The sequence below is a fragment of the Escherichia sp. MOD1-EC6300 genome (assembly GCF_002965045.1).
Classification (GTDB): domain Bacteria; phylum Pseudomonadota; class Gammaproteobacteria; order Enterobacterales; family Enterobacteriaceae; genus Escherichia; species Escherichia coli_F.
Window position 1 is genome coordinate 1 of sequence record NZ_PTRH01000001.1, and the last position, 57,671, is coordinate 57,671.

The 57,671-nt window shown below is 47.0% G+C and carries 51 protein-coding genes (1 of these 51 running past the window's edge); 17 read left to right on the top strand and 34 right to left on the bottom strand.

The window, feature by feature from the left end; all coding sequences use genetic code 11:
* Positions 1-154: 154 nt before the first annotated feature.
* The 6 genes from BGE37_RS00010 to amiC form a co-directional block, all read right to left on the bottom strand.
* Positions 155-1,102 carry a phosphoglycerate dehydrogenase gene (locus tag BGE37_RS00010; protein WP_001318019.1) on the bottom strand — a complete coding sequence of 316 codons (948 nt, stop codon included), beginning with the start codon at positions 1,100-1,102 and terminating at the stop codon, positions 155-157.
* Positions 1,103-1,172: 70 nt separating this feature from the next.
* A complete protein-coding gene (locus BGE37_RS00015) occupies positions 1,173-1,769 on the bottom strand; it encodes a KpsF/GutQ family sugar-phosphate isomerase (protein ID WP_001089172.1) in 597 nt (198 codons plus the stop codon).
* Between the two features lie 2 nt (positions 1,770-1,771).
* The gene (locus BGE37_RS00020; RefSeq protein WP_105287646.1) at positions 1,772-2,947 is read right to left on the bottom strand and encodes a MalY/PatB family protein; all 1,176 of its coding nucleotides are present in this window, start codon (positions 2,945-2,947) and stop codon (positions 1,772-1,774) included.
* The gene (locus BGE37_RS00025) at positions 2,947-4,527 is read right to left on the bottom strand and encodes a PTS transporter subunit EIIC (protein ID WP_000810571.1); all 1,581 of its coding nucleotides are present in this window, start codon (positions 4,525-4,527) and stop codon (positions 2,947-2,949) included. Before BGE37_RS00025 ends, BGE37_RS00020 begins: the two co-directional genes overlap by 1 nt.
* Positions 4,528-4,558: 31 nt before the next feature.
* On the bottom strand, positions 4,559-5,383 hold the full coding sequence (locus BGE37_RS00030) for a PRD domain-containing protein (protein ID WP_001318021.1): 825 nt from the start codon (positions 5,381-5,383) through the stop codon (positions 4,559-4,561).
* Between the two features lie 257 nt (positions 5,384-5,640).
* On the bottom strand, positions 5,641-6,894 hold the full coding sequence (gene amiC / locus BGE37_RS00035) for an N-acetylmuramoyl-L-alanine amidase AmiC (protein ID WP_000016907.1): 1,254 nt from the start codon (positions 6,892-6,894) through the stop codon (positions 5,641-5,643).
* 230 nt (positions 6,895-7,124) lie between these two features.
* Here amiC and argA point away from each other — a divergent pair, with 230 nt between their 5' ends.
* Complete coding sequence (argA, locus tag BGE37_RS00045; protein ID WP_105287647.1) at positions 7,125-8,456, top strand: amino-acid N-acetyltransferase; 1,332 nt, start codon at positions 7,125-7,127, stop codon at positions 8,454-8,456.
* Between the two features lie 237 nt (positions 8,457-8,693).
* On the opposite strand, the gene recD is transcribed toward argA, so the two are convergent.
* The 13 genes from recD to ygdT form a co-directional block, all read right to left on the bottom strand.
* A complete protein-coding gene (gene recD / locus BGE37_RS00050) occupies positions 8,694-10,520 on the bottom strand; it encodes an exodeoxyribonuclease V subunit alpha (RefSeq protein ID WP_032185028.1) in 1,827 nt (608 codons plus the stop codon).
* Positions 10,520-14,062 carry an exodeoxyribonuclease V subunit beta gene (gene recB, locus BGE37_RS00055; protein WP_105287648.1) on the bottom strand — a complete coding sequence of 1,181 codons (3,543 nt, stop codon included), beginning with the start codon at positions 14,060-14,062 and terminating at the stop codon, positions 10,520-10,522. The genes recD and recB overlap by 1 nt, the downstream gene beginning before the upstream one ends.
* Positions 14,055-16,943 (bottom strand): pitrilysin, encoded by a 2,889-nt coding sequence (gene ptrA, locus BGE37_RS00060; protein WP_105287649.1) that lies wholly within the window; start codon positions 16,941-16,943, stop codon positions 14,055-14,057. The genes recB and ptrA overlap by 8 nt, the downstream gene beginning before the upstream one ends.
* A gap of 175 nt (positions 16,944-17,118) precedes the next feature.
* On the bottom strand, positions 17,119-20,487 hold the full coding sequence (gene recC / locus BGE37_RS00065; protein WP_105287650.1) for an exodeoxyribonuclease V subunit gamma: 3,369 nt from the start codon (positions 20,485-20,487) through the stop codon (positions 17,119-17,121).
* A gap of 12 nt (positions 20,488-20,499) precedes the next feature.
* Positions 20,500-20,823, bottom strand: coding sequence for a prepilin-type N-terminal cleavage/methylation domain-containing protein (locus BGE37_RS00070; RefSeq protein ID WP_105287651.1), 324 nt, complete (start codon positions 20,821-20,823; stop codon positions 20,500-20,502).
* On the bottom strand, positions 20,808-21,215 hold the full coding sequence (locus tag BGE37_RS00075; protein WP_001078401.1) for a DUF2509 family protein: 408 nt from the start codon (positions 21,213-21,215) through the stop codon (positions 20,808-20,810). The genes BGE37_RS00070 and BGE37_RS00075 overlap by 16 nt, the downstream gene beginning before the upstream one ends.
* Positions 21,212-21,775 carry a prepilin peptidase-dependent protein gene (locus tag BGE37_RS00080; protein ID WP_105287652.1) on the bottom strand — a complete coding sequence of 188 codons (564 nt, stop codon included), beginning with the start codon at positions 21,773-21,775 and terminating at the stop codon, positions 21,212-21,214. Before BGE37_RS00080 ends, BGE37_RS00075 begins: the two co-directional genes overlap by 4 nt.
* Entirely contained in the window at positions 21,766-22,236 is a 471-nt protein-coding gene (locus BGE37_RS00085) for a prepilin peptidase-dependent protein (RefSeq protein WP_000857045.1), read from the bottom strand. Before BGE37_RS00085 ends, BGE37_RS00080 begins: the two co-directional genes overlap by 10 nt.
* A 184-nt stretch (positions 22,237-22,420) precedes the next feature.
* Positions 22,421-23,215 carry a thymidylate synthase gene (thyA, locus tag BGE37_RS00090; RefSeq protein ID WP_000816232.1) on the bottom strand — a complete coding sequence of 265 codons (795 nt, stop codon included), beginning with the start codon at positions 23,213-23,215 and terminating at the stop codon, positions 22,421-22,423.
* Positions 23,216-23,221: 6 nt separating this feature from the next.
* Positions 23,222-24,097 carry a prolipoprotein diacylglyceryl transferase gene (gene lgt / locus BGE37_RS00095; RefSeq protein ID WP_000204658.1) on the bottom strand — a complete coding sequence of 292 codons (876 nt, stop codon included), beginning with the start codon at positions 24,095-24,097 and terminating at the stop codon, positions 23,222-23,224.
* A 150-nt stretch (positions 24,098-24,247) separates the two neighbouring features.
* Positions 24,248-26,494, bottom strand: coding sequence for a phosphoenolpyruvate--protein phosphotransferase (gene ptsP / locus BGE37_RS00100; RefSeq protein WP_000957918.1), 2,247 nt, complete (start codon positions 26,492-26,494; stop codon positions 24,248-24,250).
* Positions 26,495-26,506: 12 nt separating this feature from the next.
* On the bottom strand, positions 26,507-27,037 hold the full coding sequence (rppH, locus tag BGE37_RS00105) for an RNA pyrophosphohydrolase (protein WP_000564486.1): 531 nt from the start codon (positions 27,035-27,037) through the stop codon (positions 26,507-26,509).
* Positions 27,038-27,389: 352 nt separating this feature from the next.
* Complete coding sequence (gene ygdT, locus BGE37_RS25780) at positions 27,390-27,536, bottom strand: protein YgdT (protein WP_269218580.1); 147 nt, start codon at positions 27,534-27,536, stop codon at positions 27,390-27,392.
* A gap of 185 nt (positions 27,537-27,721) precedes the next feature.
* Between ygdT and mutH the strand changes: the two genes are divergently transcribed.
* The 5 genes from mutH to BGE37_RS00130 all read left to right on the top strand — a co-directional run bounded on the left by mutH (position 27,722) and on the right by BGE37_RS00130 (position 32,509).
* On the top strand, positions 27,722-28,411 hold the full coding sequence (gene mutH / locus BGE37_RS00110; RefSeq protein WP_000082180.1) for a DNA mismatch repair endonuclease MutH: 690 nt from the start codon (positions 27,722-27,724) through the stop codon (positions 28,409-28,411).
* A 68-nt stretch (positions 28,412-28,479) separates the two neighbouring features.
* Positions 28,480-29,193 carry a TerC family protein gene (locus BGE37_RS00115; protein WP_105287653.1) on the top strand — a complete coding sequence of 238 codons (714 nt, stop codon included), beginning with the start codon at positions 28,480-28,482 and terminating at the stop codon, positions 29,191-29,193.
* A 136-nt stretch (positions 29,194-29,329) separates the two neighbouring features.
* A complete protein-coding gene (gene ygdR / locus BGE37_RS00120) occupies positions 29,330-29,548 on the top strand; it encodes a lipoprotein YgdR (protein WP_000758655.1) in 219 nt (72 codons plus the stop codon).
* Between the two features lie 107 nt (positions 29,549-29,655).
* A complete protein-coding gene (locus tag BGE37_RS00125; RefSeq protein WP_001199299.1) occupies positions 29,656-30,696 on the top strand; it encodes an NADP(H)-dependent aldo-keto reductase in 1,041 nt (346 codons plus the stop codon).
* Positions 30,697-30,853: 157 nt separating this feature from the next.
* A complete protein-coding gene (locus BGE37_RS00130) occupies positions 30,854-32,509 on the top strand; it encodes a DUF4139 domain-containing protein (protein ID WP_105276686.1) in 1,656 nt (551 codons plus the stop codon).
* A gap of 38 nt (positions 32,510-32,547) precedes the next feature.
* On the opposite strand, the gene lplT is transcribed toward BGE37_RS00130, so the two are convergent.
* Complete coding sequence (gene lplT / locus BGE37_RS00135; RefSeq protein ID WP_000004624.1) at positions 32,548-33,741, bottom strand: lysophospholipid transporter LplT; 1,194 nt, start codon at positions 33,739-33,741, stop codon at positions 32,548-32,550.
* On the bottom strand, positions 33,734-35,893 hold the full coding sequence (aas, locus tag BGE37_RS00140; protein ID WP_105287654.1) for a bifunctional acyl-ACP--phospholipid O-acyltransferase/long-chain-fatty-acid--ACP ligase: 2,160 nt from the start codon (positions 35,891-35,893) through the stop codon (positions 33,734-33,736). Before aas ends, lplT begins: the two co-directional genes overlap by 8 nt.
* A 585-nt stretch (positions 35,894-36,478) precedes the next feature.
* Between aas and galR the strand changes: the two genes are divergently transcribed.
* Complete coding sequence (gene galR, locus BGE37_RS00145) at positions 36,479-37,510, top strand: HTH-type transcriptional regulator GalR (RefSeq protein ID WP_088542174.1); 1,032 nt, start codon at positions 36,479-36,481, stop codon at positions 37,508-37,510.
* Positions 37,511-37,516: 6 nt separating this feature from the next.
* On the opposite strand, the gene lysA is transcribed toward galR, so the two are convergent.
* The gene (gene lysA, locus BGE37_RS00150; protein ID WP_001120734.1) at positions 37,517-38,779 is read right to left on the bottom strand and encodes a diaminopimelate decarboxylase; all 1,263 of its coding nucleotides are present in this window, start codon (positions 38,777-38,779) and stop codon (positions 37,517-37,519) included.
* A 121-nt stretch (positions 38,780-38,900) separates the two neighbouring features.
* Here lysA and lysR point away from each other — a divergent pair, with 121 nt between their 5' ends.
* Positions 38,901-39,836, top strand: a complete 936-nt coding sequence (gene lysR / locus BGE37_RS00155) for a DNA-binding transcriptional regulator LysR (RefSeq protein WP_000741809.1) — start codon at positions 38,901-38,903, stop codon at positions 39,834-39,836.
* On the opposite strand, the gene ygeA is transcribed toward lysR, so the two are convergent.
* The 5 genes from ygeA to BGE37_RS00180 all read right to left on the bottom strand — a co-directional run bounded on the left by ygeA (position 39,823) and on the right by BGE37_RS00180 (position 45,472).
* Positions 39,823-40,515 (bottom strand): amino acid racemase, encoded by a 693-nt coding sequence (gene ygeA, locus BGE37_RS00160; RefSeq protein ID WP_105276689.1) that lies wholly within the window; start codon positions 40,513-40,515, stop codon positions 39,823-39,825. The genes lysR and ygeA overlap by 14 nt on opposite strands.
* Positions 40,516-40,643: 128 nt before the next feature.
* Positions 40,644-42,062, bottom strand: a complete 1,419-nt coding sequence (gene araE / locus BGE37_RS00165; protein WP_000256438.1) for an arabinose-proton symporter AraE — start codon at positions 42,060-42,062, stop codon at positions 40,644-40,646.
* A gap of 314 nt (positions 42,063-42,376) precedes the next feature.
* The gene (kduD, locus tag BGE37_RS00170) at positions 42,377-43,138 is read right to left on the bottom strand and encodes a 2-dehydro-3-deoxy-D-gluconate 5-dehydrogenase KduD (RefSeq protein WP_105276690.1); all 762 of its coding nucleotides are present in this window, start codon (positions 43,136-43,138) and stop codon (positions 42,377-42,379) included.
* A gap of 29 nt (positions 43,139-43,167) precedes the next feature.
* The gene (gene kduI, locus BGE37_RS00175) at positions 43,168-44,004 is read right to left on the bottom strand and encodes a 5-dehydro-4-deoxy-D-glucuronate isomerase (protein ID WP_000383251.1); all 837 of its coding nucleotides are present in this window, start codon (positions 44,002-44,004) and stop codon (positions 43,168-43,170) included.
* A gap of 286 nt (positions 44,005-44,290) precedes the next feature.
* A complete protein-coding gene (locus BGE37_RS00180; protein ID WP_000656039.1) occupies positions 44,291-45,472 on the bottom strand; it encodes an acetyl-CoA C-acetyltransferase in 1,182 nt (393 codons plus the stop codon).
* Between the two features lie 254 nt (positions 45,473-45,726).
* Between BGE37_RS00180 and BGE37_RS00185 the strand changes: the two genes are divergently transcribed.
* The 4 genes from BGE37_RS00185 to yqeJ all read left to right on the top strand — a co-directional run bounded on the left by BGE37_RS00185 (position 45,727) and on the right by yqeJ (position 49,666).
* Positions 45,727-46,956 (top strand): amino acid permease, encoded by a 1,230-nt coding sequence (locus BGE37_RS00185; RefSeq protein ID WP_000065947.1) that lies wholly within the window; start codon positions 45,727-45,729, stop codon positions 46,954-46,956.
* A 459-nt stretch (positions 46,957-47,415) separates the two neighbouring features.
* On the top strand, positions 47,416-48,048 hold the full coding sequence (locus tag BGE37_RS00190) for a helix-turn-helix transcriptional regulator (protein ID WP_001305805.1): 633 nt from the start codon (positions 47,416-47,418) through the stop codon (positions 48,046-48,048).
* A 333-nt stretch (positions 48,049-48,381) separates the two neighbouring features.
* Positions 48,382-49,191: a winged helix-turn-helix domain-containing protein gene (locus tag BGE37_RS00195; RefSeq protein ID WP_088542177.1), complete on the top strand. Its 810-nt coding sequence runs from the start codon at positions 48,382-48,384 to the stop codon at positions 49,189-49,191.
* Positions 49,184-49,666 carry a protein YqeJ gene (gene yqeJ, locus BGE37_RS00200; protein ID WP_000568331.1) on the top strand — a complete coding sequence of 161 codons (483 nt, stop codon included), beginning with the start codon at positions 49,184-49,186 and terminating at the stop codon, positions 49,664-49,666. The genes BGE37_RS00195 and yqeJ overlap by 8 nt, the downstream gene beginning before the upstream one ends.
* A gap of 32 nt (positions 49,667-49,698) precedes the next feature.
* Here the strand turns inward: yqeJ and BGE37_RS00205 are convergent, their stop codons facing one another.
* Complete coding sequence (locus BGE37_RS00205; RefSeq protein ID WP_072132081.1) at positions 49,699-49,779, bottom strand: hypothetical protein; 81 nt, start codon at positions 49,777-49,779, stop codon at positions 49,699-49,701.
* 35 nt (positions 49,780-49,814) lie between these two features.
* On the bottom strand, positions 49,815-50,240 hold the full coding sequence (gene yqeK / locus BGE37_RS00210; protein WP_000350603.1) for a protein YqeK: 426 nt from the start codon (positions 50,238-50,240) through the stop codon (positions 49,815-49,817).
* A gap of 430 nt (positions 50,241-50,670) precedes the next feature.
* Here yqeK and BGE37_RS00220 point away from each other — a divergent pair, with 430 nt between their 5' ends.
* The 5 genes from BGE37_RS00220 to BGE37_RS00240 all read left to right on the top strand — a co-directional run bounded on the left by BGE37_RS00220 (position 50,671) and on the right by BGE37_RS00240 (position 54,562).
* Entirely contained in the window at positions 50,671-51,162 is a 492-nt protein-coding gene (locus tag BGE37_RS00220) for a hypothetical protein (RefSeq protein WP_039020558.1), read from the top strand.
* A gap of 225 nt (positions 51,163-51,387) precedes the next feature.
* Positions 51,388-51,879: a tetratricopeptide repeat protein gene (locus BGE37_RS00225; protein WP_000102383.1), complete on the top strand. Its 492-nt coding sequence runs from the start codon at positions 51,388-51,390 to the stop codon at positions 51,877-51,879.
* A 334-nt stretch (positions 51,880-52,213) separates the two neighbouring features.
* Positions 52,214-53,590, top strand: coding sequence for a HilA family transcriptional regulator YgeH (ygeH, locus tag BGE37_RS00230; protein WP_105276692.1), 1,377 nt, complete (start codon positions 52,214-52,216; stop codon positions 53,588-53,590).
* A 166-nt stretch (positions 53,591-53,756) separates the two neighbouring features.
* Positions 53,757-53,975 (top strand): hypothetical protein, encoded by a 219-nt coding sequence (locus BGE37_RS00235; RefSeq protein WP_105276693.1) that lies wholly within the window; start codon positions 53,757-53,759, stop codon positions 53,973-53,975.
* An 83-nt stretch (positions 53,976-54,058) separates the two neighbouring features.
* A complete protein-coding gene (locus BGE37_RS00240) occupies positions 54,059-54,562 on the top strand; it encodes a lytic transglycosylase domain-containing protein (RefSeq protein WP_105276694.1) in 504 nt (167 codons plus the stop codon).
* A gap of 17 nt (positions 54,563-54,579) precedes the next feature.
* Here the strand turns inward: BGE37_RS00240 and BGE37_RS00245 are convergent, their stop codons facing one another.
* The 5 genes from BGE37_RS00245 to sctI all read right to left on the bottom strand — a co-directional run.
* Complete coding sequence (locus BGE37_RS00245; protein ID WP_000516283.1) at positions 54,580-55,212, bottom strand: LuxR C-terminal-related transcriptional regulator; 633 nt, start codon at positions 55,210-55,212, stop codon at positions 54,580-54,582.
* Positions 55,213-55,434: 222 nt separating this feature from the next.
* A complete protein-coding gene (locus tag BGE37_RS25025) occupies positions 55,435-56,142 on the bottom strand; it encodes a hypothetical protein (protein WP_123057310.1) in 708 nt (235 codons plus the stop codon).
* Entirely contained in the window at positions 56,084-56,665 is a 582-nt protein-coding gene (locus BGE37_RS00260; RefSeq protein WP_072004039.1) for a type III secretion apparatus protein OrgA/MxiK, read from the bottom strand. The genes BGE37_RS25025 and BGE37_RS00260 overlap by 59 nt, the downstream gene beginning before the upstream one ends.
* A gap of 15 nt (positions 56,666-56,680) precedes the next feature.
* Positions 56,681-57,415, bottom strand: coding sequence for an EscJ/YscJ/HrcJ family type III secretion inner membrane ring protein (locus tag BGE37_RS00265; protein WP_000875228.1), 735 nt, complete (start codon positions 57,413-57,415; stop codon positions 56,681-56,683).
* A protein-coding gene (gene sctI, locus BGE37_RS00270; RefSeq protein WP_000116717.1) for a type III secretion system inner rod subunit SctI crosses the window boundary here: on the bottom strand, positions 57,412-57,671 show its 3' portion. The gene runs 73 nt beyond the window's last position; 260 of the gene's 333 nt are visible here — the last part of the coding sequence; its start codon lies beyond the right edge, outside the window; the stop codon is at positions 57,412-57,414. The genes BGE37_RS00265 and sctI overlap by 4 nt, the downstream gene beginning before the upstream one ends.

Consider the following 57,671-nt stretch of genomic DNA (forward strand, 5'->3'; position numbering starts at 1 on the left):
GCGGGGTGGAGCAGCCTGGTAGCTCGTCGGGCTCATAACCCGAAGGTCGTCGGTTCAAATCCGGCCCCCGCAACCAACACTTATGATGCTGATAAACCGCAATGTGTTTCACAAATTGCGGTTTTTTTGTACCTGAAATCTTCCTTAGCTGAACTCACAGCACGTTTTTTATCTCCCTTCCTGCAAAGAAATCTATTATCGACCTGGCAACGTATATCCCGGTTTGCTGGTATGACTCAACGGTGGCGGCCGCAATATGCGGCGTTGTAATGATATTCCTGGCATGTAGCAATGGGCTAAATTGCGCTAGCGGTTCAGAGCTAAACACATCCAGCGCTGCAAAAACATTTCGTTCTTCAATTACCTGAAGTAAAGCACCCTCATCCAGCAACTTTCCCCTTGCGGCGTTGATGATAAGAGCACCATTGCGCATCATCGACAAATATTTATGACTAATGAAGTTCTCCAGCTCCGGAGAAAATGGCAAAAGAACGATGATGACATGAGACTGCATAAAGATATCTTCAATTGATACGAACTGAACTCCATCTTTGCCTGCGGCCTGGAAATCGGGTTGTTTGTCAAAAGCTAAAAGCTCAACATCAAAACCAGATAACCTTTTCGCCAGTGTTTTGCCAATATTGCCGTAGCCAAGCAGGCCAATACGTTTACCTTGTAACTCGCAGCCATGCGACTCGCCCCAATAACCATTTTGCATCGCATGATAGCTACCGGGGATATTTCTCATGCTCGCAAAAATAAGACCAATGATAAATTCCGCGACTGCATTTGAATTAATCCCAACAGCATTATTGACCACAATACCTGATTGTCGAGCCGTATGAAGATCAATATTATCAATCCCTGTCCCGAATCTCGATATTATTTTCACTCCTGGTAGTCGCGATAACGTATCCGCTTGATAACAATCTTTTCCGGCAATGACTGCGCAAATAGATTCTCGTAATACTGTGGATTCTGATTTAACCAGATGCTCCACATTATTCTTGATAATAAGGTTAAAATGATTTTCTCTTAGCAGCTTGCTGGCAGAAACACAACGCGCTGAAAAGCTGGGAACGGTGACCAGAACGTTTTTCATAGCTGACACTCACATCAATGAACGCCACCCCAAAAGATGGCGTGACCGGTTACTGTTTTATATTCTAAAATTATGAGTTTGCTTTAATACCGAGCGCACCTCCTGGATGATATAAGCCGAAATCAGCACGAGTAAACTTTTTCAATTCGGAGAGCGCAAGCGCCACCGCATCACCAACAACCAGAACGACTGTTGATGAGCATGACGGCGCTAAACCTAAATTATCCGCCTCACTTTTTACGGGAATTTCAACGGATAAATCACAACTTATCGCAAGCGATGAGCGATGACTGCGGGTAAAGGAGATCAAATAATTACCCATTTTTTTCAGACTAGGTAGTGTTGCCAGGATTTCTGTCGTCTCACCACTGTTTGAAATAAGAATAACAACATCATCTTTCGCCACCATCCCAAGATCGCCGTGTACGGCTTCAGTACCGTGAACAAAAAACGAGGGAGTTCCAGTGCTGGCAAATGTTGCGGCGAGTTTTCGGGCAATAATACCGGACTTACCGACACCAATAAAAACAACTTTCCCCTGACAAGACTGTAATACTTTAATTAAATTTGCGACCTCCGAAAGGGGGGAATCAATAACTTCTTCAACTGCTTTATGTTCGTTACGCATAAAATGTTTAATGAGATGGATAAGATCCGTGCTGTTCATTTTTATTTTCCTTGATTAATATTTTTAATTACACTCGCAAGACGCGTAAGCCCCATATATAATTTTTCTCGACCGCAGGCCAGGTTCAGACGAAGGTAGCCCTCCCCCTCCGTTCCATAGACATTCCCCGCCATAATGCCCACTTTGCCTTCATGAATTAATCGACTGTAGAATTCATCAAAGGGATAACCAATAGCAGAGCAATCTATCCACGAAAAATAGCAACCATCAGCAGGCCTTACGATCAATTCTGGAGTATTTTCGTTCAGATACTGCTGGGTGAATTGAATGTTAGAGGCAATATGTGCCTTTAATGACGTTAACCATCCCTCACATTCGTTATAGGCAATAATAGTTGCAATTATATTCAGTACGGATGGGGAGTTTACAAAATCGCGATATCTTGATATCGTTCTGAACTCATGATTAAAATTATCGTCAGTTGAAATCATATACGATCCTGTTAGCGCAGGAACATTAAATGTCTTCGATATCGAATTAAACACCACTACTTTTTCTTTTTTTATTTTAAGCGCAGATGTAAAGCTACGATTAAAAACAAAATCACTGTGAATTTCATCTGAACATAACCAGACATTATGTCTTGCACAGCTTGCAGCGATTTTATGCAGATCTTCTTCCGACCAGACGGTTCCTGTCGGGTTATGAGGATTACATAATAACACCATCTTTGCGCTTTGAATCTTAAGATCAAAATCTTGCCAATTGATAGCGTAGCCCCCCTCATTTTTTATAATCAAAGAGGCTGTCAGAATATTTCTCTCGCTATGTTTAATTATATCAAAAAATGCATTATAGACAGGTGTAAAAACGAGAATATTATCACCATGCGATGTCAATAACTCTATTGCTTTAGCAATGGAGTACATCACGCTTGGGCTATAGGTGATCCATTCTGGTTTGATTTCAGTTTTATATTGTTGATGATACCAATTGACTATCGCATTCAGATAGTCATCATGCTGCCAACGGCTGTACCCTAAAATCGGGTGTTCCAGACGTTTTTTTAATGCCCTGATGATAGCTTCCGGTATCGGAAGATCCATATCTGAAATAGAGAATGGTAATACATCTTTTACACCAAATCTGTCCTCGCAAAAGTCCCATTGGGTACAATATGTTCCTTTGCGGGAAATAGGAGTATTAAAAACATCCATCAGCATATCCCCATGTAGTTATCCATATCCCGACGCAAGGCGATGACTTTAGTACCGATAATGACTTGTAGGGTATTTTGATCAAGTTTAACAACCGCAATTCCGCCAGCTCTTTTTATTGCTGCCTCGTCAATCAATCCCATATCTGCGATTGTTAAACGTAAACGAGTTACGCAATTATCCAGGGATTTAATATTCTCTTTACCACCAAGTGCCTTAACCATCTGCTCCGCTGCTTGCAGCTCTGATTTATCAAGCGTTGGGATATCCGCTATAGCCGTATCCTCATGAGCGTTCAGCGTGACAGGACTGGACTCTTCACGGCCTACCGTCATCAGGTTAAATTTGAGAATAGTCCAACGGAACACAAAGTAATAAATAAAGAAATAGGCCACTTCGACACACACCGCTATTGGCCAACCTGTTCTTGTGCCACGCAATACGCCAAAGCTAATAAATTGAATCAGATCGCCAGTAAATCCCATCTTCACGCCCATATATGGCAAGACCATGTTGGCGAATCCATTCATAAAGGCATGGAAGACAAACAGCAGTGGACTGACAAATAAGAACAGAAACTCAATCGGTTCGCTGACGCCGCCAATAATGACTGTAAGCACCCCGGAAATAAGCAATGCTTTGATAGCTTTTCTGTTTTGAGCATGAGCAGTGCGATACATCGCCAGCGCGGCACCAGCCAGACCATACTGAATCATCAGTTTGCCCTGTTCCATTTTCCCCGCCAAATCCAGCGGAATGACCGCATTCTCTTTGACGTACGCCATAAACATGTTCAGGGTGCCATAATACTCTTCGCCGCCGATCACTGCCGATCCGCCGATGGGGGTAAAGCGGAAAACTGACGTCACCAGGTGATTTAAACCAAAAGGTATCGTCACGCGTTCGGCGACTGCATAGAAAAAATAGCCAACAGGACCGGAAGTTGAAATCCAGTGGCCAATGAGCATGAAAAGATTGAAAAATGGCGGCCAGATAAAAGGGATGATCAGACCAAATCCACTCATCACAATCAGTGTAATAATAGGCACCAGGCGTGGGCCACTATAAAATCCTAATGATTCAGGAATACGTAAGTTAACGATCTTTTTATACATACTGGCGACTAATAATCCTGCTATAATCCCACCCAACACACTGGTATTGTAGGACTGGATTCCCAGAATAATGGTTTGCCCATGTGTCGACATTTGATCAGCAGCGACCAATAAGTCATGTTGTTTAAGATAAAAGTTCGTTCCCAGATGCATCGCCATGAAACCAATTAAGCCAGAAAAAGCGCCATAGGCTTTATCCTCTTTCTCTTTTAATAACCCCAGAGGTATAGCTATCGCAAACAATACAGGTAAATTGACAAAGGCAAACAAACCAAGGCTAACAATAAAATCAAGAATGGTTTTAATTACGGGAATAGCCAGTAGTGGAATTAATTTTGCCATATCATCGCTGGCTAAACCACTTCCTAGCCCTAACATCATGCCACATACACTTAGCAGAGCGATGGGATACATAAATGCCTTTCCCAGGCTCTGAAAAAAACTCCAGGCTTTCTTTTGTTTCATGCGGGTTATCTCATATAAATGTTATATATAATTAGTCCATTAATACTTTGGTGCGAATAGAGAGATATAGTTTTTCTTCCAAAATCAATTCATATTTAAAAGTGGCGTACAAATACCTTTCAATTTCATGAATTGCGCGCTGTAACAGAATGTCTTTCTCAAGAAACTGTTCATAGAGATCACCAATATCTTTCTGTTTTATTTTTTCATTGCATAATACGCGACTTGAAAAATATTTAAGGTGTATCATGAACCTGGAATAATTAAATGAACTTCTGTCCACCTTTCTGTTATAAACAACTTCAATAAGCCCCGTGATTATTTGCGACAACTCAATAATCCGTACTGATTCATAATCAACTGAATTTTCATAATTATTTAAAATATGCAATGCTATAAAACCAATCTCATCATCAGGAAGTTGAACGCTAAATTGCTCATTAATGATAGTTAATGCATCGCGACTTATCGCATACTCTGCTTTGTACAACGCTTTGATTTCATCAAGGAAAACATTATTAATTTGTATGCCTGAAGCGACTCGGGATATTGCATTCGAAATGTGATCAGCAAGAATCAATAGTAGCGATGGATTGAGATTTTTTTCGAGATTGTTCTCTGCATATTGCACTATTTTTTCGGCAACAAAAACATACTCAATATCCACATGTTCAATCAATTTGTAGAGTTTATTTTTTTGTTCATTTCTGACATAAAAAATCCGGTTAGCCGGATGCTCAGGGACCGACATTCCATATTTTTTGTTGTAACCGACGCCAGGCCCAGAAATGATAACCTCCTGTCCATTCATCGATGCCTGTACACAATTATTGTTCATGACTTTTTCGATGATCATTCCATAGCTCCAAAAAAAAAGGCAAGGCACGTCAGAAGTAATAATTACTTCAAACATTGCCTTGCCTGATTTAACAGTTACAAGATGATTAACTAATGCATATACATTACACGGAATTGTGCTTAATTAAAGAGATGGTCGGCTTATTTTTCAAGCCGACATTCAAATATTCGACATCAGTCACAAAACCAACGTCTAATATTCAGGTAAATATTATCTATTCAACGAAATATAAATTCATTGAATAAATAAAAACATTATCCCCTTCTCGCCAGCGTCGCCCCATCGGCAAAATACGCTTTTATTCCTGCGAGGATTGATTCCGCAACTTCCTGCTGGAAGGTTGCCGTTTTCAGTTTACGTTCTTCCTCAACGTTACTGATAAACGCCGTTTCGACCAAAATGGAGGGTATATCAGGCGCTTTCAGCACGGCAAACCCGGCTTGTTCAACCTGATTTTTATGCAGCTTGTTGATTTTACCGAGCTTATTCAACACAGCTTTACCAAACTTCAGACTGTCGGCAATGGTCAGCGACTGCACCATATCGAACATAGTATGGTCGACATAACGGTCGCCGCTCTTACTCACGCCACCAATCAAGTCCGAGGCGTTCTGAGTTTGCGCCAGATATTTTGCCGCGGTACTGGTTGCACCTTTGGTAGAGAGCGCAAACACAGATGAACCGCTCGGCTGGCGACTGGTAAAGGCATCGGCATGAATAGAGACAAACAAGTCAGCACGCTGTTTCTGTGCTTTTGCTACGCGCACTTGCAACGGAATGAAGATGTCTTCATTACGGGTCATGTAAACTTTCATATTGCCCTCTTTCTCAATCAGAGAGCGCAAACGGCGGGCAATTTGCAATACCACGTCTTTTTCACGCGTTTTGTATTTCCCCACCGCACCGGAGTCTTCGCCGCCATGGCCAGGGTCAAGCATAATGACAATCGGACGATCGCGCCCTGCTTTGCCTGGCTGCGGGCCACTCTGCGCAGGCGGCACCTGCTTTTCGAGATCGCCTTTATTGTAATCCTCCAGCAGCGCCAGCAGCGGGTCCTGCATGTCCTGAGCATTGGCAGGATAGAGATCCATCACCAGACGCTCTTTAAACCCGGCGACCGGAGCAAGGGCAAACAGCTGCGGTTTTACGTTTTGCTTTAACTCAAAAACCATCCGCACGGTTTGCGGGTCAAACTGCCCGACGCGCGCCGACTTGATGAACGGGTCATCAGCACGAATTTGTGCCGCCATCCCCTTGAGCACTGAGTTCAGGTTTACATCTTCGATATCCACCACCACGCGTTCAGGGTTACTCAACGCGAACTGCTTATATTTCAGCTGACGATTAGATTCTACCGTCACACGGGTGTAGCTGGACGCAGGCCAGACGCGCACCGCCACGACCTGGCTGACCGCAGCCAGACTGACCTGACTTACGCTCAATAGCCACATGGCACCCGCGCCTTGCAGTAAACGACGACGGCTGATTGCTGTGTTGGATCCCGACATGCATCTCCCGAGCAAAAAAATCTAAGCTGTGTAACAAATAAACGACTAATTTGACCGGAAACTTTAGCGAAAGACGCATAATCTGTCATCTAATAAACGGTAAACATTCTTTTTATATTCACGGCATTACTGATAAAAAAGTTGCTCATGCGTAAAATTTGCACTTGCACCCAGTGAAAAAACAGAATAAAAATACAATAATTACGAATAATCATGCAAAGAGGTGTGCCGTGATGAAGGAACGTAAAACCGAGTTGGTCGAGGGATTCCGCCATTCGGTTCCTTATATCAATACCCACCGGGGAAAAACGTTTGTCATCATGCTCGGCGGTGAAGCCATTGAGCATGAGAATTTCTCCAGTATCGTTAATGATATCGGGTTGCTGCACAGCCTCGGCATCCGTCTGGTCGTGGTCTATGGAGCGCGCCCGCAGATCGATGCGAATCTGGCAGCGCATCACCACGAACCGCTATATCACAAAAATATACGCGTGACCGACGCCAAAACACTAGAACTGGTGAAGCAGGCTGCGGGAACATTGCAACTGGACATTACTGCTCGCCTGTCGATGAGTCTCAATAACACGCCGCTGCAGGGCGCGCATATCAACGTCGTCAGTGGCAATTTTATTATTGCCCAGCCGCTGGGCGTGGATGACGGTGTGGATTACTGCCATAGCGGGCGTATCCGGCGGATTGACGAAGATGCGATTCATCGTCAACTGGACAGCGGTGCGATAGTGCTGCTGGGGCCGGTCGCGGTTTCAGTCACTGGCGAGAGCTTTAATCTGACCTCGGAAGAGATCGCCACTCAACTGGCCATCAAACTGAAAGCTGAAAAGATGATTGGTTTTTGCTCTTCACAGGGCGTCACTAATGACGACGGCGATATTGTCTCCGAGCTTTTCCCTAACGAAGCACAAGCGCGGGTAGAAGCTCAGGAAGAGAAAGGCGATTACAACTCCGGTACGGTGCGCTTTTTGCGTGGTGCGGTGAAAGCCTGCCGCAGCGGCGTACGTCGCTGTCATTTAATTAGTTACCAGGAAGATGGCGCGCTGTTGCAAGAGTTGTTCTCACGTGACGGTATCGGTACGCAGATTGTGATGGAAAGCGCCGAGCAAATTCGTCGCGCAACCATCAACGATATTGGCGGCATTCTGGAGTTGATTCGCCCACTGGAGCAGCAAGGTATTCTGGTACGCCGTTCTCGCGAGCAACTGGAGATGGAAATCGACAAATTCACTATTATTCAGCGCGATAACACGACTATTGCCTGCGCAGCACTCTATCCGTTCCCGGAAGAGAAGATTGGGGAAATGGCCTGTGTGGCCGTTCACCCGGATTACCGCAGCTCATCAAGGGGCGAGGTTTTGCTGGAGCGCATTGCCGCTCAGGCGAAGCAAAGCGGATTAAGCAAATTGTTTGTACTGACCACGCGCAGTATTCACTGGTTCCAGGAACGTGGATTTACCCCGGTGGATATTGATTTACTGCCCGAGAGCAAAAAGCAGTTGTACAACTACCAGCGTAAATCCAAAGTGTTGATGGCGGATTTGGGGTAAGTGGTGGAAATCGCCAGATGCGACATGCGCAATGCCTGGAGGCATGATAAACACGCTAGCATCGCATCAGGTATTGACGCTCATCGTCGGATGCGGCGTGAACGCCTTATCCGACCTACATCAAATCAAAGGTGTTGATGGCGGATTTAGGGTAAGCGACGGAAATCGCCAGATGCGCATATGCGCAATGCCCGGAGGCATGACAGGACGCGCATGCGTCGCATCAGGCAATCACGTTTATTCCCGCGAACTAAACAACGCCGCCAGACCACTGCGCCGCTCAGTACGAGTGGCGATTGCCGCACTTAATATGCGCTCATCGGCATACAACGACAGACGGCGACGCGCGCGGGTCACCGCAGTGTAAACCAGCTCTCGCGTTACAACTGGCGTGCGTTGGCTCGGTAAAATCAACGCAGCATGGTCAAACTCCGATCCCTGCGATTTATGTACCGTCATCGCCCACGTGGTTTCGTGTTCTGGCAGGCGGCTCGGTTGCACAGACTTAATATTGCCATCCGGCATCGCAAACCAGACGCGCGTCCCCTGCCCACGATCCAGCGCAATGCCGATATCACCATTAAACAACCCAAGCGCGCTGTCATTGCGGGCAATCATTACCGGCCGGCCTTCGTACCAGCGTGAGTGCGGATGACGATGAATTTTGCGCTTCTGTTGCATAAACTGCTCAATTCGCTCATTCAATCCAGCCACGCCAAACGGCCCTTCCCGCAGGGCGCACAAAAGCTGGTATTCATTGAACGCCTGAATGATTAAATCCGGCTCGGCACGCGCTTGCAGCAGATCCAGATAACGCCCGTAACCCGCAAGAGCCTCCTCAAGCATCGCAATATAGTCTTCGCCGCTCTGTAAAAGCCGTTTTTCGATATCAGTAAAATCCTGCTGAAAAACGGTTTTCACTGCCGTTTTATCACCACGGTTGATCGCCGCAGCTAACTGACCAATGCCAGAATCGCTGCCGAAACGATAGCTTTTTTGCAGCAGGCAGAGACTGTCGCGCAAAGATGCCGCTTCTGTGCCAGTTCCTGACGGAACGTGAGTTCCCGTCAGGCGGCTCAACTGCCCGGCACGCTCGGCGGTAAAGCCCGCGTTGGCATAAGCGCAGATATCGCCCAGCACAGCCCCAGCCTCAACCGAGGCCAGTTGATCACGATCGCCGAGAAAGATCACTCGCGCATGATCGGGCAAGGCGTCGATCAGTCTCGACATCATAGGCAGATCGATCATTGACGCTTCATCTACCACCAGCACATCAAGATGCAGCGGGTTACCGGCATGATGACGTAAACGCTGGCTACCCGGCTGCGCACCCAGCAATCGGTGCAAAGTGCTGGCATCTTCCGGAATGCGTTTCTTTTGTTCATCGGTCAGCGGTAACTGGCGCAAAGCCTTGCCGAGAGATTCGGTTAAGCGCGCGGCAGCTTTACCCGTTGGTGCAGCCAGACGGATACGGCAGCGTTCGCCGTCTGCCATTTGAATTAACGCTGCCAGCAACTTCGCTACGGTGGTCGTTTTACCGGTGCCAGGGCCGCCGGAAATCACCGAGATCCGCCGCGTCAGCGCCACTGCCGCCGCCACTTTTTGCCAGTTAATTTCATCGCTTACTGGAAAAAGTTTGTCCAGGGTTTGCGCCAGTAGAGCTTCATCAACCTCAATGGCATGATTCACTTCGTTGAAAAAGCGTGCCACTGTGCGCTCGTTACACCACATGCGATTGAGATAAAGGCGATCGCCACAGAGGATCATCGGCGTTGGTTCATCTCCCCGGCTGACCGCTTGTGAAGCCAGCAAGCACTCTTCCCAGTTTTGTAGCTCACCGATTTCATTGACACAGGTCGCCAACAGTGGATGCGAGGCTTCGTTGTTCTCAAGTCGTGAGAGCGGCAAACAGACATGCCCTTCCCCGGCGTCGTGGCTTAACAGGGCTGCCGCGAGGGTGACGGCAGGATGTTCATCTCCCGCCACGGTCAGGGCAAATTGCACATCCAGCGGGCGTAGCTGTTTGTGCTCCACAGCTTCCAGTAATTGCTTTTGCAATTTCATTACGCCTCCTCCAGGGTCATACCGGCAAACATCTCATCCATCAGGTCAATCAACCCGGCGTTGGGTCGGGTTGTGTAAATCCCTTGTTGCGGATGTTCTTTATCAACGCCACGCAGGAAAAGATAGATAACGCCGCCAAAGTGACGATCATAGTCGTAATCAGCAATGCGATGGCGCAGATAACGATGCAGCGCCAGGGTATAAAGCTGATATTGCAGATCATAGCGGTGTGCCTGCATCGCCGCTGCCATAGCCTGTTGGGTATAAGCCGAACTGTCTTCACCCAGCCAGTTGGATTTATAGTCGAGCAGGTAATAACGCCCTTCGTGGCGGAATACCAGGTCGATAAAGCCTTTTAACATGCCGCGTACCTGCATGAACTCCAGCGGCGGGCAGCCAGCGGATAGCGGATCAAACTGGCGAATTAGTGCATCAAGCTGGCTGGCGATGAGCGGTTCACTAATCGGCAGGTAAAACTCCATCTCCACCTGTTTATCGCGGTCGGAAAGCTGATTCAGGCTAACACCCGTTTCATTGAGAGGTGCCTGGAGGACAGCCGTGATCCACTCGGTCAACACTGGTTCCCACTGCGATTCAAAGCCGCCGAGTTCCAGTTTTTCCTGTACCCAGTTCGGGTCAACCGGCTGGGTAAAATCGAGGTCTTCAAACAAACTGTGCAAGAATGTCCCTGGTGACGCACCACGCGGGAACTGATGCGGTGTTAACGTCGGTTCTTCAACGACGCTGACCACGCCTGCGGCATCAACATCCAGCCGTGGCATCAGATCCTGAGCGATACCGTGACCACGCTGCTGCAAACCGGAGTAGCTGGTGACACGCCAGTTATCGCCGGGCAATCGTTGTAGCGTCCTCGCATTCAGTTCTGCAGTTAAAGCATCATTAACCTGCCAGGGCTGGTTATCACCAGTTTGTGCCGTTTGCCAGGCAATATCATCATCGCATAACGCTTCAATACAGGTGCGAAGCCCTGCCGCATCTTGCGGTTCCCCTTTTTGCAGCAAACGCCCGAGCGCACTTTGGTGGACGTCGGTGTCACCTTTTTTATCGCCACGACGGCGCACCAGCGGTGCAACGCCGAGACTGCAATGCCAAACCGAACGCGTCAGCGCAACGTAAAGCAAACGCAGATCTTCCGCCAGACGTTCGGCCTCCGCGAGGTCGACGCTTTCTGGCGCAGCATTAAGATCCAGAACAGCCTCAAACGAGTGGCGATCGTGATAAAACGCCTGATCCTGGACGCGGAAATTGGTGATAAACGGCAGCCAGACCAATGGATATTCCAGCCCTTTCGATTTGTGGATCGTGACAATCTGCACCAGATGTTTATCACTTTCGAGACGCATTTGTTGGCTGGAGGCATTACTGTCTGGCTCGAGGATATGTTGCGATAACCAGCGTACCAGCGCATGTTCACTTTCCAGCTGCGTTCCGGCTTCTTGTAGCAATTCGCTGATATGCAAGATATCGGTAAGACGCCGCTCACCGCCTGCTGTTGCCAGCAAGTTTTCTGCAATGTTACGCGCCGACATCAGCGCCCGCAGCATCGGCATAACGCCACGTTTGCGCCAGATTTGCCGATAACCATCGAACTCTTCGACTACCGCATCCCACGCATGTTCGTCATTATTCAGCGTTTCAATATCCAGCGCATTCAGCCCCATCATTGACGTTGCCAGCGCACTGCGCAGGGTGTTCTCACGTTCTGGTGTCATCACCGCCTGCAACAGCCAAAGCATCTCCTGCGCTTCCAGAGTTTCAAAAACACTGTCGCGGTTCGAAAGGTAAACGGAAGGGATTTCCAGCAGCGTTAAGGCATCGCGCACCTGAGCGGCCTCCTGGCGGCTGCGCACCAGCACACTGATGTCCGAAGCACGCACCGGACGCGCGTCGTCGCCGTTCATCAGCAACGCTTCGCCCCGCTGTCCGGCTTGTAGCCAGTCGCGGATTTGCGCAGCACATACCTGCGCCATGGTACTTTGATAGTCGCCAACGCCGCAGCTTTCGCCTTCCATCAGCCACATTTTCATCGCAGGCTGCGTTTCACCTTTAAACACAAAACGTAACGCCTGATTTTTCCCGGCTGATTTCACTGGAATAAACGGTATTTCGCGAAACATGAACGCGTCATCAGTCTGACTGAAAAGCTTATTCACGCTGTTCACCATCCCTGGTGAGGAGCGCCAGTTGGTATCTAAGGTGTAGTGGGCGTGAACTTCGCTACGCGCCTTCATATAAGTGAAGATATCCGCACCCCGGAATGCATATATGGCCTGTTTCGGGTCGCCAATCAGCAACAAAGCGGTTTCCGGCTGATGGTGCCAGATACGTCGAAAAATTCGGTACTGCTGGGGGTCGGTATCCTGAAATTCATCAATCATTGCCACCGGGAATCGCGTACGGATCGCCGCTGCCAACACCTCGCCGCTTTCGCTACGCAGCGCGGAATCGAGCCGACTTAACATGTCATCAAAACCCAATTCGCCACGGCGGCGTTTTTCACGCGCTACTGTTTCGCGGATCTCAGCCAATGCGCGGGTGATCACCAGATCACGGATCGACAATGGTTCTGCAAGCAGTTGATCGATCGCCTCAAACAGTGGATGTCGCGGGGTTTCCCCCCCGGCTTTCGTGCGATCTTCTAAGAAACGCTGAGAGAATTTTTCCAGCGACTCCGGTAACTGATAACTGTTGGTCTCTTCTTCTGCCCAGGCACTGATCTTCTCGATCCATTTAGTCTGATTGCTACGGTTAAACTTGCGTCGATCAATACCAGAAGATTCGATCAGCGCATCCAGTTCACCCACTGCGTCGCGCCACTGCTGTTTTACCGTATCAATACGCGCCACAATTTGCGCGTGGCGGGAAGCCAGCGTTTCATCATCGGGCGGCGGTGCTTTGATAACCGGTGCTTCGCCTTGCAGATAACGATTAATATCGCGCAGCAACGCCTGCGGCCCTTTCCAGGTTTCAAAGACCACCTGGGCAATTTCACGCGGCAGCGGGTAGCAGTGGCGACGCCAGAAATCGGCGCAGGCCTGGTAGCGTAGCAGAGACTCATCTTCAATCAGCTGCTGCTCAAACAGCATGCCGGATTCAAAGGCATTCAAGTTGAGCATGCGCTGGCAAAAACCGTGAATAGTAAAGACTGCCGCTTCATCCATCTGCCGTTCGGCTAACAACAACCACTGCGCGGCTTGCGCTTTATCGTCGATCTCTTCCAGCAGGCGTTCGTACAGTGGATTGTCGGTGGTTTCACGCAGACAGGCGATGCGCAACTCGTGGATATTGCTACGGATACGACCGCGCAATTCTGCCGTGGCAGCCTCGGTAAAGGTCACCACCAGCAGTTCTTCAACGGTTAGCGGGCGGGGAAAGGCGGCAGAACCGCCTAGTCCAAGTAACAGGCGCAAATAGAGCGCCGCAATCGTAAAGGTTTTGCCTGTGCCGGCAGAGGCTTCAATCAGGCGCTCGCCCTGTAAGGGCAAGCGCAAAGGATCTAGTGTCTCGGCGACATCACTCATTCTTTTCACTCATCAGGGGCATTGTTTGCTGCAACGCGCTGACGTTCTCCCACACTTTCCAACCTTCAGGATGCACATATTCGGCTTTCCCGTTCTGGCTGCCGGAAATCTGCGACAGAATAGCCATGCCTTGCGGCTCGACCACCGCCTGATGGAAGAAATCAGCAAGTTTTTGCGGCGTCAGCAGTTTTATCTGGGCCACGATTTTATCACGCGAATCGAAGCGCATATTGCCGCGATCGAAATCTTTACTTAACTTCGATGCTTCTTCGCCGAGCGTTTGCGGTGCCTGCAGCATCTGGGTTATTACCGCCTGCTGGATTTGCGCAAACTCTTCTGGCTTCATCGTCCGCAATTTTGCCTCTGCGGTTGGGAAAAACGCCTTGTAACGCTCCCACAAGAATGAAGGCTGTTTATCATTGCTTTGCAACAGGAAGCCCATGCCCCACTGACGTCCCACGCTCATTGGAAACGCAAACACGGCATAGCCCAACTGTTCTTCGGTACGCAACTGATTGTAGAACCACGGCTGTACGATCTGCCCCAGCAGAGAGCTATAGGCTGAGCTGGTGTATTCATCGTAGCCAGTCGGTACAAATACCGCTGCCAGTGCGGAGTCGGTGCTGTTACCGGCTTTTTCAAAGATGACGGATTGTTTTTTATCGACCACGACATCTTTGTTACGACACCACTCCGAACCATCAGCGCCCAACTGTTTTTGCACATCGCGTGCCAGCGTTGTTGCCTGGGCTTCGGTCATGTTGCCAATAACCATAAACTCTGGTCGAGCCCCTGATTTTAAGGCGTCGCGATAGGCCAGCACCTCTTTCAAAGTGATTGAAGGCAAAATTTTGCGCCGTTCATCTCGCGAGAAGTACGGCACTTGCGAGAGCATCTGCGCGGGCATAATCGCCTGCTCGAACGCTTTGCCCTTTTCTGCGGAATCCATCATCTGGTTATACCAGGACTTCGCCTGCTCAAGCTGATCTTCCGTAGCGGTATAGCTAAAGTAGCCCTCCAGCAGAGCCTGGAACAGCTGCGGCAGGCGCTGGGTGTAACCATTGGCATTAACCATAAGGCCGTTGTTAGCATTGGTGGAAAAACTTATGCCACCAACCGACGCCTGGTTGCTTAACTGATCAAGCGCCAGTCCGGCAAGATAATCATTGAGCGCAAACATCACCTGATTGCGGGCGCTGTCCATGGCTTTCGGGTTACGCAAAATCAGGCTGACATCGGCTTTAGGCTCGCTGGCAAAATAACGGCTCGGCGCATACACCACACGCAGATTCGCCTCATCCACAATCAACTCTGGATGGTCGTATTTCTTCTCTGACTTAATCAGCGAGAAATCGTCAGGAATATAAGGGTTAAGCTCCGGTAAGGAGAGCGCAATATTGGCGGCTTTTTTCTGCCAGTCAGCGAAAGTTTGTGGGCTGATTTTATCTACCTGATACGGCGCATCGACAAAGTAAGCCGTTTTGTTGTGCGGCTCTTTCGGGCTGATATACCAGATACGCGCATTCTGCGGCGTCATCATCGCCAGGCGTTCTTTTACTGCTTTAGCATCGTACCGATCGGCAATATTGACTGCATCCAGCGTATGCTCAACAGGAACGCGAATCATGGTATCTGCCAGCCATTCGACGTAATCCATATCACGGGTGATTGACGGATAACGAAAGTCGATATCCAGCACATTCGCCAGTTCATCGAAGTATTGTTTATCAATCCCTTTTTCGCGTAACAGATTGAGGTAGCTAAAAATGGCCGCCACAACCTGATCGCGATTCGCCAGACCTTTATCGGTTAAAGACGCAGAGATCGCTAATACGCCGCTGTTGCCGTTGACGATAGGATCGGAATTGGCGCTAATGCCCTCAACTAATCCCTGCTTTTGCAGCCAGTCAGAAAGTGTACCTGGGCTGCGATTACCAATCAGATAGGTAATCAATTCATCCGTTTTACTACGGAACTTCGCTGAATTGTTATCGATGCGAAACTCAACGCGCAGAACTTTACGCGGCAGCGCCGGGACGTAATGAATGATAATGCCCTTTTGCGCGTCGGTGACTACCGGCACGGTGATTTCCGGTTTTTTGCTCTCTTTGTTCGGCACGCGACCAAAAGTGTCCGCCGCCATTTTTGCCAACTCCGACAACGGTTTATTGCTGTATATAACCGCCTTCATCAGATTGGCAGAGTAATATTTCTCGTGGAAATCTTTCAGCGCCTGCTGTACCGGATTGCCGGGTTTATCGCTTAAAGTTTCGAGGTTACCACCAGAAAACTTTGAACCTGGGTGTGCCGGGTTAATGGTTTCTGCGCTGACCTGTGCCATGCGCATCCCATCACGCGTACGCGCCATGGTTAATTCAGCGTTCACCGCATTACGCTCACGTTCGGCGTATTTCTTGTCGAGCAAGGGTTCAGCAATAGCATCGGCCAGGCGGTCTACCGCACCGGGTAAGGCGTCGTTCTCAACTTCCAGATAGAAAGCCGTGCGATACGGTGCCGTGCTGGCATTGTGGCTGCCGCCGTGCATTTTGAGGTATTCAGCCAGACTGTCAGCCTGCGGGTACTTTTTCGAACCCATCAGACTCATATGTTCAAGGTAATGTGCCAGCCCCTGGTACGCCTCGGGATCTTCCAGCGACCCAACGGGCACCACCAGCGCCGAGAGCGATTTAACCGCCTGCGGGTCAGAAACCAGCAAAACCACCATACCGTTATCCAGACGTATAGCCTGATACTGGCGGTTATCTTTATCACTTTTACGGATGGTTTCCTGAATCGGCTGCCATCCCGTTTCTGCCTGACTTAAGGGTGCCCAAAGGGCAACAAACAACAATAATGCTTTGAACCAGGTGCTGCGGGGCATTCACGGACCTCATTATCAACTTTATTTTCTAACCAGATTCAATACGTTAACGAAAATTATCCGGCAGAATTTAATCTTGTGCTGCACGAGTCAGCCTATGTCTATATAACCATCAGTCCGTGACTGGTGCGCATCATAAAGTAAGCAGATGAATTGCGCAATTTTTATACAGCACTCATGACTGATTAAAGCGAAACAGCGGTAACAGGAAACGTTGCGACTGTTCAACGATGGCTTCCATTGTCTCTGGTGTTAATTGCCGCCAGAGCCGTTGATACCAGATATCATCACCTTCTCCACGCACCATCATGTTGCCTTCGTAAGCCTGAAGGAATTTCGTACGGGCTTTCTGCAACGTGGAATCGTCATCCAGCATGGCATCGTTTTGCGCGTCATAACAGGTTTTTAGCCACGCGCCGCCACTTTCAGGTAACACCAGCAGCGGCGTGGACATCCCTTCACGATACCCCTCAATCAGTTCTGAGAGGTAATGTAAAGCCTGTTCGGCTGCAAGCGGCGGAAAACGCCACTCGCCGTCTTTGCGTAGAAAAAGGCGACTTTCACCATTACCACCGCTGGCACAGTAGACAAGGTGTTCCAGCCAAAGTTGCATTCCCTGCGCCACACTTAATAAAGAGGGACGCCAGCGTAACAGGCCATCCGGCTGCACCTGCGGCAACCAACCCGTTATTTGCACACCGTTGCAGGCGAGATCAATTTCCATACTTTGCCCCGGTTGGCGACAGGCAATGACTCTGTCGGCAAGCTGCTGCATCTCCTGGCACTGTGTTTCCCAGAAAATTTCACCAAAAGCGCCATACGGTAAATCCCCTGCCGCCCGGAAGCGACGGAACAAGCGTTCGGCATCATCCTGCTCAACCAGTGCATTCAATAACTGCTGATTGATTTGATAACGGCTAAGCCCTTCCAGAATAAAAGGTTCGGTGTCGGGAATTTCGCTATCTTCGGTACGGAAGTTCACCTGCAAGCGCATCTGGAAAAACGCCCGCACCGGATGCGCCCAGAATCGTTGTAGCGTCTCCAGCGGCACGGTTTCCGGCAAGGTAAACAGCAGCGGCTGAACAAATTCAGAATGTGCCTTACCAGCCTGGCTTGCCGCAGGTAACCACTCACGTGCATAGCTTTGTCGTTCACCTGGCTGATAGTTTTGTGGATCAAACGGCATTCGGGTATGGAGGCAAGTAAGATGCGCTTTTACCCTTGCCTCGCTTTCATCACAGTTGAGCGCTTCATCGCCCGGTAGATAATGGCTTTGCCCGATGTAGTCGATCAGTTCCTGCACCAGTACCGACGGGAAACGTTCACTGTTATCCTGAATGGAACGCCCGATATAGCTGATATAGAGTTTTTGCTGCGCGGAAATTAACGCTTCCAGGAACAGATAGCGGTCATCATCGCGACGGCTACGGTCGCCACGCTTCGGTTTCTGACTCATCAGGTCAAAGCCCAATGGCGCAAGCTGGCGTGGGTAAACGCCGTCGTTCATTCCCAGCAGGCAAACCACTTTGAATGGGATGGAACGCATTGGCATCAGAGTACAAATGTTAACCGGTCCGGCGAGAAAACGCTGGCTGATACGTTCCTGATCCAGACGTTGTGCCAGTTCATCACGCAATAGTGACAACGGCACCGCGTCGCCATACTGCGCACCTAAACCTTCGGCGATAATCGCCTGCCATTGTTGTTCGATCAGCGTCATCGCCGCTTCGGTTTCCGCATCCGGCAGGAAGAAGGCGTTGAGCATATCGCGACAAACCGGCAACCACTCTTCCAGCGGACGCTCCTGCGCCAGCCCACGACGCCAGATATTCAGTTGCATTAGCAGCGACGCCAGGTGCCCCACCAGTTCTGCAATTAAGCCACTCGATTCATCATAAGGCAGAACCGATTGCCACTCGCCCTGCGCGCTCTCCATCGCGTAGCCCAGCAACATGCGCGTCAGGCCAAACCGCCAGGTGTGTTGACCGGTGGCGGGGAGTTCCAGCTCGCGGACGTTGTCGTCATCTATCCCCCAACGAATACCGGATTCGTTGACCCACTGGCGTAAATAACGCAGCCCTTCTTCGGTAATATCAAACCGCGCCGCCAGTACCGGCACATCCAGTAGCGCCAGCACATCCTCTGACACAAAGCGACTGTCAGGCAGTGATAACAGGCTGATAAACGCTTCCAATACCGGATGTGACTGCCGCGCCCGACGATCGGAAATGGCATATGGCAGGTAACGATCCGCAGGTGCGCTACCAAACACTGCCTGAATAAACGGACTGTAGCTGTCGATATCAGCCACCATCACGATGATGTCGCGCGGAGTCAGTGTCGGGTCTTCCTCCAGCATTGCCAGCAGGCGATCGTGTAAAACTTCAACTTCGCGCTGCGGGCTATGGCAAACGTGGAAGGTGATACTGTTATCCAGTGGATCAAGCAGGCGTTTGTTATCGCTACGGGAAAACTCTTCGATATTCACACCCGCAACAGCGCAGTTTTCAAGTTCCAGAATGTCAGACTGAATGTTATGCAGCAGGTTATCTGGCGTCACATCGACAAAAGCGTCCAGCTCCTGGCTGCTCTCCAGATCAGAAAGGAGATAAATGTAGTCGCGCCCAAGCTTGCCCCATGAGGCCAGCAGCGGGTTGCCGACATCCTGTTCACCATCGCTGTTAAAGAGCTGCCCGGCATTTTCGCTGTCGCGAAATAGCGGTAATTCGCGATCTTCAAAACTGTGTCGGCGCTGGCGAGTCAGCAGTTTCGCCAGATAAGCAGGATCTTTAATGTCGCCCCAGTAATAACGGCAGGGGTTGGTAAACAGGAGATGGATTTCAATATGTTTACCCAGCGCCTGTAGCGCCTGGAGATAAACAGGCGGTAACGCGGAAATACCGCATATAAAGACGCGCGAAGGTAGCCCCGGCGGGCAGGTCGTCGCGGACTCCAGCGTTTCGATAAAGCGCTGATAGAGATTGGCGCGGTGCCAGCGCGGTTGCCCGAGTTGATGGGTATATTCCACCAACGCCTTCCACAACGGCGCTTGCCAGGCCTGTGCTTCTCCCAGCCCTTCAACCAAATGTCCTATTTCCCACTGTGCCAGCCAGTCCGGACGATAGACCAGATACTGGTCAAACAGGTCCGCCGCTTTTGAAGAAAGCTGGAACAGTTTTCGCTTGTCGCTATCGTCAGTCAGATAATGCCGCAACAGGGTAAAGTCTTCGCGCTCCAACAGTTGCGGCAGCAGAGTCATCAGTTTCCAGCTCATGCTCTGTTTGTTAAAGGCGCTCTCTTTGGGTATCTCCGGTAACACCCGGACGAACATATCCCAGATAAAGCTCGCTGGCAGCGGAAAATCAATGTTTGCCGCAATACCAAACTTTTGCGACAGGGTCATTTGCAGCCACTGCGCCATACCGGTACTTTGCACCAGAATCATCTCTGGTTCGAAAGGATCGTCCAGCCGTTCGCGTTCGACAATAAACTCCATCAACGCTTCCAGCACGTCCAGACGATTGGAATGGTAGACCCTTAACATAGCGGCTCCTGACTACTGACGATTCGGGCAATGCAGGCGGGTCATCTCGCCTTCTCTGCCCCCGGGTGAAACTAGCGTAACGCTGATGCTGACACATCCCGCCTGCGATGTCTGCATTCGGTTGACCTGCCAGTTGGCAGGTGGCGAAATCGCGCGCAGTTGCGTTTGCTGCCAGCCATGCCGCCAGAGCTGTTGGTACTGGTTTCTGCTGGCAAGACTGTTCATTAATGTTCGCTGGAAACCCGATAACGCAGTGACAATTATCACCATCAACACCATCGCCAACATTACCTCTGGCAGGCTAAAGCCTTGTTGATTCTTCAGGGAAGCTGACATAACGCCCTCTCTTTCAGCGGACAAAAATCGCTCCAGCCGCGTGGCGAAAAAACAATGTTTCCATCGATGACTTCGCCTGTTCGCCACAACGAAACGCCTTCATAACCGGCAATCAATAAGGCTTCATTATCAGCCAATAAACGCAGACAAACCCGGGCACCGGTGGCTGCGTACAGTAAGCACTGAACTGCGGGCTGCGTCTGCCAGGCGTGCATTTTTCCCCACTCCAGCGTCGACTGAACGATGGCCTGGCGGCGCAATGACTGACTTTCCATGCTCACGCGAGAGGCAAAACTGCGATCCTGCTGACTCATTCCTTGCAATAGCAAGCTACCCAAAACCAGCAGCATAAGGACCAGAGCCAGTGACGAAACACCCTTTTCGCGGTTCACAGGTTGAATCCTGTCACGCTATAGCTGGCATCCACCACGGTTTGCGGTTCAGACTTACTGGCAGCATGCATATTAACCGTCAACACCGGCGAGAAACCGCTGACATCCTGTCGGGTAACCTGAAAAGTGTCGATAATGATGGCATCCGGATTAGTGACTTTATCCCAGCCCTTACCTTCACAGGATGTCGCACCGCGTAGCGTTTCCAGCACATGCTCCTTCACACGAAATGCAATCTGGTCGGACTCTTTTACCGGTTCGCGATCCCAGATACCGTTACTGTTCGCATCCCACTGCACAATGATACAGTCCCCCTGTCCGACAATTTCCAGCCCTTCGCCGGTACAGCTGCCATGACAATAACCCGCCCTCTGGAGATGCTTCGCGACGGTAAATACCCGCAGCCAGATTTCATCTTCCAGCGCCAGCTTACGGGTGCTCGTTAAACTTTCATGCTGTAACGCGGGCAGAAAGCGTGCAGCCCCCAGCAACAATACGCTACTGATCGCCATAGCAATCAACACTTCCAGCAAAGAAAAACCTTGCTCTTTTACAGGCATCCTTCTGTTTCTCCTTGCTGACAAAGCCGGAGTCTTCCCCACGGCGAAACCACCAGCCACCACTCGCCCGTTGAGTTTTTAAAGCGAATATGCCCGGCCCATGCGGTATTGCGCAGGCCAAAGAAAGCAAGCGAAGGTGTCAGGTCGCTCATTTCGACTTCGGGCCAGCGTGGCACAAAGACCAATGGTGAACTGCCATGACAGGTATTGGCCCCAGCCGCGGAACTCACAAGGCACCATAACGCCCCCTCCCTGATAACGCTGATACTGTGGTCGCGGTTATGCCAGTTGGCATCTTCACGTAAATAGAGCAAATAGTCCCGCGCCTGGCTGGCGGTTTGCCATAGCCGTTGCGACTGCTGCCAGTATTGCCAGCCATAGAGTCCACTTGCGCTTAGCATGACCAGAATCAGCATCGCGACCAGCGTTTCAATCAGCGTATAACCACGTTGTGTTTTCATGCCGGCAGTATGGAGCGAGGAGAAAAAAAGACGAGGGCCAGTTTCTATTTCTTCGGCGCATCTTCCGGACTATTTACGCCGTTGCAGGAGGTTGCAAAATTTCGGGAAGGCGTCGCGAAGAATTTAACGGAGGGTAAAAAAAACCGACGCACACTGGCGTCGGCTCTGGCAGGATGTTTCGTAATTAGATAGCCACCGGCGCTTTAATGCCCGGATGCGGATCGTAGCCTTCAATCTCAAAGTCTTCGAAACGGTAGTCGAAGATGGATTCAGGTTTACGTTTGATAATCAGCTTCGGCAGCGGGCGCGGTTCGCGGCTTAATTGCAGATGAGTTTGATCCATATGGTTGCTGTACAGATGCGTGTCGCCACCGGTCCAGACAAAATCACCCACTTCCAGATCGCACTGCTGCGCCATCATATGTACCAGTAACGCATAGCTGGCAATGTTAAATGGCAGGCCGAGGAAGACGTCACAGGAGCGCTGATAAAGCTGGCAAGAGAGTTTGCCGTCTGCCACATAGAACTGGAAGAATGCATGGCACGGTGCCAGCGCCATTTTATCCAGTTCACCAACGTTCCACGCTGAAACAATAATGCGGCGGGAATCCGGGTCGTTTTTCAGCTGGTTCAGTACCGTAGTGATCTGGTCAATATGACGACCATCTGGCGTTGGCCAGGCACGCCACTGTTTACCATACACCGGACCGAGGTCGCCATTTTCATCGGCCCATTCGTCCCAGATGGTGACATTGTTTTCGTGTAGATAAGCAATGTTTGTGTCGCCCTGCAAGAACCACAGCAGTTCGTGGATGATGGAACGCAGGTGGCAACGTTTGGTTGTCACCAGCGGGAATCCATCCTGCAGGTTAAAACGCATCTGATGACCAAAAATGGAAAGCGTTCCGGTTCCGGTACGGTCGTTTTTCTGTGTGCCTTCGTCGAGCACTTTTTGCATCAGTTCTAAATACTGTTTCATGGTTCCTCAGGAAACGTGTTGCTGTGGGCTGCGACGATATGCCCAGACCATCATGATCACACCCGCGACAATCATCGGGATGGAAAGAATTTGTCCCATGCTGATGTACTGCACCCAGGCACCAGTAAACTGCGCGTCGGGCTGGCGGAAAAACTCAACAATGATGCGAAACGCGCCGTAGCCAATCAGGAACAAACCTGAGACAGCTCCCATTGGGCGCGGTTTACGAATATACAGGTTGAGGATAATAAACAGCACCACACCTTCCAGCAGCAGCTCGTAAAGCTGTGATGGGTGGCGCGGCAGCACACCGTAAGTGTCGAAAATGGATTGCCACTGCGGGTTGGTTTGCAGCAGCAAAATATCTTCTGTACGGGAGCCGGGGAACAGCATGGCAAACGGGAAGTTCGGGTCAACGCGGCCCCACAATTCACCGTTAATAAAGTTGCCCAGACGCCCGGCACCAAGACCAAACGGAATGAGTGGTGCGATAAAATCAGAAACCTGGAAGAAGGAACGTTTAGTACGGCGGGCGAAGATAATCATCACCACGATAACGCCAATCAGGCCGCCGTGGAAGGACATGCCGCCGTCCCAGACACGGAAAAGATACAGCGGATCGGCCATAAACTGCGGGAAGTTGTAGAACAGAACATAACCAATACGTCCACCGAGGAAGACGCCGAGGAAGCCCGCATAGAGTAAGTTTTCAACTTCATTTTTGGTCCAGCCGCTGCCCGGACGATTCGCCCGACGTGTTGCCAGCCACATTGCAAAAATGAAACCCACCAGATACATCAGGCCGTACCAGTGAAGCGCTACGGGTCCTATTGAGAAAATGACCGGATCAAACTCCGGAAAATGCAGATAGCTACTGGTCATCTGTCACCACAAGTTCTTGTTATTTCGCTGAAAGAGAACAGCGATTGAAATGCGCGCCGCAGGTTTCAGGCGCTCCAAAGGTGCGAATAATAGCACAAGGGGACCTGGCTGGTTGCCGGATACCGTTAAAAGATATGTATATGATCCGCGCTATAACCCTCCGCGAATCAACCCGCCCATGCCGCGACGCTCCATAAAGGCTGCAACCTGATGGCGAACTTCGGTCGCCAGTTGCGCTTCCAGACTACGCTGCGCAAGGTTTTCTGCTTCGGCATAATCAATGCGCCGCAGCAGGTATTTTACGCGCGCTACAGAACGTCCGTTCATAGACAGATGGCGATACCCAAGCCCAATGAGGATTGCCACGCACATGGGATCGCCCGCCATTTCACCGCACAAACGGAGATCGATACCATGTATTTCCGCTTCCCGAGCGATCATCGCCAGAGCTCGTAACATTGCAGGATGAAGACTGTCATAAATGTTCGCCACCCGGGTATTGTTGCGATCAACGGCCAGGATGTATTGAGTCAGATCGTTGGTGCCAACAGAGATAAAATCGACCCGCTTTGCCAGATGCGGCAGCATAAATACCATTGACGGCACTTCAAGCATGATGCCGATACGTGGTTTGGGAATTTCGTAACCGATCATCTCCTCGACTTCACGTCCGGCACGTTCAATCAGGCGGCGTGCTTCGTCAACTTCATCGAGGCTGGTGACCATCGGCAACAGAATATTCAGGTTGCCCGTAGCGGCATTAGCACGCAGCATCGCCCGCACCTGAATCAAGAAGATCTCCGGCTGATCGAGCGTAATGCGAATCCCACGCCAACCCAGGCATGGATTCTCTTCGCTGATCGGCATGTAAGGCAGCTGCTTATCTGCTCCGACATCCAGCGTACGCAAGGTGACGGGTTTATCATTGAACATTTGCAGCATCCCCTGATACTGCGCCACCTGTTCTTCTTCCGACGGAAAACCACTTTGCAACATGAATGGGATTTCAGTGCGATAAAGTCCTATGCCATCAATACGGCTGCCCAGTTTTTGTTCATGTTCCGGGCTTAAACCGGCATTGAGCATGACTTTAATGCGCTCGCCGCTTTTTAACTGGGCGGGTAAATTGACGTCATCTTCCGCCAGACGGCTAAGCTCAATCTCTTCACTAATTAGCCGCTGATATTCTTGCAGCAGTACCGGCTCCGGATCGACCAGCAATTCACCGCGATAACCATCGACGATCAACGTCCGACGATGCAGCACCGAAGGCTGAATATCCGCGCCCATTACGGTAGGGATCCCCAGCGCACGTACCATGATCGCAGCATGGGAGTTGGCTGCGCCATCTCGCACGACAACACCGACTAAGCGATCCTGGGGCAGCTCAGCAAGCGTTGTCGCTGACAGTTCATCTGCCACCAGAATGAAACGTTCCGGCCAGGCGTTCGGCCCTTGATTAGCGTCATCAAGATGAAACAGCAATCGCTGACCCAGCGCACGTAAATCGCCAGCCCGCTCTTTGAGATAGTTATCGCTTAGCGCGGCAAACTGTTCGGCAAATTTTTCAATGACCGTTTTTACCGCCCACTCTGCCACCGAGCCTTTATCAACCTCGGCAAACAATTCGCGACGCAGCCGGGTGTCCGAAAGCAGGTGCGAGTAAAGATCGAAAATAGCCGCCGTTTCTTTTTGTGCACCGGCGGCAAAGCGTTTGCTGTAGCGGCGAAACTCGTTTGCCGCTTCTTCCAGCGCCCCGGTCAGTCGTTCGCGTTCCAGAGCCGGATCCAGCGTTGATGCCTGATACACCTGTTCCATTAAAGGTAACGTGGCATCCTGCCAGCCTTCGGCAATCGCCACACCAGGCGCTGCCGGTAATGCACGGATTCGCGTCTGGCGATATTGCCCAAACAAGGCAGTCAACTGCGACTGAGAAAGAATCGCTGCCATCTGGGTGGCAAGCGTCACCAGGAAGGATTCTTCACTTTCGTCATACTGGCGCAACTCTCGTTGCTGTACCACCAGTACACCAAGCAACTGGCGACGTTGAATAATTGGTACGCCTAAAAACGCGCGGAAACGTTCTTCTTTTACGGAGGGGATGTATTTGAAGCTGGGGTGCTTTTGCGCATCTGCAAGGTTTATCGGTTCCGCCAGCCTGCCAACCAGGCCGACGATCCCTTCATCAAACGCAAGCGTTACAGTGCGACCGCGTGGTTTTTTCAGCCCCCGGGTCGCCATCAGGTAGTAACAACGTCGGTCATGATCGGCCAGGTAGACCGAACAGACCTCGGTATCCATCGCAAGACAGATGTCGGTAACCAGAATATTTAACGCCTCATTCAGGCGTGGTGCGCTGGCTACCTTTTCGACTATTTCGCGCAGGCGAGTGAGCATAATTGGCGTGACTTAACCTCTTTTACGTCGATAAGCAGATGCGTTTTGTGGTTTTGGCGTATTATCCTGCAGCGCCATCACAACACTCGCGAACTCTTTCATTACCCTACGGTAGACATCACGTTTAAATGACACCACCTGTCTGACCGGATACCAGTAACTTACCCATCTCCAGCCATCAAACTCTGGTGTACTGCTGGTTTGCATATTGATTTCTGCATCGCCGCTCACCAGCTGCAAGAGAAACCATTTTTGTTTTTGGCCGATACAAACCGGCTTCGTGTCCCAACGCACCAAACGTTTCGGTAATTTGTAGCGCAACCAGTTACGCGTTGAAGCAAGGATTCGAACGTCTTTGCGGCTTAATCCTACTTCTTCAAACAATTCACGGTACATCGCCTGTTCTGCGGATTCTCCTGGGTTAATTCCGCCTTGCGGAAATTGCCAGGAGTGCTGACCAAATCGCCGGGCCCACATTACCTGCCCCTGGCGATTACAAATCACGATACCTACGTTTGGGCGGTAGCCATCGTCATCAATCACCGGACTACCTCAAAATAAAGCTTTATATACGAATGATTGTTTCATACTCCATGAAGACGGTAAACCACTCTCTGCAGGGCATTACACACTAATAACAATTGAATAACTCACAGTTATGTGCAGAGTTATAAACAGAGGAAGGGGTGGATAGCCGTTTTTATTCACCTTTTCTGTGGATAGAGTTGTGAAGAACTACGGAATTACTACGGGAAAACCCGGAGCATTCTGAATAAGCCTGATATCGACACTTTAAAATAATCATTACTAGTCAATGCATTACATGTAATTTAAGTAATAAAAAGGAGTAATTCGTGACCCAGGTCACACCTCTCATTTACAGGTTGGCGAAAGATCAACCAACGCCGTATTTATCCACAGAATGTGCCACTAAGTTAAGCACTGAACCACTAAAAACTGGAGTTTCGTCGCACGTCAAGGCTGTAAATGGAAACAGTAGTGGAGGTTTTTCACAGTTATCCCAGCTTTCTGTGGATAACATGGTGTAAGATCCTGTTTATTTTCAGTGACCAGATTTGGAAAACCCGTTGCAGTGTTGCGCAACTCGATTACCGACAATCTAAAAAGCAATATAAATCATAGAATTGAATAACGCATGTGGAAAAAGTTACACTGCGAATATTCGGCAAAGAACAGCTGTTTGTTTTTTAACCAAGGTATCATGACATGTCCCAACCTCGCCCACTGCTTTCTCCTCCCGAAACAGAAGCACAGTTGTTAGCGCAAGCACAGCAACTTTCCGGTTATACACTGGGTGAACTGGCGGCACTTGCCGGGCTGGTGACGCCGGAGAATTTAAAACGCGATAAGGGCTGGATCGGCGTGTTGCTGGAGATCTGGCTAGGTGCCAGTGCAGGGAGTAAACCAGAACAAGATTTTGCTGCTCTGGGTGTGGAACTTAAAACTATTCCTGTGGATAGTCTTGGGCGTCCGCTGGAAACAACATTCGTTTGTGTTGCCCCATTAACGGGCAATAGTGGAGTGACCTGGGAAACCAGCCACGTGCGCCACAAGCTCAAACGCGTGCTGTGGATACCGGTTGAAGGCGAACGTAGCATCCCGCTGGCGCAGCGTCGCGTAGGATCACCATTGCTATGGAGCCCGAATGAAGAGGAAGACCGGCAACTGCGCGAAGACTGGGAAGAATTAATGGATATGATTGTTCTCGGTCAGGTTGAGCGGATCACCGCTCGTCACGGGGAGTATTTACAGATACGCCCGAAAGCAGCGAATGCGAAAGCGCTTACCGAAGCCATTGGTGCCCGGGGCGAACGGATTTTGACGCTGCCGCGTGGCTTTTATTTGAAGAAGAATTTCACCAGTGCGCTGCTGGCCCGTCATTTTCTGATCCAGTAGCCATCGCTTTGACCTGCCGCTTTCCGGGCATATAATTACCGCTTCATTTTTTTGGCAGGGCTTTTTAGATGTTATTTGCATGGATATCCGATCCTAACGCCTGGCTTGCGCTCGGTACGCTGACGCTGCTGGAGATCGTTCTTGGGATCGACAATATTATTTTTCTTTCTCTGGTGGTGGCAAAGCTCCCCACAGCACAACGTGCTCATGCGCGGCGTCTGGGGTTGGCGGGAGCCATGGTTATGCGTCTGGCGCTGCTGGCATCAATCGCCTGGGTTACGCGCCTGACAAATCCGCTTTTTACAATATTCAGCCAGGAAATTTCCGCCCGTGATTTGATTCTGCTTCTGGGTGGCTTGTTCCTTATCTGGAAAGCCAGCAAGGAAATCCACGAATCCATCGAAGGTGAAGAAGAAGGGCTGAAAACACGCGTTTCATCATTCCTCGGCGCTATCGTGCAAATTATGCTGCTGGATATTATCTTCAGCCTCGACTCGGTGATTACCGCTGTGGGTCTGTCAGATCACCTGTTTATTATGATGGCAGCCGTGGTGATTGCCGTAGGCGTGATGATGTTTGCCGCGCGCTCCATTGGTGATTTTGTCGAACGCCATCCTTCGGTAAAAATGCTGGCGCTCTCTTTCCTGATTCTGGTGGGCTTTACCCTGATTCTGGAAAGTTTCGACATCCACGTACCGAAAGGTTACATCTACTTCGCGATGTTCTTCTCTATTGCGGTTGAAAGCCTCAACCTGATTCGCAACAAAAAAAATCCACTTTGATATCCGTACGCTCTCCTGCAGGAGAGCGTACTCACTCCTGTTAGCCTCACAATTTAAGATTTTCCTGCTTTCAAGATATATAACGTCCATTTATAAACAGACTATTATCATAGGTGGGCCAAATGAGGATAACCGGATGAAAAAATGGGCAGTAATAATTTCTGCAGTCGGACTGGCGTTTGCTGTTTCCGGGTGTTCCAGTGATTACGTCATGGCGACCAAAGATGGCCGTATGATTTTGACCGATGGAAAACCTGAAATTGATGATGATACCGGGCTGGTGAGTTATCACGATCAGCAAGGTAACGCGATGCAAATTAACCGTGATGATGTTTCGCAAATTATTGAACGTTAAAAAATAAGGTCAGCATCCGGCTGGCCTTAAGATTTTTCGCTTTCCCTTTTCCCTTCCCTCTGCCATTTTTATATTCCTTATGTCGTGATTATAAAAAGGAAACGGCTATGCAATATCACCGTATACCCCACAGTTCGCTGGAAGTCAGCACGCTGGGGCTTGGCACGATGACGTTTGGTGAACAGAACAGCGAAGCCGACGCCCACGCACAACTCGACTATGCCGTCGCTCAGGGCATTAACCTTATCGACGTTGCCGAAATGTACCCAGTGCCGCCGCGCCCCGAAACGCAAGGGTTAACCGAAACCTACGTCGGTAACTGGCTGGCGAAACATGGCAGCCGCGAAAAGTTAATTATCGCCTCCAAAGTGAGCGGACCGTCGCGCAATAATGACAAGGGCATCCGCCCGGATCAGGCGCTGGATCGGAAGAATATCCGCGAAGCGCTGCATGACAGCCTCAAGCGCCTGCAGACTGATTACCTCGATCTTTATCAGGTGCACTGGCCGCAGCGCCCGACCAACTGCTTCGGCAAACTCGGTTATAGCTGGACAGATTCTGCCCCTGCGGTTTCGTTACTGGATACGCTGGACGCACTGGCAGAGTACCAACGCGCGGGAAAAATTCGTTATATCGGCGTGTCGAACGAAACTGCATTTGGCGTAATGCGCTACCTGCATCTGGCGGACAAACACGATCTGCCGCGTATTGTCACCATTCAGAACCCTTACAGTCTGTTAAACCGCAGTTTTGAAGTAGGTCTGGCAGAAGTCAGCCAGTATGAAGGGGTCGAGCTGCTGGCCTATTCGTGCCTGGGTTTCGGCACGCTGACCGGGAAATATCTCAACGGTGCAAAACCCGCTGGCGCACGTAATACGCTCTTTAGTCGGTTCACCCGCTATAGCGGTGAGCAAACGCAAAAAGCCGTCGCGGCGTATGTTGATATTGCCAGACGTCATGGTCTGGATCCTGCTCAGATGGCGCTCGCGTTTGTACGCCGTCAACCGTTTGTTGCCAGCACTCTGCTGGGCGCAACCACGATGGAGCAGCTGAAAACTAACGTCGAAAGTTTGCATCTGGAGTTAAGCGAAGACGTATTAGCTGAAATTGAAGCGGTACATCAGGTTTATACTTATCCGGCACCGTGATCCTTTCGCCTGGTGTTTTGCACCAGGCGTCTCTTTTCCCCACTTTTCAGAATATATTCACTACTTTTCGCCACATCTTTCCTGACAAAGAGCAATAGACTCCTTTGGCCAACGCCAGCGCGCGTTTCAATGTCTGTGCCCATTGTTAAGGATAACCATGTTGATTTTCAAACCTATTCCCCTCGCCATGTTGCTTACCGGGTGTCTGTCCTCCGCTTGGGGGGCGCAGTTAACTCAACCGCTAACACTCAAAGACGTCACTGTTTATCTGCATGGTGCCAGCCTACAAGGTGAAGAGACACTCAACTTACCGGCAGGTGAAAGCGAAATTATTTTCACTAATATCGCCAATTCGGTAACCGACGACAGCATCGCCATTTCTATCGATAACGGAGTGACTGTGCTTTCCTCACGTATCGCGCTAATGGAAACACAGCCGAATGCGCTGCCGTCAGATATTCAGCAACAGTTAAAAGCAGCAAAGGTGGAACAGGCAAAACTGACCGCCGAGAAAAACAATATCGCGGCTCAAATTAAGGTATTAGAGGCAAATAGCACATTAACCAATAAAAGTGCCGCCGAAGTTGGCAAGTATCTGCAAATGGTGAAAGAGAAAAATGGTGAGTTATTACGAGCCGACAATGAGTTGACGCAGAAACTTGCTGATAAGCAGCTTGAAATTGAAAAGCTGGAGCAACGCGAGAGCATGAGTAACGGCGATTCGGTGGCAGCCAATGATCCGCAGGTTATTGTCGCTAAGGTCTATGCCCCAAAAGCCGTCACAGCGAAAGCGGTGGTACGTTATATGACCCCTGATGCTACCTGGACGCCGATCTATGATATTCACGCCACTGCCATAAACCAGCCGCTGCGTCTGGTTTACAAGGCTAATATTCGCCAGTATACGGGGTTGCCCTGGAAAGGCGTTAATCTCGTGCTCTCGACCAGTGAACCTGATACTCATCTTACGTTGCCACACCTGGAAACCCTGTATGTGGATGTTCCGGAGTATGGTGGTGTAAGCGGCTCGCTTTCAGCATCACCCGTGATGGAACAGCGTTCGGAATATTCGTCTAACCAGGATGCCTCAGAATTGCAGAAAACCCTGGTGGCAGAGATGCAAAAAACAAGGGAGCGACAAGCCGGGCGCAAGTATGCCGAACAGGCAGTGCCAGCTTCGGCTCGACCAGAAAGTTTCACTGCGCAAAATGTCCGCTATGCGCTTTCGCTGCCGTGGCAAATCGACAGCGATAATACCGCGCGCACGGTGGTCATTAAGGAAGAGTCGGTCAGCGGTAAATATCGCTTCTTTGCTATTCCGAAGATCAGTAATGACGCGTATCTCCAGGTGCAAATTAAAGAGTGGGAACAGTTAAATTTAATCCCCGGCGAAAGTCAGATCTTCTTTGGTAACAACCGTACCGGCGTGGGCTATTTGCAGCCGCCAGAAGATGGTAAGTCGCTGGATATTCAGCTTAACCGCGATCCTAAGCTGATTATTCAGCGTAAAGCCGTACTCAAAAAAGAGAATGCGTTATCTATCTTTAACGACAGCGCGGTACGCAACTTCAGTTACACCCTCAATGTAAAGAACAGCTACGGCGAAGCGGTGGATATCACTCTACTCGACCAGATCCCAGTCAGTGCTAACAGTGATATTACGGTGGAAAAAATGCAATATGGCCAGGCACAGTTTGATGCGAAGACGGGTGAACTGTCCTGGACGCTGAAACTGTCAGGCAAAGAGAACGTGAGTCTGCCATTCTCATACAGCGTGAAGTATCCGAAAGGTATGCACCCTTCGGGAATGTGATCTTCACCAGATGGCTGAATATGCCATCTGGTGAAAGCTTAATGACGGCGCTGCCAGATCCACAGCGCCGTTATTGCCAGCGCAAATAGCGCACCGAAGCCAATGCCAATGGGCACGACCGGGATGCCTACCATTACCGCCAGCGAGTAAATGCCCAGCATCAACAACATGGCGCTGTTTTCGCCAAGGTTTTGTACTGCAATCGCATTCCCCGCCCCGACGCTTTTTTTACCCCGTTCCTGTAGCAACGCATTGAGCGGAACGACAAAAAAGCCCCCCAGCACGCCAATCAGCATCAACAAGGCATAGGCTGGCAGCAGCTCGTGTTGCAGGGAGAAAATCAGTACCACCACGCCAATCAAAATCCCGGCTGGCATACAGCGTGACACGGTTTCCAGCGTAACTAACTTCGCTGCCGCACCTGCGCCAACCACGATACCAATCGCTACCATCGCGTTGAGATAGGTCGGCGTAGCGTTATCGGTAATACCCAGCGCCACCGGTACCCACAGCACCAACAGGAAACGCAGCGTGACACCCGCTCCCCAGAATAAACTGGTGCCCACCAGCGAAAAACGCGTTTCACCATTGCGCCATAGCGAGGTGCAGGCATTCAGGAAACTGCGGGTCATGCTGATGAGATTCCAGGACTGCCCCGGACGCGCCGCCGCCAGTTTGGGAATGTAGATATTGGCAACGACCGCGCCACCGTAGGCCAGTGCGCATGCGGCCAGGGCGACCAGGACATGCCAGTCAGCCAGTACACCACCGGCTACGGAACCGAGCAAAATCGCCGCTATGGTAGACGCTTCCATTAAACCGTTAGCTTTCACTAACTTACTACCCGTGGTTAATTCGCCGAGAATACCGTATTTCGCCGGTGAATAGGCTGCAGCACCAACACCCACCAGCGTATAGCCGAGAAACGGATTGATACCAAAGCAGATACTGGCTGCGCCCAGCAGCTTCAGGCCATTGGCAAACATCATCACCCGGCCTTTGGCGAAGCTATCCGCCACCTGTCCGACAAACGGCGCAAAAAGAATGTAAGCACCTACAAACACCATTTGCAGGATGGGCTGGCTCCACTCCGGATAGAACTGCGCTTTCAGTAACGCCAGAGTGGCAAATAGCAGCGCATTATCGCCAAACGCAGAGAGAAACTGCGCCACGATAACCGCTTTCATCCCCTTCGACCACAACGAAGTGTTAGTGTGCACTGACTCACTCATCGTGTTGTTCCGCTTCGTCTACCCAGCTTTTCAACGTGACAAAGTCAGGTTTGCCACTGCCAAGTAATGGCATCTGTTTCAGATAGCGAATATCGCGCGGTACAGCAAGCTCCGGCACGCCGTGCTCGCGGGCATACTGTTGCAACTTATCGCGCGTCAGTTCGTTATCTGTGGTGAAAAGCACCAGTGCCTCGCCTTTGCTGGCATCGCTCTTAATCGCAGTGGCATGGACTTTATCTGGCGAAACACCAAGTGCCAGTTGTTCCACCATTTCCAGCGACACCATTTCGCCTGCAATTTTGGCAAAGCGTTTTGCGCGGCCCTGAATCTGCACAAAACCCTGCTCGTCAAAACGCACAATATCGCCAGTGTCATACCAGCCGCGCTCCATTTCGCCGCGAACATTCTCAGCGGTAGGCACCTCGAGTACGCCAGGCTTCTCCACCCGCAGATAGCCGTTCATTATGTTCGGTCCTTTCAGTTGCAGGCGTCCGCCGTCTTCGATACCAGGAACCGCCAACAGGCGCGCATCCATTCCTGGTAGAATACGCCCTACCGTACCAGGTTTCGCCGCCATCGGTACGTTGATGGAAACGACTGGCGCGCACTCGGTCACACCGTAACCTTCAAGGATGCGCAGGCCAAATTTATCCTGCCAAAGCTGTTTGGTACTTTCTTGCAATTTCTCTGCGCCTGCCACCACATAGCGTAGACGATAGAAGTCATATGGGTTGGCGAAACGCGCGTAATGACCGAGGAAAGTCGAGGTGCCGAACAACACGGTGCAACTGCGGTCATACACCAGCTCCGGCACAATGCGGTAATGCAGCGGGCTTGGATAAAGGAACACTTCTGCACCTGTGAGCAGTGGCGTAAACAGGCCTACCGTCAGCCCAAAGGAGTGAAACAGCGGTAACGCCGACATAAAGCGATCGTTGGTAGTGAAGTCGGCAATCGTTTTAATCTGCTCGACGTTCGCCAGAATGCTTTTATGGCTATGGACCACGCCTTTTGGATGGCCTTCAGAGCCGGAGGTAAAGAGGATAAGCGCCTCTTCTTCTGGCTGTTGTTTTACCTGGGCCAGACGCGGCATCAACAGATGGGCAAAGATCCATATTTTGTCAGCAGTGGTGACATCTGCTTTTAAATCTTCCAGATAGACCCAGCGCACCTGAGTAAGTTGCTCTGGCAGATGCCAGAGTTTGCCTTTATCGAGAAACTGACGGGAAGTGAAGATGGTTTTGATTTCAGCCGCCGTAATAGCACTGGTCAACCCTTTTACCCCGGCGGTGTAGTTCATCATTGCGGGAATGCGGCGACGGGCGATGGCCCCAAAAATCACTGCCGCACTGATGCCTGCATTGGGCAGCATTAAGCCGATGCGTTCGCCTTCAACACTGTATTTTTCAAGGATGCGTCCAACAAACAGCGTTTTCGTAAGCAATTTGCGATAGGAGTCCGGGGTAAAGTTAACGTCTTCGACACATTTCTTCCCGGCTCCGAAGCGGTACATTGCGCTCAGTAAAGATTCGTACAGCGTTTCACGCGGGCGCACCGCCATACGCGCTTCCATCATTATTTGATGCAGCATTTCGCCAGCGATTTTGCGACGGTCACGGGCACGCGGCGCATCCGGCATCTCCACCTGCGTTGGTGGCAAAATATGCAGAGTAATTTGCGGAAACAAGCGACGTTTAACCAGACCTTTCAGGCGGCTGAAGTGCGTAAGTTCCGCCCCTTCAATACGCACAGGAATAACCGTTGCACCAGACTTCGCCGCGACAAAACCCGCGCCATCGTAGATTTTCATCAGCGAGCCAGTGGTGGTGATGCGTCCTTCAGGGAAAATCACCACCGGACGGCCCTGTTCCACCAGACGTACCAGATGTTTAATCGCCATAGGTTGCGTCGGGTCGAGAGGAACAAAGTCGATAAATGATTTCAGCCAACGCATATACCACTGTTGGCTTATTGAGGTGTAAACGGCAAATACCGGACGTACGGGTAAAAACAGTCCAAGCAAAATGCCATCAATAAAAGAGACGTGATTAGGCGTAATTAGAACGCGCTCGCCCTTCAGTGCCTGGGTGTCACCCGTAACGCGAACGCGATACAAAACACGGCACAAATTTCGAAAAAAGCTAAAAAGCATTCCAACTCCCTTTGCTCTGATTCAGTAAAAGCGAATGGAGGGAGATTACACGAGATAAAGAACGCGAGCGACAGTAAATTAGGTGCGAAAAAAAACCTGCGCATCCGCGCAGGTTGGTGCAAGAGACAGGGTACGAAGAGCGTACCGAATAATCTCACCAATCAATACCTCTGGGATCTTGATTGTGGTCTGCACGACGACTCTTCGCCAGCGATAAAACGCAAAGGAATGAAGGGAAATGCAACGAGGTGTGTAAATTGTCGGTTACTGTTACAGATTGATGACCGGCAAAAAAAAACCTGCGCATCTGCGCAGGCTGGTGTAATTCATGTGCTCAACCCGAAGTTGACTTCACCTATCAATACCTCTGGGACCACCACTTTAGCAACCTGAAGCCAAACGCAACCAGCGGTCAATCGCAACAGCGTTTCGCAAAGTGTAACCAAAGGTTTGCAATCTCTTTTTTTGTCTTATTTATTTGCGTTTGGCTCACATTCCCACGATGAAAACACGTCGCCACTTGAACCAACAGGTATTTTCCGTAACACTGACAGAATGTAAGCGTTTACCCACTAAGGTATTTTCATGGCGACCATAAAGGATGTAGCCCGACTGGCAGGCGTTTCAGTCGCCACCGTTTCCCGCGTCATTAATAATTCACCCAAAGCCAGCGAAGCCTCCCGGCTGGCTGTGCATAGTGCAATGGAGTCTCTTAGTTATCACCCGAACGCCAACGCCCGTGCGCTGGCGCAACAGACCACTGAAACGGTCGGTCTGGTCGTTGGTGATGTTTCCGATCCGTTTTTCGGTGCAATGGTGAAAGCGGTCGAGCAGGTGGCTTATCACACTGGTAATTTTTTATTGATTGGCAACGGTTACCACAACGAACAAAAAGAGCGTCAGGCCATTGAGCAACTGATCCGCCACCGCTGTGCTGCGCTGGTTGTCCATGCCAAAATGATCCCGGATGCCGATTTAGCCTCATTAATGAAACAAATGCCCGGTATGGTGCTGATCAACCGTATCCTGCCTGGCTTTGAAAACCGTTGTATTGCTCTGGACGATCGTTACGGTGCCTGGCTGGCAACGCGTCATTTAATTCAGCAAGGTCATACCCGCATTGGTTATCTGTGCTCTAACCACTCTATTTCTGACGCCGAAGATCGTCTGCAAGGGTATTACGATGCCCTTGCTGAAAGTGGTATTCCGGCCAATGACCGGCTAGTGACATTTGGCGAACCAGACGAAAGCGGCGGCGAACAGGCAATGACCGAGCTTTTGGGACGCGGAAGGAATTTCACTGCGGTAGCCTGTTATAACGATTCAATGGCGGCGGGTGCGATGGGCGTTCTCAATGATAATGGTATTGAAGTACCGGGTGAGATTTCGTTAATTGGCTTTGATGATGTGCTGGTGTCACGCTATGTGCGCCCGCGTCTGACCACCGTGCGTTACCCAATCGTGACGATGGCGACCCAGGCTGCCGAACTGGCTTTGGCGCTGGCTGATAATCGCCCTCTCCCGGAAATCACTAATGTCTTTAGTCCGACGCTGGTACGTCGCCATTCAGTGTCAACTCCGTCGCTGGAGGCAAGTCATCATGCAACCAGCGACTAACCGCAGTTAAAGCAATTCCAGCGCCAGTAATTCTTCAATGGTCTGGCGTCGGCGAATCAACCGCGCCTGACCATTATCAAACAGAACTTCTGGTAACAGCGGACGGCTATTGTAGTTGGATGACATTGATGCGCCATATGCCCCTGTATCATGCAGTACCAGATAATCACCTGCCTTCACTTCCGGCAAGGCGCGGGTTTCGACATTTCCCCCTTCCTGCTGGGTAAAGACATCGCCCGATTCACATAACGGTCCGGCGACGACGGTTTCCACCGTTGGTGCGTGTTCCAGAGAACGACCATCAGATGCCAGGGCACTGATATGGTGGTAACTACCGTACATTGCCGGGCGCATCAGATCGTTGAACCCGGCATCAACCAGCACAAAGTGGCGGCTACCCATTTGTTTGACGCTCCGCACTTGAGTAATTAATACGCCAGCCTGCGCTACCAGAAAGCGACCCGGTTCAATTTCCAGTTTCACAGGATGGCCCAAATGGCGGGCGATTTGCTCACGCGCGGCATTCCACAGACCATAATAATGTTCGGTATCAACCGCCTCTTCACCCTGTTGATAAGGAATAGAAAGCCCACCGCCCGCAGAAATAGCCTGTAAATCCTGACCGAATTCGAGGACCTGACGCACCATAGCACCACATACCTGTTCCAGATGGGCATAATCAACGCCAGAACCAATGTGCATGTGAATGCCGACCAGCTGCAAATGATGACGTTGTATCACGTCCAGTGCGGCGGGCAGATCGGTGTACCAGATACCGTGCTTGCTGTTTTCGCCACCGGTATTGGTTTTTTGGCTATGCCCGTGACCAAACCCCGGATTAACACGCAGCCATACCCGATGCCCTGGCGAAACCTGACCCAGTTGGTCGAGCATATCAACAGAACCCGCATTCACCGGAATTTGCAATTCACTGACGCGTTCAAGCGTCGCCTGATCGATAACATCTGCCGTAAAAACAATATCATCGGGGTGCGTTTGCGGATTGTAACCCGCCACCAGTGCACGCTCTATTTCGCCTAACGAGACGGAATCCACTTTTACGCCCTGCTCACGCATTAAGCGCAAAATATGAATATTGGAACAGGCTTTCTGTGCAAAGCGCACCACATCAAACTGTTTCAGCGCTGCAATCTGCCGACGAATAATTTGCGCATCGTAGACCCACACCGGGCAGCCAAATTCTGCGGGCAAACGCAGCAGATTTTCGGCGGTGAGGTCGGTATCGGTGCTGAACAGTGAATGTGGCATAACAAACTCCAGATAAGTGCTTTTTTATGATTACGCCACATCATAAAAAGAATAAAAAATATCGATTTATGTCGAGTCTATGCAAAAATGATATGGATTACCGGATTGCGAGAGAGCGCTAATGGCCGCCGTTAACTTACGTCATATTGAAATTTTTCATGCGGTAATGACCGCCGGAAGCCTGACTGAGGCGGCACACCTGCTACACACCTCACAGCCAACCGTCAGCCGCGAACTGGCGCGCTTTGAGAAGGTGATCGGGCTGAAATTGTTTGAGCGCATACGTGGACGATTACATCCTACCGTGCAAGGACTGCGTCTGTTTGAAGAAGTGCAACGATCCTGGTACGGACTGGATCGCATTGTCAGTGCCGCAGAAAGTCTGCGCGAGTTTCGCCAGGGAGAACTGTCTATTGCCTGCCTGCCGGTCTTTTCGCAATCTTTTTTACCGCAGCTCCTGCAACCCTTTCTGGCACGTTATCCCGATGTCAGCTTAAATATCGTGCCGCAGGAGTCACCGCTACTTGAAGAGTGGCTCTCGGCCCAGCGTCATGATTTAGGACTCACCGAGACACTCCATACGCCTGCGGGAACAGAACGTACCGAATTACTCTCTTTAGATGAAGTATGTGTGTTACCCCCGGATCATCCGCTGGCGGTAAAAAAGGTATTAACGCCGGATGATTTTCAGGGTGAGAACTACATCAGCCTTTCCCGTACTGACAGCTATCGCCAGTTGCTGGATCAATTGTTTACTGAGAATCAGGTTAAACGACGCATGATCGTAGAAACCCACAGCGCCGCATCAGTCTGCGCAATGGTACGGGCGGGGGTAGGTGTTTCGGTGGTTAACCCGCTCACCGCACTGGATTATGCGGCAAGCGGTTTAGTGGTACGGCGGTTCAGTATTGCGGTTCCGTTCACCGTCAGCCTGATCCGCCCCCTGCACCGCCCGTCATCAGCGCTGGTTCAGGCGTTTAGTGAGCATTTACAAGCGGGATTACCGAAACTGGTCACTTCTCTTGACGCTATTTTGTCGTCAGCTACGACAGCATAAAAGCGACAGCATCCTCGGCATGGATCGCCGCAGTATCAAACACAGGCAGAACACTGCGCTCTTCTGGCACCAGTAAACCAATTTCCGTACAGCCAAAAATGACACCCTGTGCGCCCTGTTCTGCAAGGCGAGCAATCACTTGCGCATAATAAGTGCGTGACGCTTCGGTAAATTGCCCCAGACACAGTTCTTCAAAAATAATCTGATTAATTTTCGCCCGTTCATCCGCTTCAGGAATGAGACAGTTGATGGAAAAATGTTCCGTCAGCCGCCCGCGATAAAAATCCTGTTCCATGGTGTAACGCGTACCCAGCAGCGCCACACGAGTCATTCCGGCCCCGGTAATTGCACGTCCGGTGGCATCCGCTATATGTAAGAAAGGCAGCGAGCAACGAGACTCAATGGCATCCGCCACTTTGTGCATCGTATTGGTACATAACACAATGCCTTCTGCGCCCGCCCGCTGTAAGCCAAGCGCCGCCTCAGCCAGAATATCCCCGGTTTTGTCCCACTCGCCGCGACGCTGGCACTCTTCTATTTCATGAAAATCGACGCTATGTAGCAGCACTTGCGCAGAGTGAAGCCCACCAAGCCGCTGTTTAATACCTTCATTAATCAGACGATAATAAGGAATAGTGGATTCCCAACTCATTCCTCCCAGCAAACCAATTGTTTTCATTCCTCTCTCCTGATGTGTGTTACCGCAACAAGGCTGAATAAGGAACGAGACAAACGCCTCAACGGCCAGGTGCCCAATCTCTATTAACGAAAAAAGGGCCGGATGTACAGCACATCCGGCCCGTGAAATCAGACGCCGATATTTCTCAACTTCTCACCAGCCATCAGTTTGCGTTCGATATGTTCCAGTGTGACATTCTTGGTTTCCGGAATGAGCCAGAAAGTGATGCCCACAAACGCAATGTTCAGCGCAGTGTAGAGCCAGAACGTACCTGCCGCACCAATGCTATCGAGCAGAGTCAGGAAGGTCGCGCCGATAATCATATTCGACACCCAGTTTGTCGTCGTCGAACAAGTGATGCCAAAATCGCGGCATTTCAGCGGCTGAATTTCAGAGCACAAGATCCACACCACTGGCGCGGCGCTCATCGCATAACCGGCAATACACATCATCGTCATGCCAACAGAGAGCCAGGACAAGCCACTGGAAGCCGTACCGTTATCAAACTGCATCAGGCAATAGCCCAGCACCAGAGTGCCTAACGCCATCACGCTGAAACCAATTTTCAGAGCCGGTTTACGCCCTGCTTTATCTACCGTAAAGACCGCAATGAAGGTGGCGAACATAAAGGTCAGCCCTACGACCAGAGTCGCAATCATCTGTTGTTCTGTGGTCGTAAAACCCGCCATTTTGAAGATACGCGGCGCGTAGTACATGATGATGTTCATACCGGTAAACTGCTGCATCGCCTGCAACAACATACCGAGAAACACAGCACGACGGACGTTACGGTTGATCTTAAACAGTGCCCAACCGCCCTGTTTTAACTTCAGGCTTTCACGAATTTCGTTGAGTTCTTCTCGCGCTTTTTCCGACGTATCGCGCAGCATACGCAACACTTCTTCCGCCTCAATATGACGCCCCTTTTCCGCCAGCCAGCGCGGGCTATTTGGCAGGAAGACCACCAGAATAATCAGCAGGACTGCTGGTAAAGCAAGAACCCCCAACATTGCGCGCCAGTTACCGCTATAACTGAACGCTGTATCGGATAAAAACGCCAGCACGATGCCGAGTGTGACCATCAACTGGTACATACTGATCATCTTACCGCGAACGTTTTCACTTGCCATTTCAGAAAGATACAGAGGAGCGGTGTAAGACGCGATCCCGACAGCAATGCCCAGCACCACACGAGCGGCGATTAACATCTCTACGCTGGTCGCAAAAGCGGACCCTATCGAACCGAGCACAAAAAGGATAGCCCCCGCCATCAGGCTGTATTTACGCCCCAGGCGGAACGACAACCACCCATTAAACAGCGCACCAATTGCTGCGCCGAGCATCATGCTACTGACCACCCATTCCTGCAAACGGCTGGTCAGCACAAAGTGATCGGTAATGAACGGCAAGGCTCCGGCGATTACGCCGATATCAAGACCAAATAACAATCCTGCGACCGCAGCAGCTACCGAAACAAACATATTCATACGCCGCGTATCCCGCAAAGAACGTGGCGTTAAAGCAGATTCCGTATTGATAGTAACCATTTTTTCCTGCCAGCAGAGAGTAAGACATAGTGAAAAAATACGTGAACAATTCACACAGGTGTCAGGTCGGAAATAGCATAAATATGGATTAAATTGCTGCGACATGTCGTTATGTGATGGATATTCCAATTTTCAAATTAAGTTGAATTATTGAGATTATTATTAACCAACTAATTTTAAAGCAGATAAAATTCATAAAGTTCACTAATTGATAATTGATATGGATTATTTCATAACCATGATATGGATTATGATGATCTACAGGTATAAAAAACCCTGCCATGCGGCAGGGTCATAAAAGTAAGAAGAATGGATTAACGAGCCAGCCAACCGCCATCCACGGCAATGGTATAACCATTCACATAATCTGAAGCACTGGAGGCAAGAAACACTACCGGCCCCATCAGGTCACTCGGCAGTCCCCAACGGCCAGCTGGAATGCGGTCGAGAATTTCCGCGCTACGTTGTTCATCTGCCCGTAGTTGTTGAGTATTGTTGGTCGCCATGTAACCCGGAGCTATCGCATTAACATTAATGTTGTGTTTAGCCCATTCATTCGCCATCAATCGCGTCACGCCCATCACGCCGCTTTTTGATGCGGTATAAGAAGGCACACGGATCCCGCCCTGGAAGGAGAGCATTGACGCGACATTGATAATCTTGCCGCCATTGCCTTGTGCGATAAAGTGTTTCGCCGCTGCCTGAGACATGAAGAATACGCTCTTGATATTCAGGTTCATGACATCGTCCCAGTCTTTTTCGCTGAACTCGAGAGCATCTTCGCGCCGAATCAATCCGGCGTTATTCACCAGGATATCAATATGACCAAACTCAGCTACCGCGCGATCCAGCAGTCCAGGAATACCATCAATCTTTCGCAGATCGGCGGTCAGGCTTAAAAAACGACGCCCCAGCGCCGTGACCTGCTTGATGGTTTCAGTCGGTTCAACGATGTTAATGCCAACAATGTCACAGCCCGCTTGCGCCAGCCCCAACGCCATCCCCTGACCCAGTCCAGTATCACAACCAGTGACGACCGCAACTTTACCTTCGAGAGAAAATGCACTTAAAATCATAACAATACCTTATTCGTTTATGCCCACAACTAGCGCAAATCTTTAACGGCCACATGGTCCATATCATCAAAGACCTGGTTTTCACCGACCATGCCCCAGATAAAGGTATAAGCTTTGGTTCCGACACCGGAATGGATCGACCAGCTCGGGGAGATCACCGCCTGCTCGTTATGCATCACAATATGACGCGTTTCTTGCGGCTGCCCCATCATGTGGAAAACGCAGGCGTCATCATCCATATTGAAATAGAAATAAACTTCCATCCGGCGCTCGTGGGTGTGACACGGCATGGTGTTCCACAAGTTACCCGGAGCCAGCTCCGTCAGCCCCATACTCAATTGGCAGGTTTCCAGCACATCCGGGACAAAATATTTGTTAATCGTGCGACGGTTGCTGGTGAGGTTATCGCCTAACGTGACTGGAGATACTTCGTCCGGTGTGACTTTTTTGGTGGGATACGTCGTATGCGCAGGTGCGCAATTGTAATAAAACTTCGCCGGAGTAGCGGTATCAATACTGGCAAAGACAACTTCTTTTGCGCCTTTACCAACATACAGGGCTTCGCGGTGACCGATTTCATAGCATTGACCATCGACGGTAATCGTACCGGCACCGCCAATATTGATAACACCTAGCTCGCGACGTTCCAGGAAATAGCTTACCCCGAGTTGTTTACCAACTTCCCCGCCAACGGAAACCGTTTTAGTTACCGGCATAATGCCGCCAACAATAATACGGTCAATGTGGCTGTAAACCATGGTGTACTCATCGGCGACAAATACCTTTTCAACCAAAAATTCATTGCGCAACCCCTGGGTATCCAGCGTTTTTGCATGCGCACTGTGGATACTCTGTCTTACGTCCACATCAACCTCCGATAATCAGTGAAGCGTGAAAATAGAAAACGATAGTGAAACGCTGTTTCGTTTTCTCTATAAGGGGATGATATGCCCACAGGATAGGGTTTTCAATTAAAAATAAAACAATGTTTCATTTTTAAGGTAAGGACTGAAAAAAGTGCAGTGTCGATCACGAATATGTCATGAGAATGGAAAAATCAGGGAGCCCTGAAAATGTATGTCGACTCGCCAGCCACCATTATTCAACAGATTAATGACGGCTGATATTTATCGGTAAGGAGGAAATGCAGAGCTATTCGTCACGTTCAATGGTCAATGCCACGCCCTGGCCCCCGCCGATACAAAGCGTAGCCAGTCCTTTGCGGGCATTACGTTTCACCATTTCATGAACCAGAGAAACCAGGATTCGGCAACCGGACGCGCCTATTGGGTGACCGAGCGCGATCGCGCCACCATTAACATTGACCCGACGCTCATCCCATTCAAGCATCTTGCCAACCGAAAGCGCCTGAGCAGCAAACGCTTCATTAGCCTCAATAAGATCGACATCAGCCAACTGCCAGCCGACACGTTCCAGGCAACGGCGTGTCGCATACACCGGCGCAATGCCCATTAATGCCGGATCTACACCAACGCTGGCAAATGCGCGAATGCGGGCAAGCACGGGTAAATTCAACGCTCGCGCTTTGGCTTCGCTCATCATCATTACCGCAGCTGCGCCATCGTTTATGGATGATGCATTACCCGCTGTCACAGAACCGAGACTATCAAATGAAGGATTTAAACGGGCCAAGCCTTCTGCACTGGCGTCAGTGCGTGGCTGTTCATCGGTATCAACAACCAACGCCTGACCGTTACTTTGGGTCATTACCGGGACGATTTCATCTTTAAATCGTCCGGCGTCAATCGCCGCTCGCGCTTTTTGTTGCGAGCTAAGTGCGTAAGCATCCTGCAACTGACGGCTGATGCCATATTCGCGAGCCAGATTTTCGGCGGTGACACCAATATGATAATCATTGAAGGCATCCCACAAGCCGTCATGCACCAGACTATCAACCAACTGGCTATTGCCAAGCTGTGCACCGGTGCGGCTATCTGTAAGAACGTGTGGTGCGCGGCTCATGTTTTCCTGGCCACCGGCGATGACAATATCCGCCTCGCCACACTGGATCGCCTGAGTAGCCAGATGCAGTGCTTTAAGCCCGGAACCGCAAACGTCATTAATCGTGATTGCAGAAACGCTGTTAGGAAGACCACCTTTAATAGCCGATTGCCTTGCCGGATTCTGCCCTGCTCCTGCAGTCAACACCTGACCAAGAATCACTTCATCCACCGCATATGCAGAAACACCGGTACGTTCTATTAACGCTTTCACGACCAGGCTGCCAAGTTCCACGGCGGAATGACCCGCTAACGCACCACGAAAACAGCCGATAGGTGTCCGTAACGCCCCGACAATCACAACGTCTTTCATCACAACCTCGCACCAATTAACAGTGCAATAGTAAATGATTGTTAATTACAGTTATCTTAATTGTTTAAAAAAAGTGATTTTTATCACAAAGGAAATACGCCTGACCAGCAGTCAGAGACATAACTGGCACGTAAGGTTTGCAACCACTAACCCACCAATAGAGAGGTAGAAAGGGCGTTAATCTCCCATACTTAACCTGGTTTATGGTAAATTGCCCTCCATTTTGTTTAATTTGTAGATGATACGTTCAGATAATGTCTAATATTTGGTCAAAAGAAGAAACTCTGTGGAGTTTCGCGCTCTACGGCACAGCCGTTGGTGCAGGCACGCTCTTCCTTCCTATTCAGTTAGGTTCGGCAGGGGCTGTGGTCCTGTTTATTACTGCTCTGGTCGCCTGGCCTTTAACATATTGGCCACATAAAGCCTTATGCCAATTCATCCTCTCATCAAAAACATCAGCAGGTGAAGGGATAACGGGCGCGGTAACACACTACTATGGCAAGAAGATTGGTAATCTGATTACCACGCTGTACTTCATCGCCTTTTTTGTCGTCGTGTTGATATATGCCGTGGCAATTACCAACTCACTTACGGAACAGCTGGCAAAGCATATGGTTATTGATCTTCGCATCCGTATGTTGGTGAGTCTGGGTGTTGTATTAATCCTGAATCTCATTTTTCTGATGGGACGCCATGCCACTATTCGGGTAATGGGATTTTTGGTATTCCCATTGATTGCCTATTTCTTATTTCTATCTATTTACCTGGTCGGTAGTTGGCAACCTGATCTATTAACTACCCAGGTAGAGTTCAATCAGAATACCCTTCACCAGATATGGATATCGATTCCCGTGATGGTTTTCGCTTTTAGCCATACGCCCATTATTTCTACGTTTGCCATAGACAGACGTGAAAAATATGGCGAACATGCTATGGATAAATGCAAAAAAATTATGAAAGTCGCTTATCTCATCATCTGCATAAGTGTATTGTTCTTTGTCTTTAGCTGCCTGCTTTCTATTCCACCTTCGTATATTGAAGCGGCTAAAGAAGAAGGGGTTACCATTTTATCGGCACTTTCTATGCTGCCGAACGCCCCAGCATGGTTGTCAATTTCCGGGATTATTGTCGCAGTAGTTGCGATGTCGAAATCATTCCTGGGTACGTACTTTGGCGTTATTGAAGGTGCCACGGAGGTCGTCAAAACAACACTACAGCAGGTTGGTGTAAAGAAAAGTCGTGCATTTAACCGCGCACTATCAATTATGTTGGTATCGCTCATTACCTTCTTTGTTTGTTGCATTAACCCGAACGCGATTTCGATGATTTACGCGATCAGCGGCCCGCTCATTGCCATGATACTTTTCATCATGCCTACGCTGTCAACATATCTCATCCCGGCGCTTAAACCCTGGCGTTCCATCGGAAATCTGATTACGCTGATCGTGGGTATCCTGTGCGTATCGGTAATGTTCTTTAGCTAATATCCGTTGTGAATGGTTCAAAATTGCTACAATTTTGAACCATTCCAGTTTTCATAATGTTCATTTGTTATTATTCCGCTCTATCACTTCTCTCGTCATATCGTAGTATTATCAGTTAGTTAAACACACAAAGAGATCTGAACATCTTAAATAAGACTATTTAAGATGCATAACTTAGATTCGCAAGATATCTTCTGGTCATTCAAAAACAATTTGCGATATAGATATTCTTATACCATGAGATAGTTATCTGAACCGTTCTCAACCATGCAAGATTAAATCAGTGAAACATAATCATATTTGATAACGAGAAATGCATTTTTAAATGCCTTACTCAGAATTATAGCAAATACAGATTAATCGCAATTTTTCCCAGCAAAATTACAAAATCATGGTGTATTGACATCATCAATAACCAATGAAATTATGCAATTATATACGGATAGGGAGGTTCTTAACATGGGGCTTTGTAGTCGTTATAAAAGTCTTACATGCAATAGTTGCTCAATGCATTGCCAAATAATGCCAGAAGAGTCACCGCGTTTGCAGTATTGCGCAAACTCGTGTTTTTGTATGTGGCCCGAAGAAAGTTCATATTTTAATCGTGGTGTGGTGGAAGGTATCTTAACAAAAAACCACAATGCGAGATTAAGCGGATATATTTTTGTCGATTTTTCAGTAAGTTTTTTACGTCTATTCCTTGAAAAAGACTGGATTGACTATCTTGCAAGTACTGACATGGGGATTGTTTTAGTCAGCGACCGCAATATGCAATCGTTAGCTAACTACTGGCGAAAACACAACTCTGCAATATCTGCTGTCATATATAATGATGATGGTCTTGATGTTGCCAATGAAAAGATCAGACAACTATTTATTGGTCGCTATTTATCATTTACCAGAGGGAACACATTAACTCAGATGGAATTCACCATAATGGGGTATATGGTTTCTGGTTATAATCCATATCAGATTGCTGAAGTTCTGGATATGGATATCCGTAGCATCTACGCGTACAAGCAACGAATCGAAAAGAGAATGGGTGGTAAAATAAACGAGTTATTTATTCGTTCACATTCGGTCCAACATTGATACTCAACAATCTGCCAGAATCATACTCTGCTTATACGGGCATCTATTGAAATGCCCGTATTTTATAAATAAGCAGTAACCCCAAGAGTAAACAACATGGTATTTAAAACCATCACACGAAAAATTCAGAAGCATTACGAAATATGAATTTACAAACAATAGTGGCGTAAATGTTAATCATGTTAATTTACGTAAAGTTTTACGTTGCGACATTAAAGCCTCATTTCAATCATTATGATAAATATAAAATTAATATATATTTATGCCGTAAATACCAATATACTTAGCAAACTATGTGATTTCCATTTCGATTGATTTAGTGTCTATTGACGTATGTACTGGATTATTAACGATAATATCGAGTTCTGGCCTGAGCACCGAAAATTAATATCGGTACATAACGCCGATCTTAACGTCGTTCTGACAACGCCAGCCAGTCGTTGTTTATCACTTCTACTTGAAGCTTTTCCTGATGTGGTTGCACAACAAGATTTTTTCACCAGAGTCTGGGAAGAAGAAGGTATGCGTGTGCCAACTAACACGTTATATCAGAACATATCCATTATCAGACGCGGATTTCGCGCTGTTGGTGATACCACCCACTCGCTTATTGCAACCGTGCCGAGAAGAGGATTCAAGATTCATAATGACATTAACATACAAAATCATGCAATAAACTCTTCAACAGACGCACATACACACAATACCCCACCTGCCGTAAAAGGTAATGCGGGGTACAAAGAGAGCATTGGTAGCGCAAACAATTTCAATAACAAAATCCTCAAACATATAAAAAGTTATCTAATTATGTTGAGCATATTTGCTATAGGCGTATATTCTGCACATTGGCTATGGAATAATAATCAACCGAAGCCATTCTTCAAGGATTACAAGACTGTTGCGGAAATTAATGGCTGCCATTTTAATGTGACAGAAGATACAATTGATGGGTTGAAAGAGTTCGATAAATATAAGACACGGATACTGGATTCGGGGATTAACTGTAAAAAATATCCGTGGTTATACTTCCCTCTTGCAAAATCCTCACCAAGGATGATTGTTATGGCATGCAATAAAAATTATAACCAACATGAAGTGGCAGGCTGTTTAACCCTGTCTTACCGTGAGGTTAATCGTGATTGATTATAAAAAAAACTTATTATTTATTTTAGTTTTCATCAGTGGGTTTATTCTCTTCATTGTTTACTCTTATACTGCAGAAAAAATGATATATAATGAAACATGCACTGCAAATTGGGTAATTTTTAATGACAAGGGGCGAGCAAATCTTACCATCGACTTTATGTATAACCAAAAAAATAAAACAGGAACTGTTGCGTTGAGCGGAACCTGGCAACAAGGCAACAGAGAAAGTAAATCAATACGGCGAAATATTGAATACACATGGATTGAAAACTATGACACAGCCCATTTAACATCAAAGAAAGTTAATAAATTTGAGATCATGGATCAAGTCGATGATGATAGACTTGCAGAACTTATTCCTGATTTTTATGTCTTTCCAGAAAAAAGTGTAAGCTATAATATACTAAAGCAAGGTAAGCATGCTTTTATTTTGAGTATTGGTAACAGAGCAATCATGCATTGTGCAAGGTAAACTTAAATAGATAACAAAAAGATGGAACCTCGTTAATCATAAAACAATAAAATTAAATATGCTTGTAGTATATGCCAGTATAAAGCATCAAAGTTTTGATCAACATCTTTCATTTTAGACATCACCTTGCAATGTAAAATATCATGTATCAACAACATCTGGTGCAAATCCATGAGTCGAACTCAACATTCATCTTAGCTCTATTATTATTCCTTCGTACAGTCGATGTAAACAATACAGAAAGAGGATTATTAAGAACCAGTTTACTTAGTGAATCAATAGAGGAAAGGACTAACGTTTCTTTAAAAGAATTGATTTCATCATCTGTTAAACTAAACTCATCATTGACAGATCGTGAGATATAACTGTTTTTAACTTTACTCTTTACGTTGACTTTACTGACAGAATTAACATTCACATATCTTGAATTTAGTGCCCATGATGTTGTTTGCGTGAGAACCTTCTCAGCATTAAGGAATTTTTTTAACGGAATCCTTGGTTTCTTTTTCGAGTCCGAATTTACAATATCATGCATATAGACCATTTCATGAATCTGCGAAAACTCAATGTCCATTATATACCTCACATTTTTACCGTGACTCGATGTTACTGTTCAATAATCACCTTCCATCAATACTAAATTTAATACCCCTAATGTGCCGATAACAAATATAGTCATTCTACGTAACGTCTCCATAAGGTGATAACCTTGATCAAATGAATTTCAAAAATAATAAAAGGAAATCTTTTGAGATGTTTGTCACGAATAAAGCTATTTATGTTACCAATATCATTTCGAGTGTGCACACTATCTATCTGTTTTTTCAGGATATAAAAAACAACATGTAAGTTATGTAAATTGCCGATGCTACTAAGTAACATTATGGTAAAAAAAGTAAAAATGAGCGATTTTTGATAGAATAAAGCATTAGAAAAGGTGATATTTGACATTATCAGAAGCTGCGAATTCGGATTTTGCTCTAATCAAATGAGAGAAATGTAAAATGAAGCCACGAAATATTAATAATAGCCTACCACTGCAACCATTAGTTCCTGATCAAGAGAACAAAAATAAGAAAAACGAAGAGAAATTCGTGAATCCAGTTAAAATTACGATGAGGTCTGGTTTAAATTATATTGAACAAGAATCTCTTGGAGGAAAATATCTAACACATGATTTGTCAATAAAGATAGCGGATATTTCTGAAGAAATAATTCAGCAAGCAATATTATCTGCTATGAGCATATATAAATTTCCGATAACAGATGATTTAATGAGTATGGCTACAAATGAACTCATAAAACTGGCCAAAATAGAGAATAATTTAGACCTGAATAAATTCTCTACTATATGCACCGACGTACTATCCCCCCTCGTCATCAGACATAATAAAGAAAAAAAACCAGACGACTTACTACCCTTCGCAAAAATCCCCTTTTTAATTTTCATCGAAAAAATGGAAATTGATAATATGAATCAAGGTCATGCATATTAAGGCATTTATGAAATATCGTAAATAAGATAACTAATAAGGTGAATATTAGAAAACAACTAATGACATTATTGGTTTATAGTGGTCAATATTTTTACTAATAATGAACCAATATACCCATAAGCAATGCAAGCTTAAAACTCATAATTCAAAAAAGATAAATACAAAAAAATTAATGAGTCAATCAATAATAATTTAGCATCACGAAACACATCACAGAGGAATATTATGAGCACAGATACACTTGAAATATTCAATAACAGTGATGAATGGGCAAGTCAACTAAAACACGCATTATCGCAAGGAGAAAATCTGGCATTACTACATGGATTGACTCCTGATATCCTTGATAGAATATATGCATATGCATTCGACTACCATGAAAAAGGTAACATAACGGACGCAGAAATTTATTATAAATTTCTGTGCATTTATGCGTTCGAAAATCATGAATATCTAAAAGGTTTTGCATCAGTATGCCAGTCAAAAAAGAAATATCAACAAGCATATGACCTTTACAAACTAAGTTACAATTACTCCCCGTATGATGACTATTCAGTTATTTATCGTATGGGTCAATGTCAAATTGGGGCTAAAAATATCGATAACGCAATGCAATGTTTCTATCATATTATTAACAATTGTGAGGATGAAAGTGTTAAGAGCAAAGCGCAGGCATATATTGAACTCTTAACTGATAATTCAGAAGATAATGGCTAAGCATTACAATCATTTGGTTAAAATTGCTGGTTATAGTGCAGTTAACCACTATGACCAGCTTCTCTTATGTTTTCTTAAATCAACATCTTAAAACAGTTAAGAACACACTATAAATTATTATTTTTCAACGCGTTAGAGAACAATCTATTTTATCAAAATTGAATAAGGCTATTTCAGATTACATCACTGAATTCCTAAGATAAATTAGTGAACACAACCATAGATATGTCGAATGTAAACTCCTATAGCATTAATGACACATAAATATGAATAGCCACTATTTCTATTGCTAATGCAGGATGCAAGAAACCAATTTTTTCATAGAGGTTAACTAATGGACTTAGAAAATAAATTCTCATATCATTTTCTTGAGGGATTAACGCTCACGGAAGATGGAATTCTTACTCAAGGAAATGAGCAAATTTATATTCCACCGAAAGAGTTAGGAGTATTGATCGTATTACTTGAATCCGCTGGTCATGTTGTCCTGAAAGATATGATCATCGAATCAGTATGGAAAAATATTATTGTAAGTGACGAGTCCCTGACAAGATGTATCTATTCTTTGCGCTGCATTTTTGAAAAAATTGGCTATGATCGTTGCATAGAAACAATCTACCGGAAAGGTTATCGTTTCAGTGGACAGGTTTTCAAAACTAGAATAAATGAAGATAACACTTCAGACTATTCCATAGCTATATTTCCTTTCACCACTTCATTGAATACCCTGGATCCATTAATACTTAATCAGGAATTAGTGCAAAACATTTCAAATAAAAAAATCGAGGGCCTTTATACCTATCCGATGGCTGCGACAAATTTTTGTAATGATCACATATCGCAAAATTCATTTTTGAGAAGATTCAAGCCAGATTATTTCGTTACAGGAAGAATAAACCAGAATAACGCAGTGAAAACTTTATATATTGAACTGATCGACGCTAAAAATCTTTTCCTCATCGCCAGTAATCATCTTCCTGTTGATGAACTACATAACACATCACAATTTATTATAGATAATATCCTTCAAACGGTACATAATCCAGAGCGTTCTGTAAGATTAGCTAAACCGGATCAAGGTTACAAGAATCATTATTTATCAGATGAACTGTTGGCTGGTAAGAAAGAACTTTACGAGTTTACTCCTGAAAGCATTTACAGGGCTATGACTATATTTGATGGATTACAAAATAAAAGTGATATACAGACGCTAAAAACAGAATGTTATTGTCTGCTAGCGGAATGCCATATGTCTTTGGCACTTCATGGAAAATATGAACTTGAACTTGCTGCTCAAAAAGCATTAGAGCTTTTACATTATGTATCAGACATAACCAATGTCGATGGAAAAATTTTAGCTATTATGGGACTGATAACTGGCCTGTCTGGACAAGCAAAAGTATCTCATATCTTATTTGAACAGGCTAAGATAAACACAACTGATATAGCCTCTCTCTACTACTATAGAGCACTTGTCAACTTTCATAATGAAAGAATTGAAGAGGCAAGGATTTGTATAGACAAATCACTACAACTCGAACCCAGAAGACGAAAAGCAGTTGTGATAAAAGAGTGTGTAGATATGTATGTGCCTAACCCGCTCAAAAGCAACATGAAACGCTACTATAAAGAAACTTCGAGTGAAAGCCATCGAGTTATAATTGACAACATTTTGAAACTAAAGCAACTGACGAGAATTTGTATGCGATAAATCTTTATTGTCGCAATTTTATTGTTTAGATGTATGCAGCTAGTTATTTAAACAGCAGAGATGAAAATATCTAAGATATTTACCTTATTGCAATATATATCAAATACTCTAGATTAAAAAGTATTGTGTATAGGCTATTGGCCTGGACAAATAAAAAGGGAACTTTATGACTAATCCAATCAATATGAATAATTTTTCTCAAAGTTTAAATATAGCAACTGCAACGGGTGAAGAAGTAGTTTCATTAGTTAAACACATCACCACCAGTGCTACTGATACAGATCAAATACAAGCATTTATAGTTTCAACATGGATGGCATCTTTTCAAAATGATATGTATTCGAAAGATAATCCTATCTCTCCTTACTATGAACTGGAGTGGTAGACAATTGACCACTTAAATGTTTAACGAGATACTGATTATATTAGTATCTCGTTCCTTTCCTTCAATCCTACACATAAAAATATATGCGCTTACCCAAAGTTAAAATCTTATCCATCTTCATGTTTTCTGTATTAATTACAAAAATGTCTTTCGCCAGTAGCGCTTGCTTTAATGAAGCAGGATCAATTTTCAGAATCGAACCAAATTTGATCAAAGCTATCGCTCTTGTTGAAAGTAATTTAAAAAATGATAGCATCGGCAAGAATAGGGATAAGAAAAACAATATAAATAGTTTTGATTATGGTTTAATGCAGATAAACCAGATGCACATTCCCATGTTAAAAAAACGTGGAATAATAAAAGATGAACGAGATTTGTTAGATAACCCCTGTCTGAACATTAAAATAGGGACCGAGATTTTATATAATCATTTTTCACGTTGTGGGGTAACGTGGCAATGTCTGGGGACTTATAACGCGGGTTTTGCAATGGAAAACAAAAAAAAGAGGCTGCAATATGCAAAAAAAATATATGTTGTATATACCAGACTTAATGAAATAGACAAGCGTAAGGCTTTAGCAAAATGAGCCTAAAGCCTCTTTTTTTATATAGTGCAAACACCCATACGTAAAGCTGTTTTGATCAACTCGATACCACTGTGAACATCTAATTTCTTCATGATATTGAGTCTATGAGTTTCGACTGTTTTCCTGCTTAACTGCAAGAAATTAGCGATTTCTTTGTTTGTTTTTCCATCAGCTATGAGTTGTAGTATTTCAGACTCACGATTTGTTAGTTGATTATCAGAGGAATATCTTGAAGATATTTTTTCACAATCCATATGTACACTATCAAAATAAGTGTAACCATTACTAATCGAATCAATAGCGCGATTTAGTTTCGCCGGGTGACTGGTTTTCCATACGCATCCTTTCGCACCGGCTTCAAGCAATTTTATTGAATCAATATACGGCATTTTTGCTACAAATGTAATAATATGAGCATCTATTTTATGCGATTTAACCCATTTTATGAGTTCGGACCCCATCATTCCACCTGCAAATTCTCCTAAAATAAATATTTGGGCTGCAGATTTGTTACACTCCGCTATAGCTTTCTTCAGATCTTTATAGCCCCCAACAACCTCATATAAATCGGGATAATGTCCGAGAAATCCAATTATCCCATCAATCATAAACGGCTGCTGATCTGAAACTACAATTTTAATCTTTCCCATATATTCATCCTGAGTGTAAATGCTATAACGCATTCATTTATAATCATCCCTTCCATTATTATTATAAGCAAAATCCAAAGAATACATTGATGAAATAATAATGAAATATAATTAAAAATAAAATTTTTGTGTAAGCAAAATAAGACCAGTGTTGAAAAATTATTAGGCGTTTAAAATATTAGAATTAGATTATATTCAAGTCATTAAACCGGAGACAGTGATCTATAAGTCCTCTGGGTTCGTCAAATCAGAATTATTCATAGCCAAAGAATCTATTTCACACATTCTTTCAACTAAATAATGTCTGGCATGTTCACAGATTTCATTGACCTTATCAGGGGAAAAACAGTGATTGCTAATTAAATATTGCTCACAATTATCCACAAATTCCTGCGGACTAAATTCAGCAATAAATTGATCTGTAAAAAAAATAAAACGTTTGTCATCATGATATGAAATATGGACATTCCATATTGACTTGTCGACAAAATATGACTCTACTTCAATAGACTTATCTTTGAAACTGTTAGGTATATAGAGATTTAAAGGGCCTGATATTGAAGGTAATTTTGTTACCCAACTTTCAAAAATTTTGATAAATACTTCAACTTCCTCTGAAGATTTTAACAATATGCTCTTCAGATCGTTTATCATGTTTATTCTGTTTTTTTCTAATTCTGAGCTCAGCAAACTTATCAAGGGTATAAAATTATCCATCACATCAATAATGCCTTTCGCATAGCCATCATAATAACCTTGAATAACTTTTTCTTCTCTCTTTTCCTCAATACTCTGAATTTTTGCGGTGGTTTCAAGAAGGATCTGTTCTTTTAGAGAGACTATTTCTTTCAATCCATCAGAAATTATTCTTTTAATCACAACACCATTTGCAGGAGAGTTTATCAAGCTCATCTCTATTTTTTTTCGCATAAAATGTAATTCTCTCCAAAAGAGTAGACGCAAGTGGTAACGGCAATTGTATGTGGTCAACAAAATCAGGAAATAATAAATTAAATCGTTGCTGCATTGCCAACGGTTGTTGCCTTACATAGGGCAACAACGTTGAAAAACCACATGTGATGATATTCTGATAGTTAACGATGCCAGGTTTATATCGTGCCTTTTCATTTATTTCCATCGGTATCGCTGATAAATAATTCCTTAGCACATCAGGAACCTTGTAAAAAAATCCCCGTTCTGCAAACCTTTCTCGATAAAAGTGACAACCACTGAGTAAACAGATCAATGGAAATAATTTCCAATTGTTTATGTAGTAAATAAGTGAACTATTCAGACTGAAATGCTCAACTGAAAGATTGTACTGTAGGAGTATCATTTCATTGGTAATAGATCTAAGTACCGGATTGCTAATACGTGCATTATTCAAACTTACTCGTTGAGGATGAATATAACTAATTGGATCATATATAATCTTTCTTAGGGCAAGATTCATAACGTTCTCATATGTCTACTTATTTTTTAACCTGATTAAATTAGTTAGAATAGCCCTGTACTTCCATAACAGCCAGCAAGTCGCAATGGACATTAATGCAAGTAAGATAGAAACCGGCATAGTCTTATCATAAGCAAAAACAGGTTCGTTAATTTCATATGTTGGTGCTTGTTCAATAATATCTCTTCGTTTTGACAATACGACTGAAATATTCTCATATTGTACGCTTGCAAAGCTATTAACAATAAATCTCTTAATGTCATTTATTTTTATTTCTGGATTGATATCTTTTTCATATACAGCGAGTACAGAAATATGAATTGGTAAAGCAGTTTTGCCACTATCACCTGTATCAACATCGTAACTAACATGTACTCTTGAAGAAACAATGCCATCCATAATTTTGAGAGATTGCTCTAAACGCTGTTCAATAGCAGAATACAATCTTGCTTTTTCCGCTCGTGGAGAGGAAACGAGTGCATCTGCAGGGAACATCTGCGATATTTGAATATCAGGCTTACCCGGGAGATTGTAGATTTTTAGCCAATCCACCGCAGAAGCAAAATCCGTTGGTTCTACATAGATTGAAAATCCAGTTTTGCCTTGATCCTTCTTCTCAGCATTAATATTATGTCTTTGTAAAACAGCAAGGACATCATTAGCTTGCTGTTGATCAAGATGGTTCAGTAATTCCTGCTGCTTGCAACCGCACAACAGCAGGATAAACAAGAATAATGATATATATTTCATGAGCGAGTCAACGTCTCAACTGCAGCGACAATTTTTCTTGCTAATGTTCCCACCAATGAAACCTCGACATTATAATTAAGCACATGATCCTGCAAGACTAATAATTTTTCAGGTGTTAACCCCTTTTTATCAGACCTTAATGCTTGTAACGCATTTTGCTGCCAATTTTCAGTTTGTACCGCATAGTTAGCAAAAGCGGAGATCATTTTATCATCCGGGTTATCAAGATTGAGAACCCGGTCATTTAAATCAATAA

What these genes read in the sequence shown, in the direction of transcription:
- ptsP (WP_000957918.1), bottom strand. Translation starts at nt 26,494, where the DNA reads ATGCTCACTCGCCTGCGCGAAATAGTCGAAAAGGTAGCCAGCGCACCA.
- recB (WP_105287648.1), bottom strand. Translation starts at nt 14,062, where the DNA reads ATGAGTGATGTCGCCGAGACACTAGATCCTTTGCGCTTGCCCTTACAG.
- aas (WP_105287654.1), bottom strand. Translation starts at nt 35,893, where the DNA reads ATGCTTTTTAGCTTTTTTCGAAATTTGTGCCGTGTTTTGTATCGCGTT.
- BGE37_RS00125 (WP_001199299.1), top strand. Translation starts at nt 29,656, where the DNA reads ATGCAATATCACCGTATACCCCACAGTTCGCTGGAAGTCAGCACGCTG.
- BGE37_RS00260 (WP_072004039.1), bottom strand. Translation starts at nt 56,665, where the DNA reads ATGAATCTTGCCCTAAGAAAGATTATATATGATCCAATTAGTTATATT.
- galR (WP_088542174.1), top strand. Translation starts at nt 36,479, where the DNA reads ATGGCGACCATAAAGGATGTAGCCCGACTGGCAGGCGTTTCAGTCGCC.
- BGE37_RS00265 (WP_000875228.1), bottom strand. Translation starts at nt 57,415, where the DNA reads ATGAAATATATATCATTATTCTTGTTTATCCTGCTGTTGTGCGGTTGC.
- BGE37_RS00195 (WP_088542177.1), top strand. Translation starts at nt 48,382, where the DNA reads ATGTACTGGATTATTAACGATAATATCGAGTTCTGGCCTGAGCACCGA.
- BGE37_RS00185 (WP_000065947.1), top strand. Translation starts at nt 45,727, where the DNA reads ATGTCTAATATTTGGTCAAAAGAAGAAACTCTGTGGAGTTTCGCGCTC.
- BGE37_RS25025 (WP_123057310.1), bottom strand. Translation starts at nt 56,142, where the DNA reads ATGCGAAAAAAAATAGAGATGAGCTTGATAAACTCTCCTGCAAATGGT.
- BGE37_RS00240 (WP_105276694.1), top strand. Translation starts at nt 54,059, where the DNA reads ATGCGCTTACCCAAAGTTAAAATCTTATCCATCTTCATGTTTTCTGTA.
- BGE37_RS00115 (WP_105287653.1), top strand. Translation starts at nt 28,480, where the DNA reads ATGTTATTTGCATGGATATCCGATCCTAACGCCTGGCTTGCGCTCGGT.
- BGE37_RS00085 (WP_000857045.1), bottom strand. Translation starts at nt 22,236, where the DNA reads ATGAAAACACAACGTGGTTATACGCTGATTGAAACGCTGGTCGCGATG.
- thyA (WP_000816232.1), bottom strand. Translation starts at nt 23,215, where the DNA reads ATGAAACAGTATTTAGAACTGATGCAAAAAGTGCTCGACGAAGGCACA.
- BGE37_RS00025 (WP_000810571.1), bottom strand. Translation starts at nt 4,527, where the DNA reads ATGAAACAAAAGAAAGCCTGGAGTTTTTTTCAGAGCCTGGGAAAGGCA.
- amiC (WP_000016907.1), bottom strand. Translation starts at nt 6,894, where the DNA reads ATGTCGGGATCCAACACAGCAATCAGCCGTCGTCGTTTACTGCAAGGC.
- BGE37_RS00130 (WP_105276686.1), top strand. Translation starts at nt 30,854, where the DNA reads ATGTTGATTTTCAAACCTATTCCCCTCGCCATGTTGCTTACCGGGTGT.
- BGE37_RS00245 (WP_000516283.1), bottom strand. Translation starts at nt 55,212, where the DNA reads ATGGGAAAGATTAAAATTGTAGTTTCAGATCAGCAGCCGTTTATGATT.
- lplT (WP_000004624.1), bottom strand. Translation starts at nt 33,741, where the DNA reads ATGAGTGAGTCAGTGCACACTAACACTTCGTTGTGGTCGAAGGGGATG.
- BGE37_RS00235 (WP_105276693.1), top strand. Translation starts at nt 53,757, where the DNA reads ATGACTAATCCAATCAATATGAATAATTTTTCTCAAAGTTTAAATATA.
- BGE37_RS00225 (WP_000102383.1), top strand. Translation starts at nt 51,388, where the DNA reads ATGAGCACAGATACACTTGAAATATTCAATAACAGTGATGAATGGGCA.
- BGE37_RS00020 (WP_105287646.1), bottom strand. Translation starts at nt 2,947, where the DNA reads ATGGATGTTTTTAATACTCCTATTTCCCGCAAAGGAACATATTGTACC.
- araE (WP_000256438.1), bottom strand. Translation starts at nt 42,062, where the DNA reads ATGGTTACTATCAATACGGAATCTGCTTTAACGCCACGTTCTTTGCGG.
- lysR (WP_000741809.1), top strand. Translation starts at nt 38,901, where the DNA reads ATGGCCGCCGTTAACTTACGTCATATTGAAATTTTTCATGCGGTAATG.
- ptrA (WP_105287649.1), bottom strand. Translation starts at nt 16,943, where the DNA reads ATGCCCCGCAGCACCTGGTTCAAAGCATTATTGTTGTTTGTTGCCCTT.
- BGE37_RS00220 (WP_039020558.1), top strand. Translation starts at nt 50,671, where the DNA reads ATGAAGCCACGAAATATTAATAATAGCCTACCACTGCAACCATTAGTT.
- BGE37_RS00080 (WP_105287652.1), bottom strand. Translation starts at nt 21,775, where the DNA reads ATGCCTGTAAAAGAGCAAGGTTTTTCTTTGCTGGAAGTGTTGATTGCT.
- ygeA (WP_105276689.1), bottom strand. Translation starts at nt 40,515, where the DNA reads ATGAAAACAATTGGTTTGCTGGGAGGAATGAGTTGGGAATCCACTATT.
- lgt (WP_000204658.1), bottom strand. Translation starts at nt 24,097, where the DNA reads ATGACCAGTAGCTATCTGCATTTTCCGGAGTTTGATCCGGTCATTTTC.
- BGE37_RS00190 (WP_001305805.1), top strand. Translation starts at nt 47,416, where the DNA reads ATGGGGCTTTGTAGTCGTTATAAAAGTCTTACATGCAATAGTTGCTCA.
- BGE37_RS00070 (WP_105287651.1), bottom strand. Translation starts at nt 20,823, where the DNA reads ATGTCAGCTTCCCTGAAGAATCAACAAGGCTTTAGCCTGCCAGAGGTA.
- ygeH (WP_105276692.1), top strand. Translation starts at nt 52,214, where the DNA reads ATGGACTTAGAAAATAAATTCTCATATCATTTTCTTGAGGGATTAACG.
- ygdR (WP_000758655.1), top strand. Translation starts at nt 29,330, where the DNA reads ATGAAAAAATGGGCAGTAATAATTTCTGCAGTCGGACTGGCGTTTGCT.
- mutH (WP_000082180.1), top strand. Translation starts at nt 27,722, where the DNA reads ATGTCCCAACCTCGCCCACTGCTTTCTCCTCCCGAAACAGAAGCACAG.
- recC (WP_105287650.1), bottom strand. Translation starts at nt 20,487, where the DNA reads ATGTTAAGGGTCTACCATTCCAATCGTCTGGACGTGCTGGAAGCGTTG.
- BGE37_RS00030 (WP_001318021.1), bottom strand. Translation starts at nt 5,383, where the DNA reads ATGATCATCGAAAAAGTCATGAACAATAATTGTGTACAGGCATCGATG.
- yqeK (WP_000350603.1), bottom strand. Translation starts at nt 50,240, where the DNA reads ATGGACATTGAGTTTTCGCAGATTCATGAAATGGTCTATATGCATGAT.
- lysA (WP_001120734.1), bottom strand. Translation starts at nt 38,779, where the DNA reads ATGCCACATTCACTGTTCAGCACCGATACCGACCTCACCGCCGAAAAT.
- BGE37_RS00180 (WP_000656039.1), bottom strand. Translation starts at nt 45,472, where the DNA reads ATGAAAGACGTTGTGATTGTCGGGGCGTTACGGACACCTATCGGCTGT.
- BGE37_RS00015 (WP_001089172.1), bottom strand. Translation starts at nt 1,769, where the DNA reads ATGAACAGCACGGATCTTATCCATCTCATTAAACATTTTATGCGTAAC.
- BGE37_RS00010 (WP_001318019.1), bottom strand. Translation starts at nt 1,102, where the DNA reads ATGAAAAACGTTCTGGTCACCGTTCCCAGCTTTTCAGCGCGTTGTGTT.
- kduD (WP_105276690.1), bottom strand. Translation starts at nt 43,138, where the DNA reads ATGATTTTAAGTGCATTTTCTCTCGAAGGTAAAGTTGCGGTCGTCACT.
- BGE37_RS00205 (WP_072132081.1), bottom strand. Translation starts at nt 49,779, where the DNA reads ATGAAAGATGTTGATCAAAACTTTGATGCTTTATACTGGCATATACTA.
- ygdT (WP_269218580.1), bottom strand. Translation starts at nt 27,536, where the DNA reads ATGTTATCCACAGAAAGCTGGGATAACTGTGAAAAACCTCCACTACTG.
- recD (WP_032185028.1), bottom strand. Translation starts at nt 10,520, where the DNA reads ATGAAATTGCAAAAGCAATTACTGGAAGCTGTGGAGCACAAACAGCTA.